At 56.3% G+C, this 57,487-nt stretch carries 51 protein-coding genes and 3 tRNA genes (1 of these 54 only partly in view); 35 read left to right on the top strand and 19 right to left on the bottom strand.

Features of this window, described 5'->3' with window-relative positions:
• The first annotated feature begins 466 nt into the window (after nucleotides 1-466).
• From BMW97_RS23870 to BMW97_RS10840, 6 genes are read left to right on the top strand one after another with little or no spacing between them, the layout of a single operon-like run.
• Nucleotides 467-904: a hemagglutinin repeat-containing protein gene (locus tag BMW97_RS23870; RefSeq protein ID WP_175481436.1), complete on the top strand. Its 438-nt coding sequence runs from the start codon at nucleotides 467-469 to the stop codon at nucleotides 902-904.
• Nucleotides 876-1,598 (top strand): hemagglutinin repeat-containing protein, encoded by a 723-nt coding sequence (locus tag BMW97_RS10855; protein WP_082087755.1) that lies wholly within the window; start codon nucleotides 876-878, stop codon nucleotides 1,596-1,598. The genes BMW97_RS23870 and BMW97_RS10855 overlap by 29 nt, the downstream gene beginning before the upstream one ends.
• Entirely contained in the window at nucleotides 1,595-1,816 is a 222-nt protein-coding gene (locus BMW97_RS10850) for a hypothetical protein (protein WP_045909909.1), read from the top strand. Before BMW97_RS10855 ends, BMW97_RS10850 begins: the two co-directional genes overlap by 4 nt.
• Nucleotides 1,813-2,733, top strand: coding sequence for a VENN motif pre-toxin domain-containing protein (locus BMW97_RS24310; protein WP_045909908.1), 921 nt, complete (start codon nucleotides 1,813-1,815; stop codon nucleotides 2,731-2,733). The genes BMW97_RS10850 and BMW97_RS24310 overlap by 4 nt, the downstream gene beginning before the upstream one ends.
• A 9-nt stretch (nucleotides 2,734-2,742) precedes the next feature.
• Nucleotides 2,743-3,465, top strand: a complete 723-nt coding sequence (locus tag BMW97_RS10845) for an adhesin (protein ID WP_254783046.1) — start codon at nucleotides 2,743-2,745, stop codon at nucleotides 3,463-3,465.
• Nucleotides 3,466-3,469: 4 nt separating this feature from the next.
• The gene (locus tag BMW97_RS10840) at nucleotides 3,470-3,922 is read left to right on the top strand and encodes a hypothetical protein (RefSeq protein WP_008499695.1); all 453 of its coding nucleotides are present in this window, start codon (nucleotides 3,470-3,472) and stop codon (nucleotides 3,920-3,922) included.
• 210 nt (nucleotides 3,923-4,132) lie between these two features.
• Here the strand turns inward: BMW97_RS10840 and BMW97_RS10835 are convergent, their stop codons facing one another.
• The 5 genes from BMW97_RS10835 to BMW97_RS10815 all read right to left on the bottom strand — a co-directional run bounded on the left by BMW97_RS10835 (nucleotide 4,133) and on the right by BMW97_RS10815 (nucleotide 10,622).
• Entirely contained in the window at nucleotides 4,133-5,203 is a 1,071-nt protein-coding gene (locus BMW97_RS10835) for an ABC transporter ATP-binding protein (protein ID WP_045909907.1), read from the bottom strand.
• Complete coding sequence (locus tag BMW97_RS10830) at nucleotides 5,196-6,965, bottom strand: ABC transporter permease (protein WP_023294491.1); 1,770 nt, start codon at nucleotides 6,963-6,965, stop codon at nucleotides 5,196-5,198. The genes BMW97_RS10835 and BMW97_RS10830 overlap by 8 nt, the downstream gene beginning before the upstream one ends.
• Nucleotides 6,966-7,045: 80 nt before the next feature.
• Nucleotides 7,046-8,134, bottom strand: a complete 1,089-nt coding sequence (locus BMW97_RS10825) for an ABC transporter substrate-binding protein (protein ID WP_045909906.1) — start codon at nucleotides 8,132-8,134, stop codon at nucleotides 7,046-7,048.
• 168 nt (nucleotides 8,135-8,302) lie between these two features.
• Nucleotides 8,303-8,998 (bottom strand): response regulator, encoded by a 696-nt coding sequence (locus BMW97_RS10820; protein WP_032638033.1) that lies wholly within the window; start codon nucleotides 8,996-8,998, stop codon nucleotides 8,303-8,305.
• On the bottom strand, nucleotides 8,982-10,622 hold the full coding sequence (locus tag BMW97_RS10815) for an ATP-binding protein (protein ID WP_045909905.1): 1,641 nt from the start codon (nucleotides 10,620-10,622) through the stop codon (nucleotides 8,982-8,984). Before BMW97_RS10815 ends, BMW97_RS10820 begins: the two co-directional genes overlap by 17 nt.
• 176 nt (nucleotides 10,623-10,798) lie before the next feature.
• On the opposite strand from BMW97_RS10815, the gene yjdI reads away from it, so the two are divergent.
• Both yjdI and BMW97_RS10805 read left to right on the top strand, forming a co-directional pair.
• The gene (yjdI, locus tag BMW97_RS10810; RefSeq protein ID WP_008499689.1) at nucleotides 10,799-11,029 is read left to right on the top strand and encodes a 4Fe-4S mono-cluster protein YjdI; all 231 of its coding nucleotides are present in this window, start codon (nucleotides 10,799-10,801) and stop codon (nucleotides 11,027-11,029) included.
• Nucleotides 11,030-11,039: 10 nt separating this feature from the next.
• The gene (locus BMW97_RS10805; protein WP_008499687.1) at nucleotides 11,040-11,312 is read left to right on the top strand and encodes a GNAT family N-acetyltransferase; all 273 of its coding nucleotides are present in this window, start codon (nucleotides 11,040-11,042) and stop codon (nucleotides 11,310-11,312) included.
• 26 nt (nucleotides 11,313-11,338) lie between these two features.
• Here the strand turns inward: BMW97_RS10805 and BMW97_RS10800 are convergent, their stop codons facing one another.
• Nucleotides 11,339-11,950 (bottom strand): LysE family translocator, encoded by a 612-nt coding sequence (locus BMW97_RS10800; RefSeq protein ID WP_008499686.1) that lies wholly within the window; start codon nucleotides 11,948-11,950, stop codon nucleotides 11,339-11,341.
• A gap of 115 nt (nucleotides 11,951-12,065) precedes the next feature.
• On the opposite strand from BMW97_RS10800, the gene BMW97_RS10795 reads away from it, so the two are divergent.
• A complete protein-coding gene (locus tag BMW97_RS10795; protein WP_008499685.1) occupies nucleotides 12,066-12,536 on the top strand; it encodes an Lrp/AsnC family transcriptional regulator in 471 nt (156 codons plus the stop codon).
• A 38-nt stretch (nucleotides 12,537-12,574) separates the two neighbouring features.
• Here BMW97_RS10795 and BMW97_RS10790 read toward each other — a convergent pair whose 3' ends face one another.
• On the bottom strand, nucleotides 12,575-13,804 hold the full coding sequence (locus BMW97_RS10790; protein ID WP_045909904.1) for an amino acid permease: 1,230 nt from the start codon (nucleotides 13,802-13,804) through the stop codon (nucleotides 12,575-12,577).
• Nucleotides 13,805-13,923: 119 nt separating this feature from the next.
• Nucleotides 13,924-14,385 carry a multidrug/biocide efflux PACE transporter gene (locus BMW97_RS10785; RefSeq protein ID WP_023333288.1) on the bottom strand — a complete coding sequence of 154 codons (462 nt, stop codon included), beginning with the start codon at nucleotides 14,383-14,385 and terminating at the stop codon, nucleotides 13,924-13,926.
• A gap of 105 nt (nucleotides 14,386-14,490) precedes the next feature.
• Between BMW97_RS10785 and BMW97_RS10780 the strand changes: the two genes are divergently transcribed.
• The 6 genes from BMW97_RS10780 (at nucleotide 14,491) to BMW97_RS10755 (ending at nucleotide 21,082) form a co-directional block, all read left to right on the top strand.
• On the top strand, nucleotides 14,491-15,357 hold the full coding sequence (locus BMW97_RS10780; protein WP_045909903.1) for a LysR family transcriptional regulator: 867 nt from the start codon (nucleotides 14,491-14,493) through the stop codon (nucleotides 15,355-15,357).
• 93 nt (nucleotides 15,358-15,450) lie between these two features.
• Complete coding sequence (locus tag BMW97_RS10775; protein ID WP_045415627.1) at nucleotides 15,451-16,629, top strand: acetyl-CoA C-acetyltransferase; 1,179 nt, start codon at nucleotides 15,451-15,453, stop codon at nucleotides 16,627-16,629.
• A gap of 235 nt (nucleotides 16,630-16,864) precedes the next feature.
• Nucleotides 16,865-17,701: a 5-dehydro-4-deoxy-D-glucuronate isomerase gene (gene kduI, locus BMW97_RS10770; protein ID WP_045909902.1), complete on the top strand. Its 837-nt coding sequence runs from the start codon at nucleotides 16,865-16,867 to the stop codon at nucleotides 17,699-17,701.
• A gap of 63 nt (nucleotides 17,702-17,764) precedes the next feature.
• Nucleotides 17,765-18,526: a 2-dehydro-3-deoxy-D-gluconate 5-dehydrogenase KduD gene (gene kduD, locus BMW97_RS10765; protein WP_045909901.1), complete on the top strand. Its 762-nt coding sequence runs from the start codon at nucleotides 17,765-17,767 to the stop codon at nucleotides 18,524-18,526.
• Nucleotides 18,527-18,840: 314 nt separating this feature from the next.
• A complete protein-coding gene (locus BMW97_RS10760; protein WP_045909900.1) occupies nucleotides 18,841-20,256 on the top strand; it encodes an arabinose-proton symporter AraE in 1,416 nt (471 codons plus the stop codon).
• Nucleotides 20,257-20,389: 133 nt separating this feature from the next.
• The gene (locus BMW97_RS10755) at nucleotides 20,390-21,082 is read left to right on the top strand and encodes an aspartate/glutamate racemase (protein ID WP_045909899.1); all 693 of its coding nucleotides are present in this window, start codon (nucleotides 20,390-20,392) and stop codon (nucleotides 21,080-21,082) included.
• A gap of 14 nt (nucleotides 21,083-21,096) precedes the next feature.
• Here BMW97_RS10755 and BMW97_RS10750 read toward each other — a convergent pair whose 3' ends face one another.
• Complete coding sequence (locus BMW97_RS10750) at nucleotides 21,097-21,489, bottom strand: winged helix-turn-helix transcriptional regulator (protein ID WP_074180413.1); 393 nt, start codon at nucleotides 21,487-21,489, stop codon at nucleotides 21,097-21,099.
• Between the two features lie 187 nt (nucleotides 21,490-21,676).
• Here BMW97_RS10750 and BMW97_RS10745 point away from each other — a divergent pair, with 187 nt between their 5' ends.
• The gene (locus BMW97_RS10745; protein ID WP_173647440.1) at nucleotides 21,677-22,228 is read left to right on the top strand and encodes a flavodoxin family protein; all 552 of its coding nucleotides are present in this window, start codon (nucleotides 21,677-21,679) and stop codon (nucleotides 22,226-22,228) included.
• A gap of 19 nt (nucleotides 22,229-22,247) precedes the next feature.
• On the opposite strand, the gene BMW97_RS10740 is transcribed toward BMW97_RS10745, so the two are convergent.
• On the bottom strand, nucleotides 22,248-23,180 hold the full coding sequence (locus tag BMW97_RS10740) for a LysR family transcriptional regulator (RefSeq protein ID WP_069720001.1): 933 nt from the start codon (nucleotides 23,178-23,180) through the stop codon (nucleotides 22,248-22,250).
• 121 nt (nucleotides 23,181-23,301) lie between these two features.
• Here BMW97_RS10740 and lysA point away from each other — a divergent pair, with 121 nt between their 5' ends.
• Nucleotides 23,302-24,564, top strand: coding sequence for a diaminopimelate decarboxylase (gene lysA, locus BMW97_RS10735; protein ID WP_045909895.1), 1,263 nt, complete (start codon nucleotides 23,302-23,304; stop codon nucleotides 24,562-24,564).
• On the opposite strand, the gene BMW97_RS10730 is transcribed toward lysA, so the two are convergent.
• Nucleotides 24,534-25,571, bottom strand: coding sequence for a LacI family DNA-binding transcriptional regulator (locus tag BMW97_RS10730; RefSeq protein ID WP_045909894.1), 1,038 nt, complete (start codon nucleotides 25,569-25,571; stop codon nucleotides 24,534-24,536). The genes lysA and BMW97_RS10730 overlap by 31 nt on opposite strands.
• Nucleotides 25,572-25,791: 220 nt before the next feature.
• Here BMW97_RS10730 and BMW97_RS10725 point away from each other — a divergent pair, with 220 nt between their 5' ends.
• Nucleotides 25,792-26,277, top strand: a complete 486-nt coding sequence (locus tag BMW97_RS10725) for a GNAT family N-acetyltransferase (protein ID WP_045909893.1) — start codon at nucleotides 25,792-25,794, stop codon at nucleotides 26,275-26,277.
• Here BMW97_RS10725 and galR read toward each other — a convergent pair.
• Nucleotides 26,238-27,254, bottom strand: a complete 1,017-nt coding sequence (gene galR / locus BMW97_RS10720; RefSeq protein WP_021242019.1) for an HTH-type transcriptional regulator GalR — start codon at nucleotides 27,252-27,254, stop codon at nucleotides 26,238-26,240. The genes BMW97_RS10725 and galR overlap by 40 nt on opposite strands.
• A gap of 425 nt (nucleotides 27,255-27,679) precedes the next feature.
• On the opposite strand from galR, the gene aas reads away from it, so the two are divergent.
• Together aas and lplT are read left to right on the top strand one after the other, a co-directional pair.
• Nucleotides 27,680-29,839 (top strand): bifunctional acyl-ACP--phospholipid O-acyltransferase/long-chain-fatty-acid--ACP ligase, encoded by a 2,160-nt coding sequence (gene aas, locus BMW97_RS10715; protein WP_045909892.1) that lies wholly within the window; start codon nucleotides 27,680-27,682, stop codon nucleotides 29,837-29,839.
• Nucleotides 29,832-31,025, top strand: coding sequence for a lysophospholipid transporter LplT (gene lplT, locus BMW97_RS10710; protein WP_045909891.1), 1,194 nt, complete (start codon nucleotides 29,832-29,834; stop codon nucleotides 31,023-31,025). Before aas ends, lplT begins: the two co-directional genes overlap by 8 nt.
• Nucleotides 31,026-31,117: 92 nt before the next feature.
• On the opposite strand, the gene BMW97_RS10705 is transcribed toward lplT, so the two are convergent.
• The 3 genes from BMW97_RS10705 to mutH form a co-directional block, all read right to left on the bottom strand.
• Nucleotides 31,118-32,158, bottom strand: coding sequence for an NADP(H)-dependent aldo-keto reductase (locus tag BMW97_RS10705; RefSeq protein ID WP_023309049.1), 1,041 nt, complete (start codon nucleotides 32,156-32,158; stop codon nucleotides 31,118-31,120).
• 131 nt (nucleotides 32,159-32,289) lie between these two features.
• Nucleotides 32,290-32,508, bottom strand: coding sequence for a YgdI/YgdR family lipoprotein (locus tag BMW97_RS10700; protein WP_008499668.1), 219 nt, complete (start codon nucleotides 32,506-32,508; stop codon nucleotides 32,290-32,292).
• Nucleotides 32,509-32,636: 128 nt separating this feature from the next.
• Entirely contained in the window at nucleotides 32,637-33,329 is a 693-nt protein-coding gene (mutH, locus tag BMW97_RS10695) for a DNA mismatch repair endonuclease MutH (protein ID WP_045909890.1), read from the bottom strand.
• A gap of 683 nt (nucleotides 33,330-34,012) precedes the next feature.
• Between mutH and rppH the strand changes: the two genes are divergently transcribed.
• From rppH to recD, 12 genes are all read left to right on the top strand, one after another.
• Entirely contained in the window at nucleotides 34,013-34,543 is a 531-nt protein-coding gene (gene rppH / locus BMW97_RS10690; protein WP_013098553.1) for an RNA pyrophosphohydrolase, read from the top strand.
• Nucleotides 34,544-34,555: 12 nt separating this feature from the next.
• On the top strand, nucleotides 34,556-36,802 hold the full coding sequence (ptsP, locus tag BMW97_RS10685; RefSeq protein WP_032643187.1) for a phosphoenolpyruvate--protein phosphotransferase: 2,247 nt from the start codon (nucleotides 34,556-34,558) through the stop codon (nucleotides 36,800-36,802).
• Between the two features lie 204 nt (nucleotides 36,803-37,006).
• The gene (lgt, locus tag BMW97_RS10680; RefSeq protein ID WP_045909889.1) at nucleotides 37,007-37,882 is read left to right on the top strand and encodes a prolipoprotein diacylglyceryl transferase; all 876 of its coding nucleotides are present in this window, start codon (nucleotides 37,007-37,009) and stop codon (nucleotides 37,880-37,882) included.
• 6 nt (nucleotides 37,883-37,888) lie between these two features.
• Complete coding sequence (thyA, locus tag BMW97_RS10675) at nucleotides 37,889-38,683, top strand: thymidylate synthase (protein ID WP_014885081.1); 795 nt, start codon at nucleotides 37,889-37,891, stop codon at nucleotides 38,681-38,683.
• A 184-nt stretch (nucleotides 38,684-38,867) separates the two neighbouring features.
• Nucleotides 38,868-39,329: a prepilin peptidase-dependent protein gene (locus BMW97_RS10670; RefSeq protein ID WP_045910148.1), complete on the top strand. Its 462-nt coding sequence runs from the start codon at nucleotides 38,868-38,870 to the stop codon at nucleotides 39,327-39,329.
• Nucleotides 39,323-39,883 carry a prepilin peptidase-dependent protein gene (locus BMW97_RS10665; protein WP_045909888.1) on the top strand — a complete coding sequence of 187 codons (561 nt, stop codon included), beginning with the start codon at nucleotides 39,323-39,325 and terminating at the stop codon, nucleotides 39,881-39,883. The genes BMW97_RS10670 and BMW97_RS10665 overlap by 7 nt, the downstream gene beginning before the upstream one ends.
• Nucleotides 39,880-40,281 (top strand): DUF2509 family protein, encoded by a 402-nt coding sequence (locus tag BMW97_RS10660; protein WP_045909887.1) that lies wholly within the window; start codon nucleotides 39,880-39,882, stop codon nucleotides 40,279-40,281. Before BMW97_RS10665 ends, BMW97_RS10660 begins: the two co-directional genes overlap by 4 nt.
• Nucleotides 40,266-40,589, top strand: a complete 324-nt coding sequence (locus tag BMW97_RS10655) for a prepilin-type N-terminal cleavage/methylation domain-containing protein (protein WP_045909886.1) — start codon at nucleotides 40,266-40,268, stop codon at nucleotides 40,587-40,589. Before BMW97_RS10660 ends, BMW97_RS10655 begins: the two co-directional genes overlap by 16 nt.
• Before the next feature lie 12 nt (nucleotides 40,590-40,601).
• A complete protein-coding gene (gene recC / locus BMW97_RS10650) occupies nucleotides 40,602-43,976 on the top strand; it encodes an exodeoxyribonuclease V subunit gamma (protein WP_090392713.1) in 3,375 nt (1,124 codons plus the stop codon).
• Nucleotides 43,977-44,115: 139 nt separating this feature from the next.
• Nucleotides 44,116-46,998 carry a pitrilysin gene (gene ptrA / locus BMW97_RS10645; protein WP_045909884.1) on the top strand — a complete coding sequence of 961 codons (2,883 nt, stop codon included), beginning with the start codon at nucleotides 44,116-44,118 and terminating at the stop codon, nucleotides 46,996-46,998.
• A complete protein-coding gene (gene recB / locus BMW97_RS10640) occupies nucleotides 46,995-50,537 on the top strand; it encodes an exodeoxyribonuclease V subunit beta (RefSeq protein WP_045909883.1) in 3,543 nt (1,180 codons plus the stop codon). Before ptrA ends, recB begins: the two co-directional genes overlap by 4 nt.
• On the top strand, nucleotides 50,534-52,354 hold the full coding sequence (recD, locus tag BMW97_RS10635; RefSeq protein ID WP_045909882.1) for an exodeoxyribonuclease V subunit alpha: 1,821 nt from the start codon (nucleotides 50,534-50,536) through the stop codon (nucleotides 52,352-52,354). Before recB ends, recD begins: the two co-directional genes overlap by 4 nt.
• A 34-nt stretch (nucleotides 52,355-52,388) precedes the next feature.
• Here the strand turns inward: recD and argA are convergent, their stop codons facing one another.
• Complete coding sequence (gene argA / locus BMW97_RS10630) at nucleotides 52,389-53,720, bottom strand: amino-acid N-acetyltransferase (protein ID WP_023294467.1); 1,332 nt, start codon at nucleotides 53,718-53,720, stop codon at nucleotides 52,389-52,391.
• Nucleotides 53,721-53,947: 227 nt separating this feature from the next.
• Here argA and amiC point away from each other — a divergent pair, with 227 nt between their 5' ends.
• On the top strand, nucleotides 53,948-55,201 hold the full coding sequence (amiC, locus tag BMW97_RS10625) for an N-acetylmuramoyl-L-alanine amidase AmiC (protein WP_021242006.1): 1,254 nt from the start codon (nucleotides 53,948-53,950) through the stop codon (nucleotides 55,199-55,201).
• 87 nt (nucleotides 55,202-55,288) lie between these two features.
• Here the strand turns inward: amiC and BMW97_RS10620 are convergent.
• The 3 genes from BMW97_RS10620 to BMW97_RS10610 form a co-directional block, all read right to left on the bottom strand.
• Nucleotides 55,289-55,365, bottom strand: a tRNA-Met gene (locus tag BMW97_RS10620).
• 44 nt (nucleotides 55,366-55,409) lie between these two features.
• Nucleotides 55,410-55,486, bottom strand: a tRNA-Met gene (locus BMW97_RS10615).
• Between the two features lie 44 nt (nucleotides 55,487-55,530).
• Nucleotides 55,531-55,607: transfer RNA gene (locus BMW97_RS10610), tRNA-Met, on the bottom strand.
• Between the two features lie 208 nt (nucleotides 55,608-55,815).
• Here BMW97_RS10610 and mltA point away from each other — a divergent pair.
• Both mltA and tcdA read left to right on the top strand, forming a co-directional pair.
• Entirely contained in the window at nucleotides 55,816-56,913 is a 1,098-nt protein-coding gene (mltA, locus tag BMW97_RS10605; protein ID WP_045908460.1) for a murein transglycosylase A, read from the top strand.
• 75 nt (nucleotides 56,914-56,988) lie between these two features.
• On the top strand, nucleotides 56,989-57,487 hold the 5' portion of the coding sequence (gene tcdA / locus BMW97_RS10600; RefSeq protein ID WP_045908461.1) for a tRNA cyclic N6-threonylcarbamoyladenosine(37) synthase TcdA. It continues 308 nt past the right edge of the window; only the first 499 of its 807 coding nucleotides appear in the window; its start codon is at nucleotides 56,989-56,991; the stop codon falls past the right edge of the window.

The following is a 57,487-nucleotide window of genomic DNA, read 5'->3' as shown; positions in this document are numbered from 1 at the left end:
AGCCTATCCTTTTCCATCCAGGTATCGTCATGCTGTTGTTTGATCGCTTCAACGAAGTTATCACGCATGCCTCCATATTCAGCACTGAGTTATCAGGTGTCATCAGAATTTGCAGCACGATGAATGCAACGGATAATTTAATCTGCGCTGCTAGCTGATGTTTATATCTAACTATTGGAAGGGGTGGTTAAAATTTTTTGAAAGAAGAAACAATCAGGCAATAATAAAAAATTCCGATATGACGCACTTCGTCATAACGGTTTTTTGAAACGTAACGCAAATATTACTACCAATTATAGTAGCCCTCTTTTTGAGACTATTCCCTATTGCGCCAGAGCTGGCATACTGAGGAAAACAAAAACTATTATCCTTTAATATGCGCTATTACAGCAAAACCGTTTTTTTTGCTCGTTATTTTTTGCTCTCTGAGCCATGCAGCCCCCTTACTCCTGCTGACCGGGACACAGTGCGTCAGCAGCAGGAGGAACTGTTATTAAAGAACCAGCAACAGCGTGAAGAGCTGGAGCGGAGTATTCCTCGCGCTGCGCCCGCCAGACCGCTGCCGGTTACCGGCTCCGGACCCTGTTTCACCATTCATACCATTACCCTTTCCGGTGCGACCTTAATCTCCCCAAAAACCCGGCAGACCCTTGTCGCGCAGGCCGGTAACGATCTCTCCCTGTCAGGTACGGATATCCGTGCCGGTAAATCGGTCTCACTCAGTGGCGAAAATGTCCTCATGGGGGTGAGCCGGGATACCCGCGACGGTGAAAACCACAGCAGCAGCGCCCAGAATGGTGTGACGGCATCTGCTGGCGGCTGGGCTGTTGAGGCTGCTAAAGCCGCAGAGACGGCTGCCCGCGGCGCAGGGCGCTATGTCGGACTCGTCGCTCATCAAGGCTAAAGTGTCTTTAACGGCGGGGACGTCCTCTCAGGACAGTCGTTACCACAGTACCGACACGCAGGGCACCACCATTAATGCCGGCGAGAATGTCTCTGTTCGTGCCGGAAATGACATTGCCGGTATTGGGGTACAGATCGCGGGTAAACACGTGGCGCTGGATGCGGGGCGCGATATTCTGTTGTCTGCCTCCCAGAACACAACCCTCTCTGAGAGTAAAAACAGCGGTAGCCAGTTCAGCGTTGGTGTCGGTGTGAGCCTGATTGGTGCACAAAACGGCATCTCGGTGGAGCTGGGAGCGTCACAGCATAAGGGGAAGGAAAACAGCCAGTCACAGCGCAATACGAACAGCGTTGTCCATGCTGATGAACAGCTTACGGTGAACAGCGGACGCGACACCATCCTGAAAGGTGCGGAGCTCGAAGGTAACGGTGTGGTGGTGAATACCGGACGCGATCTCACCATCAGCAGCGTGCAGGATACAGCCAGTTATGACAGCAAGCAGTCTTCGTCAGGCGCGTCCCTCAGTCTGTGCATACCGCCACTGTGTTATGGTGCTTCTTCCGGTAGCGTCAGTGCATCGGTGAGAATATCACCCAGAATGGTAAGAGCGTCGCTGAACAGAGCGGGATATTCGCAGGCAAGGGCGGCTTTGCCGTCACCACCGGAAATCATACCCAGCTTGACGGCGCGGTGATTGCATCCACGGCGTCTGCAGATAAAAATAGCCTCGACACCGGTACGCTGGGTTTCAGTAATCTCCATAACGAGAGCCAGACCAGCGGCAACGGCTACACGGTGGCGCTTTCCGGCAGCGCGGGTGGCAGCGGAAACGGTGAAAACCGCAACCTGGCACCGGCCATCGGTACGGCCAGGCAAAAGGGAGCCACACCGGCACGACCTCATCAGCGGTGAGTGGCGGTAGCATTGTCATTCGCAACCCGGCGGGACAGAAACAGGATATTGCTGACCTGAGCCGTGATACGGCTGACGCCCACCACGGCGTGGACGTGAACGGTGATGTGCAGAAGGTCAGGGATAACCTGGCGGTTCAGAGCGAAGGCGCGGCGCTGGCCACTTCTGCGCTGGATGCTTATGGCAAGTATGCGGAGCAGAAAGCGCGTGAATCCAATGCGACGCTGGGCGCGAAACTGGCATCTGAAGGAAAACTGCAGGGCGATACGCCGCAGGAGCAGGAAGCGTTCCTGAAGACGCAGCCCGGATATGAGAATACCGAGTACGGTCCGGAGAGTGCCTTCTGGACGAAGGGTAGCGCAGCGGCGGGATTACTGGCAGGTGCGCTTGGCGGTAACCTGAAGGCAGGCGCGGCAGCGGGGGCGGCTCCTCTTCTGGCGACCCTGGTCAAGGAGCAGAAAGACCCGACAGCCCGTGCCGCGCTGCACGGTATTGTGGCTGCGGCGCTGACGCAGCTGAGTGGCGGGAGCAGTGCTGATGGCCTGAAGGCTGGTGCCATAGGAGCCATTACGGCCTCGGCGATGACTGACCATCTGGTCAGCGCGCTGTATGGAGATAAAAAATCCAGTGACCTGACAGCAGAGGAGAAACGGCTGGTCAGTAGCCTCGTGAGTATTGCAGGTGGTCTGGCGGGCGCTGCTGTGACGGATGGCAGTGTCTCCATGGCGGCGACGGCGTCGGAAACGGCGAAGGTGGAGGTTGAGAATAACTCGCTGGGTGTCGTTATACAGGGCGGTAAACTGGCTGCACAGGGATGTCTGAAAATTTCTGCTTGCCGTGATCGCCTGGTTGCTAGTGGTCTGGGTGCTTTACTGGGCATTGGTGCATCCACATCAGCAATGGATACATTGTCATAAGATGAGCAGTTGCATCTGATCTATGTGGCCTCGCTCAATGATCCTTCCCAGCTCAGTCAGTTAAATAATGCTCAGAAAGCGGCCTATGAGTCCCTGACAGGTAAGACGATCACCAGTACTGGTGGTACGCAGGTCATCAAACCGGGACCATCAAACACTGGTGGCGACCAGACTGTAACTGGAAACGTGCCCTCCAACACAGGGAATAATAGCGTAGCAACCGGAGGGATAAATCATACTGGTAACACCAACGGTGATGGAGCGTCAAACAATAATGGCTGGACGACAACTACGCCGGTTCCGGATTCTCCTTCACTGGATGATCTTTTCTATCAGAACGAGAAGATCCCCGGTCTTGAAAATGTTCGCCCTGAAAATCCCGGTTATCCAGCCAATCAGAGTGTTATTGAAAAAATGAACGAACCTAAGTTTATTGCCTGGATAGGCAATACAGATTGTACGGATTGCTCAGATATCGCACCTAAACTTCTCAATGCAGCTGGCGGGCACGGGAAAATTATTGAAGCAAGGCCGACGACTCAGTACAACTTAAATGTGTATGAAAATGGAAAAATTGTACATGAACAAGCATTCCATCAGGTTTATACCGATGGTCAGTATGTTTACGATCCAAGAGTGTCCTTAAAACCAATTCCTAAAGGAGATTGGGAAAAACATATCAAATCTATAAATCAGGGAAGTGTTACGATCTCTGATAAATTACAGGGGTAAAATAATGTTTCCGATAGGTAAGAAAGAAACAATCTTGTTGGACTTCATTGGTTCTCTTGGAAAACTGGAGTGGTTACATTATCAGAGCCGTATTGAAGATGAATGGATAAATGACCATTTTGAAAAAATTGATCGCTCTAAGTATCCTCCTTATACCAGTTTTCGTTTTGAAAAAGAGGTTCCAGAAGTTATCGCCTTACTGGAAGATGCGATTCAATCATATAAAGGTAAAGTTGAGTGGTGTATGACCCATCATCCGAAAGAGTATGGTACTGGTGTTAATCATCGTATTTTGCCTACATTTGTTAAGAATCTCAGAGTCAGTGAAGGTATGGAAGATGTTAACGAGTATATTGAAAACCATTATCCTGATTTTGGCCCAATCGCCTATGAAGATCTTGTTGGACTGACGGAGCATGTTCAATCAGTTTTCAAAAATGCTGGATATGACGCATAAATTTTCTTTATATGCTCTGTGATAACATTTTGATATGGAGTCTTAACCCGTTATACGTACGGACGGAAAGAAGTGTCAGTTGGCTATTTTAGTCAGAATGCCTTAACAATAATGGCTAGCGCCATCTATCCTGGCATCTGCCCATTTCTTTGTTTTGTAGACCCGGTAAGCGAATCGCTACCGGGCCATGGCAGATTAATTATTGACTCATCACCCTTTCGGGAACACCCAAACATGCTTCTCCGGCAGCGAAAGATGGCAGTGCTGCGGATCCCGAACCTCATGCCCATACGCACGGATCACAAAATCATCCCCCACCGTGCGGAACAGGTATTCCCAGCGGTCGCCGAGGTACATGCTGGTGAGCAGCGGCAGCTCAAGCTGATTTTCCCCTGGCCCCTCGACCACCGCCACGCGCTCGACGCGGATCACCGCCGTGGCTTCTTTACCGCTCTGCACCCCTTCACCGGCCTGGCCCCACAGCACCCAGCCTTTCCCCTCGATGCGCGCTCTGCCGTCGCGCACTTCGGTGACCTTGCCGTGCAGGCGGTTGTTGCTGCCCATAAACTCAGCGGTAAACAGCGTTTTCGGCGAGCCGTACATCTCCTGCGGCGTGCCCTGTTGCTCAATTTTGCCGTTGTTAAGCAGCAGGATGCGGTCGGATATGGACATCGCTTCGTTCTGGTCGTGCGTCACCATCAGCGCGGATAACCCGAGCTTGATAATCAGCTCGCGCAGGAACACGCGGGCCTCTTCGCGCAGCTTGGCGTCGAGGTTAGAGAGCGGCTCGTCCAGCAAAATCACCGGCGGGTTGTACACCAGCGCACGGCCAATCGCCACGCGCTGCTGCTGCCCACCGGAGAGCTGGTGCGGGTGACGTTTGCCAAGATGGCCCAGGCCAAGCTGGTCCAGCACGTCTTGCACGCGCTGCTGGATCTCTTTGGCCGGGACTTTGCGCAGCTTGAGCGGATAGGCCACGTTCTCAAACACGGTTTTGTGCGGCCACAGGGCGTAGGACTGGAATACCAGCCCCAGGTTACGCTCTTCCGCCGGGACCTCACTGCGCGGCGTGCCGTCGTAAACTTTACTGTTGCCAATCACAATCGAGCCCTGAGTCGGTTTTTCCAGACCCGCGACGGCGCGGAGCAGGGTGGTTTTGCCGCTGCCGGAGGGGCCTAACAGGGAGACCACTTCGCCGCGCTTCAGGTTCATGGAGACACCTTTTAAAACAGGATTGTCGCCGTAGGTTAAGTGCAGATCGTCAACCGCTAATTCAATCATGTATTTTCACTCCGAAACGAAGGGCAATGCCCAGACCTACCACGACAAGCAGGATGTTAATGAAAGAGAGCGCCGCCACGATATCAATGGCACCCGCGGCCCAGAGGGAAACCAGCATCGAGCCGATGGTCTCCGTGCCGGGCGAAAGCAGGTACACACCCGTTGAATATTCGCGTTCAAAGATCAGGAACATCAGCAGCCACGAACCGATCAGACCGTAGCGGGAGAGCGGAATGGTGACGTGGCGGGTGATCTGTCCGCGCGTCGCCCCGGTACTGCGCGCCGCCTCTTCAAGCTCTGGCCCTACCTGCAGCAGCGTGGAAGAGATGAGCCTCAGCCCGTAAGCCATCCACACCACGGTATAGGCCAGCCAGACGCTGAAAATGGTGCTGCGCAGCGAACGCAGCCAGACGATGACGTTTTCACGCATCCAGTCGGTCCAGGCAAACCCGGAAAGCCAGCCGGATTTCAGCGAGTTATCCAGCCACATCGGCAGGAACAGGAACACCCACAGGAAGGCCAGACCCGCCAGCAGGCCAGGCACGGCGCGCGGCACCAGCACGCTGTAGTCCAGGAAACGCGTGGTGTTGTCCGGCTTACGGTGCATGGCAATGCCGACAAACAGGTAGCACACCACGGCCAGCGCGCCGCCAATGACGCCAATCGCCATGGAGTTGACGATGGCGCGCAGCAGGTTGGGCTGCGCCCAGATGGTGCGGAAGGTGTTCAGAGAAAGCTCGTCCCACAGCGAAACGCCCACGCCCCAGTTGGAGATAAACGCGCGCAGCACCACGCCGAGCAGCGGAACGCCGATGGTAACGGTGAGCCAGAAGGCAATCACCGCGCCAGCCACCCAGCGCCATTTACCCAGCGGTAGCGCGCGGGCCTGCGAGGCCTTGCCCTTCATGGTGACGAAGCGGTTGGCAGTACGCATCAGGCGACGCTGGAGCATCACCAGCGGGATGGTGATGCAGATCAGCACCACGGCAACCGCCGCCATCAGGTTATAGGATGGGGTACCCATCTTGTTCGTCAGCTTATAGAGATAGGTCGCCAGCACCATGTTGCCTTCCGGGTCGCCGAGGACCAGCATCAGGCCGAACACTTCCAGCCCGAGGAAGAACAGCAGCACAGTGGCGTAGAGAATGGACGGACGTACCATCGGCAGGCTGACGGAGGTCATCACCTGCCAGGGCGACGCGCCCGCGGTGCGTGCGGCTTCTTCCACGTCGGAGCCCACGCTGCGCAGCGCTGACGAGATATACAGATAGGCGTGCGGGACGTGCGTCAGGCCGGCGATGACCACAATGCTCGACATGTCGTAGATGTTCCACGGCACAAAGCCAATCAGCGCCTCGGCCCACTGGGAGAGAAAACCCACCGGACCGGCGGCCACCACGTAGCCGAAGCCCAGCACCATCGGTGACACGAAAATCGGGACCAGGATCAGCGGCTCAATCAGCCGGCGACCGGGCAGGTCGGTACGCACCATCAGAAACGCCAGCACGCCGCCCAGTGGGATAGAGATAAAGACCAGCCCGAAAGCCAGAATAAAGCCGCTTTTCAGGGCCTTATAAAAATCGGGGTCGGTGAAAATAAAATCAAATGATTCAAAGCTCCACTCTTTTGACGGCGAAAAGAACGGCGCGGACAGGAAGCTCTGGATCACGATAAACGACAGCGGCGTGTAGATAACCAGGGCGGTTATCAGCACGACGATGCCTCGCGGCAGGCTTTGCCACTTTCTGCGTAATGTATTCATGGGGTATCCCTGGTATTGCAGCCCAGAAAAACGAACTCAGTCGATAAGGGAGCGCGGCGGCCAGCGCCGTGCTCATACGCTTATTTACCGGCGGCGGTACGCCACTCTTTGATGTACTCGAGGCGTTTTTTCGGCTGCAGGTATTCCAGCAGCGTTTCATCAACCGGGATCGGCTTCAGCGCGTTGCCAAGGATTTTGGTCAGGCCGTCGATATCATTCTTGCCTTCGATATCGTTACGAATGGAGGGGATGTCCGCCTGATTGGCCAGAATGTTTTGCCCTTGTTCAGAGAGCACGTAGTCCAGCCAAAGCTTCGCGGCGTTGCTGTTTTGCGATTGCTGACTGATGAACGACACGCGCGACAGCACCAGGGTGTAATCCTTCGGATAGGCAATGCCGAGTGACGGATCGTTCTTCGCACGCGCTTCCGCATAAGAACCGAGGATGTTGAAGCCGATCAGGTTTTCACCGGAGGAGACGCGCTCCATCATGGTGCCGGTAGACGACTGCACCGACAGGCCACCTTTGGCGACGTCGGCCAGGGTCTTAAAGTAGTTCGGATCGGCGTTGTGATCCTGCACCGAGAGCATAAAGCCCAGACCCGATTTTTCGATATCGTAGGTGGTGACTTTGTTCTTGAATTTGTCCGTCTGGCTGGCAATCAGCTTCGCCAGCGCGGCGTGAGAATCCGGCACGTCGCCAGCCGGGATCAGACGCTTGTTGTAGATAAAGACCACCGGCTCATAGGTGGTGCCGTAGGCCTTATCTTTCCAGACCGCCCATTTCGGCAGCTGGCTTTGCTCCGGAGATTTGTACTCCATGGCGTAGTCGGTGGCGAGCTTCAGGCCGGTGTCCATCGAGGAGCTCCAGACCACGTCGCCGCTCACGCCGCCGGAAGCCTGTTCGCTGATGAAACGGTTGTACAGCTCGGTGCTGTTCATGTCGTTGTATTCGACTTTAATGCCGGGGTAGGTTTTTTCGAAGCCCTGGATCAGCGGGCCGGCAGCTTTGATGTCGGTGGTGGAATAGATGACAACCTTGCCCTCTTTCGTGGCGGCATCAACCACTTTTTGATACTCAGCAGGATAACCCTGCGGCAGGGCAGACAGTGCAGAAGCAGAGAACAGTACGGTAGCGGTAAGCAGAGAAATTCGGAACGTGTTCGACATTATAGTTAACCTTTTAGTTACATTTGAGGAACTAATTGTCAACATAGCGTAAAGCGCGCCTCCGACAATAGGGAGGCGAGGGCAATGATTCCGAAGTGTGATTGTCGCCGTCGTTTCAGCAATTAACACCATAAAATCCGCGAACGTTAGCCAACGAACGGTTGCGGATTACGGTTTATCGGGGGCTTTACGGTATAACCGGCGAGGATGACCAATATTGCCGTACAGCATTTCAACGCTGATTAACCCGCTCTCCACGCAGTATTCAAGATAACGGCGCCCCGTGGTTTTGCTGATCCCCACGTTTTCCACCACCTCCTCAACCGACATCGCACTATCGGGATGCTCGGCGAACAGGCGTTTAATCCGCTCCAGCGTCTGGGGCTCAATGCCCTTTGTGGACGGCGTTACGGAGGCTTCCGCGGCAGGCAGATGAAACAGGCGATCCAGCGCATGCTGGTCGACCACCTTCACCTGCTGCACGGTGTGGATGAAGCGCATAAACCGCTCCAGCGAGGCGTGCAGGCGCTGGAAAAAGACGGGCTTGATGAGGTAATCAAACGCGCCGCTGCGCATGGCGTGGCTGCAGGTCTGCATATCGCTGGCGGCGGTGATGAAGATCACCGAACACTCATAGCTTTTCAGCAGCGGGTTATCGATGAGCTCCACGCCTTTACCGTCCGGAAGATAGTTGTCCAGCAGGATTAGCCGCGGCTGATGCTGACGAATCAGGCGGCATGCCTGCTCAATCGACGCGGCGATACCCACCACGCGTAAATGAAAATTCTGCTCGATATACTCGCGATGCAGCTCCGCCAGGTGCGGCTCATCTTCAACGATCACAACATCAAGTGCTCGGGTCATGCTTTAGCCCATTCGGAATAAACACAGAAAAAATAGTCCCTTGTGGCGTGTTGTCGGCAATCTCAATACTGCCGCCAGCCTTATCGATATATCCTGCCACCAGATACAGGCCAATACCGTGCTCGGTGCCCACAATGTCGTTTTCACGTTCCGGTTTGCTGCTGAATCCCTGGCGGAAAATATGCGGCTTCATCGCATCCTCCACCCCACAGCCCCGGTCGGCCACCTCAATCAGCAGCTCCTGGTTTCGGTCAGAAATGTAGAGTTCTACCGGCGCGGGGACCGGTGCCTTAAGGGTCGCGTCCACCGCGTTATCCAGCAGGTTACCAATAATGGACATCAGCTCCGTTTCGTTGAGCGTGGCGGGCATTCGGGTGAGCTGGCAGGCGGGATCAAACAGCAGCTCGATGCCTTTTTCGCGCGCGCTGACGTATTTTCCAAGCAGCAGACCACACAGCGCGGGAGAGGAAAAACGGGCGGAGACAAAGTCCAGCACCCGCTGCGCGCCTTCGGACTGCACCTGGATGTAACGAATCGCCTCGTCATAGTGTTTCATCTGCAGCAAGCCCACCAGCGTGGCGGTCCAGTTCAGTTGCTCGTGGCGCATAATGCGCAGGTTATCGGCATAGCGCTTGATCTGACTGAGCTGGCTGCTGAGGGTGTTGATGTCATTTTTGTCGCGAAAGCTGTAGACCCAGCCGCTTTCAACGCCGGGTTCGACCTCAATCGCCACCCGGTTGACGATTACCTCCCGCTGGTTCAGCACGGCAATCTGGTCGTGGCGGCCAGCGCTCACCGAGGCGTAGCGCTGGGATAAAAAGCCCGGCGATGTCTGCAGAACGTCTTCCAGCGGTTTGCCGATAAGCGCTTTCTCACTTTGCCGGATATCCAGCATTTCTCGTGCGGCGCGGTTAATTAAAATCAGTTGCTTCTCTTCATTGACGGCAAATACCCCCTCATACATGGCTTCTAATAGCGCGCGCTGCTGCAAAACCAGCTGAGCGATATCTTTCGGCTCCAGTCGGAACATCTGTTTTTTGAGATTGCGGGTAAACAGCCAGGAGAACATAAACAGCAGCAGCAGAAGAGCCGCGCCGTACAGCCCGGACTGCCAGAGAATGCGGGCATTAATATTGGCAATATAGGAGGTCAGATAGCCGACCGAGACAATACCAATCACCTGGTGCTGCGCGTTAAAGATCGGCGCTTTGCTGCGCAGTGAAACCCCAATCCCGCCCTGGCGCACGGAAATAATGGTTTTGCCCTTTAATACCTCCGCATTATCTCCGCCGATCATCGGTAAATTAATCCGCTCCGGGGATTCCGAATGATAGAGGTGCTGTTCCTCGGTATCGCCAATCACAATGTAGCTGGCATCGCTTTCGGCGCGAAGCGGCTGGATTAACCGGGCGATGCCGGGGATATCTCTGGCCGCAACCATTGCCGCCAGACCCGGCATCAGCGCGATCTGGCTGGCCTGAACCCGGGCACGCTGGCCGAGATCGTGATGGAGCTGCCGGTCAATAAAATGAAACAGGATCGTTCCCAGCAGAACTAACAGCAGGCAGGAGAAGCACACCAGCGCTAAAAACAGCTTTACCTGAAAAGAGAGTCTGCGTTTCATTCAACCTGCGGATGTTATGTAAAAGTGATATTTGCCGAGCCTGACATGGGCAAATAGCGGACGCAATCTGGCAAGAAAAGAGTTGTGACCTGGCTTTTCGTTTTCGGCGTTATAGCCATCAGGATCCCGTCAGGCTATTCTTCATTCAGCACGATAATAATTACAGAGGCAATGTCATGGATAAAGAGCTACTGGATGCGGGTTACCGGGCCTATACCGGCGAGAAAATTGACGTTTACTTCAACACCGGGATCTGCAAACACTCCGGTAACTGCGTGCGTGGCAGCGCAAAGCTGTTTAATCTGAAACGTAAACCGTGGATTATTCCCGATGAAGTGGACGTTGAAACGGTTGTCCGCGTGATTGATACCTGCCCGAGCGGTGCGCTGAAGTATCGCCAAAAATAAGCGAGGAACCATGGATATTCTGGAAGGCCATAACAAGTTTTACGTGAATGATGCGAACGGCAACCAGGTCGCGGAGATTGTCTTCGTGCCGACCGGCGAGCACCTGAGCATTATCGAGCACACCGATGTGGATGAGAGCCTGAAGGGGCAGGGCGTCGGTAAACAGCTGGTGGCGAAAGTGGTGGAGAAGATGCGCGGTGAGAACCGCAAAATTATTCCGCTGTGCCCGTTCGCGAAACATGAGTTTGATAAAACGCGGGAATATGACGATATTCGGGCGTAAATAACACCGGCGATGGCCGGTGTTTTTTATCTTACCTGCTCAAGCAGCAATACCATCGCGATCAGCACCATTATCCCTCCAGATGCCATGCTCACCCGACGCGCCGCCTGTGGCCGGGTCGCCAGCACCGCTTTCGAACCATACCCCACCAGCAGATAAACCAGCGTACAGGTGATAAGGTGCATCATCCCAAGCGTGGACATTTGCATTGCTAACGACCAGCTCCCGGTCGGGTCTGTAAACTGCGGGAGCAGGGCCAGGAACAGCAAAAACACTTTCGGGTTTAGGCCGCTAATACAAAGCCCTTTCACCGCCCACTGTCGCCAGTTTCCCGCGTGGTAGCTCGCCTTTTCCGGGGCGGCAGGGTGCCGCAACAGTCCGATGCCGAGCCACAGGAGATACGCGGCCCCCGCGAGGGTCAGCCCGGTTAACGCCAGCGGATGTTGAGCAATCACGACCCCCACGCCAGCCACGACAATGAGCGTGGCTAACAGATGCCCTGACATCAGCCCCAGCACCGCCGGTACCACGCGTCGCCCGTTAATCCCGGCGCTAATGGCGTAGGCCCAGTCGGCGCCTGGCGTCATGATGAGCAGAAACGAAACCACCCAAAAGCCGGCCACAATACTCATTTCCATCGTTCTGAAAACTCCCGCAGTGCGTTAAACGTTGCGAAAAAGAATATCGTTAACCCTGCGAAATAGGCTTTCAATGTTATGCTCATAACACGGTGAAATTGAGAAAATCTTCCAAATGGACAGCATCGATCGAAAAATTCTTGCGGCGCTCCAGTCTGATGGACGCCTGTCGCTTACCGAGCTGGCTGAGCGGGTCAATCTGAGCCTCTCGCCCTGCCATCGTCGCGTGCGGGCGCTGGAGCAAAGCGGGGCCATAACGGGATACCGTGCCAGCCTGGATCCCGCCAAAATGGGGTTTAACTTCCTGGCAATCGTCTTTGCGACGCTGAAAGAAGGGGACCGAAAGGCGGTTAGCGCGTTTGAAGAGGCGGTGGAGGAGATCCCGCAGATCGTGCTGGCGCAGCGTCTCTTTGGCGATCCCGATTATCTGATGCACGTTGTGACCCGCGACCTCTCCGCTTTCCAGAAGCTCTATGACGAGAAGCTTTCCGCCATGCCTGGCGTGCAGCATCTTCGCTCAACGCTTGTCATGAAAACGGTGGTGCAGGACAGACCTTTTCCGCTGGACGTTACGGGACGAGACTGAATGACATGCCCGGCAGAGCGCCGGGCATCAAAGAGGGGTTAGCCGACGAACATTACCGACACGCACAGCACCCCGACGATCAGCGTCAGCAGGTTGCCAATGGAGCGGTACGGTTTCAGGGAGGGGATCAGATACGTCGACAGCGTCGGCATGATAAACAGGATCATGGCGATAAGCGGGCCGCTGATGGCGTAAATCATCGAAATGGCGTTAGGGTTAATGCAGCAGACGGCAAAGGTGATTAACGACACCCCCATAATGGAAATCGCGCGGTTAAAGGCACGGCTCTTTTTCACTCCCACCTGATTCAGCGACGACTTCACGATCTCCGTCGCCCCTTCAATCACCCCAAAATAGGTGCCGAGGAACGATTTCGACATCGCAATTATCGCCACGACAATCCCGGAAATTCCCAGCCACGCCGGTGAAGAGGGCATCATCGACAGCGCGGACAGGATCGTCACCCCTTCCTCTTTGGCGGCCACGATGTACGACGGCGGAATAGAGAGCAGGCAGCTGAAGACAAAGAACAGCACGCTCAGGCAGATAATCAAGTACGCCACCTTCATGATTTTCTTGCATTTATCCATGGCGCCGTCGCCAAATTTCTCGCGACGGTCAACGGCAAACGTGGAGATAATCGGGGTATGGCTGAACGCAAATACCATCACCGGAATCGAAATCCAGACCTGGTGCAGCGTGTGGCGATCGACGGCCATCTGGCTGGTCAGCAGCGAGGGCTGCCAGCTGCCGATCAGATAGAGCGAGACAAACAGGAAATAGGCAATCAGCGGAAACACCAGGAAGCCCATCACTTTTATCGTGATATGCCGTCCCATCAGGAAGATCAGATTCAGGACCAGCACCACGCCCAGGCTGACCAGCACGCGAACGGCGGTATCCACCGTCAGGTGTTTTCCCAGCTGCTCGGTTAACGAGTTGGTGATGGCCACCGCATAAATCTGCACCACCACAAAGAAGGCGATGAAATAGAGCGTGGTGATCAGGTTGCCGATCTTCCGGCCGTAATAGTGCGAAACGGCGCCGGTGATCCCTTCGTTGCCTTTCGTTTTCGACGAGAGGATAAATTGCGCCAGCGCTTTGTGCGGCCAGTAGGTTAAGGGATAGGCCACGAGGGCGGTAATAAACAGGACGATTGCGCCTGCGGAGCCCAGCTGAATGGGCAGGAAGAGCGTTCCTGCGCCCACGGCCGTGCCGTAGAGAGCGAAACTCCAGAGAGTCTCATCTTTTGACCAAATTTTCGACATTAGAGCAACGTATCAACTATCAAACCATCAGAATGGAGTGCAATTTACCATAGTTATGCACGGAGAGCGCAGTTGCTTCGAAGGCGTTTGGCCGGAACGGACGTCCGGCCAGAAGGCGTTTAGCCTGCCAGGGCGCGTCGTTGCTGGCGGCGCTTAAGAAATTTCTCGCGGAGGCAATCGTACGCCCAGTTATAGAACATGGTGTACGGCAGGAAGAACAGGAAGAAACCTATTTCCAGTGTGAATGCCTGCAGCAGGGTGACGCCCAGTACGGCGGCGACAATCGACACGCCAATCACAATAAACCCGCATTCGAAACCCAGCGCATGCAGCGCACGCACTTTTGCCGTACGTTTGACGCGCTGAACGGGCCAGAAACGGTCGAAGCCGAAGTTATAAATAATGTTCCACAGCATGGCGGTGGTCGCCAAAATAATGGTCAACCCACCCATTTCCACCACGGAACGCTGCATGAGCCACGCCGCCGTAGGGGCGAGGATCGCCGTCGCGATCCCTTCAAAACAGACAGCATGAAAGATCCGCTCCGGCAGTTTACGTTGGAGTGCATCCTGATGTTGCATAGCGATAGACCTCGTTAATTCGCCGGTATGGGCGTTGATGTGGCCTATTTTCATCGCTAAAGCTGATATATTAAAGATAGTATCCATCGCTAAAGTAGATAGGTTATGCGCTATTCACCCGAAGCCCTTACCGCGTTTGTCGAGACCGTTGCGGCAGGCTCTTTCTCTGCGGCCGCACGCCGGCTGCGTAAAAGCCAGTCGACGGTCAGCACGTCCATAGCCCATCTTGAAGCCGATCTGGGCTTCGAGCTGTTTGACCGCTCGGCACGCCAGCCGGTGTTAACGGCCCAGGGAGAACAGGTGCTGGGCTATGTGCAGGCTATACTCGCCGCCAGCACGCGGCTGGATGAGCTGGCGGTGTCGCTATCGGCGCAAACGGAGGCGCGTCTGACGTTTGTCCTTTCTGATACCCTCAACCCGGACGTGCTGGAAGAGATGATGAAACAGTTTGACGCGCGCTTTCCCCATACGGAATTCGAATGTCTGATTGGCGAGGAGGAGGACGTGATCGATCTGCTGCAAAAGGAGCGCGCGCAGATTGGCCTCACCGAGGCGCGAGACGGTTATCCTACGGATATCGGCGCTATCCGGCTGCCGATGCAGACCCGCATGGCGATCTATGTCGCGACCACGCATCCGCTCGCCGGACAACATGACGTTCAGCGTGACGAGCTGCACGGCTGGCGAGAGCTGCGGCTGAGCACCTATCTTGAGCGCGAGGCGGAGATCGCGCGCGGGCCCGTCTGGTCAGCCCCGAATTACCTGTTACTCTTGAGTATGGCGGTACAGGGATTTGGCTGGTGCGTCTTGCCGTGCGCGCTGGTGGATGAGTTTGCCGCCGCGAAATCCCTGGTACAGCTCAATGTTCCCGGCTGGCCGCGGGCGATCGGCATCGATCTGCTGTGGAATAAGCGATCCCCTCCCGGCGTTGCCGGAAGCTGGCTGCGGCAGTATCTGCAGGATGCACGCTGATCCTTGTGATTAAACTCACTATTTTTAAACAATTAAGATAATTACCAGTAACAATCCTCTACTATCGTCATGTCATTTAACACAGAGGTCGTGATGAAAGATGTCGTAATAGTGGGTGCGTTGCGTACAGCTATCGGCTGTTTTCAGGGAGCGCTTGCGCGTCACTCGGCGGTTGACCTGGGGAGCGTGGTGGTGAAAGCGCTCGTGGAACGTAGCGGGATCGCAGCACATGAAGTTGACGAGGTGATTCTGGGACAGGTCCTCACGGCCGGTGCCGGGCAAAACCCTGCGCGTCAGGCGGCGCTGAAGGGCGGGCTGCCCAATACCGTCTCCGCTATCACCATTAACGACGTCTGTGGTTCAGGGTTAAAAGCGCTGCATCTCGCGACGCAGGCCATTCAGTGTGGTGAGGCGGACGTGATCATTGCGGGCGGGCAGGAGAATATGAGCCGCGCGCCGCACGTGTTGACCGACAGCCGCACCGGCGCACAGCTGGGCAACAGTCAGTTGCTCGACAGCCTGGTGCATGACGGGCTGTGGGATGCCTTCAACGATTATCATATGGGCGTGACGGCGGAAAATCTGGCGCGCGAGTACGGTATCAGCCGTGAGGTGCAGGACGCCTATGCGCTGAGCTCGCAGCAAAAAGCGCGTGCGGCGATTGATTCCGGTCGTTTTCGCGACGAAATTGTCCCGGTCAGCGCGCTGCGTCAGAACGGCGAGGTGATGGTTGTGGATACCGATGAACAGCCGCGCACCGACGCCAGCGCTGAAGGGCTGGCCAGGCTGAATCCTGCTTTTGAAATGCAGGGCTCGGTGACGGCAGGAAATGCCTCTTCCATTAACGACGGCGCTGCCGCCGTCATGATGATGAGCGAAAGCAAAGCCCTCGAACTCGATCTTCCCGTGCTGGCCCGCATTAAGGCATTCGCCAGCGTGGGGGTTGATCCTGCGCTAATGGGGATCGCGCCGGTCTACGCCACCCGTCGCTGTCTGGAGCGTGCGGGGTGGCAGCTTTCTGATGTGGATCTGATCGAAGTGAACGAAGCCTATGCTGCGCAGGCGATCTCCGTCGGAAAAATGCTGGAGTGGGATCCGCTGCGGGTTAACGTGAACGGTGGGGCGATCGCGCTGGGGCACCCGATTGGGGCGTCCGGCTGCCGGATCCTGGTTTCGCTGGTCCACGAAATGAAAAAGCGCAATGCCCGCAAAGGGATTGCCACGCTCTGTATCGGCGGCGGGCAAGGGGTGGCGCTGGCCATCGAACGCTAACCTTTCCTTATTGAAAAGACCTCCTCCGGGAGGTTTTTTTGTGCCCTTTTTCTCCCGTCGGTTTAATTGTGATCCGAACATCATTTCCGTTATAAACAAAAATAAAAAATGAAACGTTGTTTTAAATGTAATTGAAAAGCTCACTTTATGCCGATAGTATGTGCTTATTATGAAAAACGGAACGCTGTTTCGTTTTACTTCCCGCCTTCGGGCATGACCACATCTGGAGGTTACCGTGGACGTCAGAGAAAGCATCCACAGCGCGCACGCCAAAACGCTGGATACTCAGGGGCTGCGCAAGGCATTTTTAGTCGAGCAGATATTCGAGGCCGACAGGTACACCATGGTTTACAGCCATATCGACCGCATTATTGTGGGCGGCATTATGCCCGTAACGAAAACCGTCTCCGTGGGCGGCGAGGTCGGTAAACAGCTGGGCGTGAATTATTTCCTCGAGCGTCGCGAGCTGGGGGTGATTAACATTGGCGGACCGGGCACCATCACCGTAGACGGACAGTGCTATGAGATTGGCCATCGCGAGGCACTGTACGTAGGTAAAGGGGCGAAAGACGTGGTCTTTGCCAGCATCGATGCCAGCAAGCCTGCGAAGTTTTACTACAACTGCGCGCCGGCTCACACCACCTGTCCAACCAAAAAAGTGACCACGGCAGACGTCGCGCCCGTGACGCTGGGCGACAACCTCACCAGCAACCGCCGCACCATCAATAAATATTTCGTGCCGGACGTGCTGGAGACCTGTCAGCTCAGCATGGGGTTGACCGAGCTTGCGCCAGGGAATCTGTGGAACACCATGCCGTGCCATACCCACGAGCGCCGGATGGAAGTCTACTTCTACTTCAACATGGATGAGGACGCCTGCGTGTTCCACATGATGGGACAGCCGCAGGAAACGCGCCATATCGTGATGCACAACGAGCAGGCGGTGATTTCGCCGAGCTGGTCTATTCACTCCGGCGTTGGGACAAAAGCCTACACCTTTATCTGGGGAATGGTGGGCGAAAACCAGGTCTTTGATGATATGGACCATGTTGCGGTCAGCGATCTGCGCTAGTCGCGGGCGGTGAAGCGTAAACCTGCCTGTGAGTGACAGGCTCTGAAAGAGTAAGGAATAAACATGATTCTGGATGCATTCTCTCTGCAGGGGAAAGTGGCGGTGGTTTCCGGATGTGACACCGGGCTGGGTCAGGGGATGGCGTTAGGCCTGGCGGAAGCGGGCTGCGATATCGTCGGGATTAATATCGTTGAACCGACGGAAACCATCGAACGCGTGACGGCGCTGGGTCGCCGTTTCCTGAGCCTGACCGCCGACCTGCGTAAAATCGATGCCATTCCTGAACTGCTGGATCGCGCGGTGGCGGAATTCGGCCATATCGACATTTTGGTCAACAACGCCGGGCTGATTCGCCGTGAAGATGCGATCAACTTCAGTGAACGCGACTGGGATGACGTGATGGATTTGAACATCAAGAGCGTATTTTTCATGTCCCAGGCGGCGGCAAAGCACTTTATCGCGCAGGGGAACGGCGGCAAGATCGTGAATATTGCCTCCATGCTCTCGTTCCAGGGCGGTATCCGCGTGCCGTCTTACACCGCGTCTAAAAGCGCCGTGATGGGCGTGACCCGCCTGCTGGCGAACGAATGGGCGAAGCATAATATTAATGTGAATGCCATTGCGCCGGGTTACATGGCGACCAACAACACCCAGCAGCTGCGTTCAGACGAGCAGCGCAGCGCGGAAATCCTCGACCGCATTCCGGCGGGGCGCTGGGGGCTTCCGCGCGATCTGATGGGGCCGGTGGTCTTTCTGGCCTCGTCGGCATCGGACTATATCAACGGCTACACCGTGGCGGTTGATGGCGGCTGGCTGGCACGTTAATTCCACCTGCATGACGAACCTCTGCCCTCGGGTGGAGGTTTTTTTTTGGCTAAAAATTGCCATTATCCATATGACATAAGATGAAAAATCCATACTGAAAATTCATAAATGACGCGTATCACAGTTTTATTGCTTAAATATTAGGTAATTAATAAAAAACGGTGTGATTTCAGCATTAGTTGAAATTGTAATGTCCATCACAGATCGTGATGCCATAGCGAAATAATCCATATCTTCACGAATTCCCGCCTGACACTTTTCTTCACTATCTCGTAATTTCATTTAACGAATTTTGCTGTTGAGGCAGGAAAAATATGACATCTATAAATGACTCTACCCTAATGCCCGCTGCGCTGCGCGATACCCGGCGCATGAATCAGTTTGTCTCCATTGCCGCTGCCGTGGCGGGCCTGTTATTTGGACTGGATATTGGCGTCATTGCCGGTGCATTACCGTTTATTACCGATCACTTTACCCTGAGCAGCCGCCTGCAGGAGTGGGTGGTGAGCAGCATGATGCTGGGCGCGGCCATCGGCGCGCTGTTCAACGGCTGGCTCTCGTTTCGTCTGGGGCGCAAATACAGCCTGATGGCCGGGGCGATTCTGTTTGTCGCCGGCTCCATTGGCTCCGCGTTTGCCGCAAACGTTGAGGTTCTGCTGCTTTCCCGCGTACTGCTGGGCGTGGCGGTGGGGATTGCCTCCTATACGGCACCGCTTTATCTCTCCGAAATGGCGAGTGAGAACGTGCGCGGGAAGATGATCAGCATGTATCAGCTGATGGTCACGCTGGGTATTGTGCTGGCGTTCCTTTCTGACACGTACTTCAGCTACAGCGGCAACTGGCGCGCAATGCTTGGCGTGCTGGCGCTGCCAGCGGTGGTGCTGATTGTCTTAGTGATTTTCCTGCCGAACAGCCCGCGCTGGCTGGCGCAAAAAGGGCGCCACGTGGAGGCAGAAGAGGTGCTGCGCATGCTGCGCGATACCTCCGAAAAAGCCCGCGAAGAGCTGAACGAGATCCGCGAAAGCCTGAAGCTCAAGCAGGGGGGCTGGGCGCTGTTTAAAATCAACCGCAACGTGCGCCGGGCGGTCTTCCTCGGCATGCTGCTGCAGGCGATGCAGCAGTTCACCGGCATGAACATCATCATGTACTACGCGCCGCGCATATTCAAAATGGCCGGGTTCACCACCACGGAACAGCAGATGATCGCCACCCTGGTGGTCGGGCTGACCTTCATGTTCGCCACCTTTATTGCCGTATTCACCGTGGACAAGGCGGGCCGCAAACCGGCGCTCAAAATTGGCTTCAGCGTGATGGCGCTCGGCACGCTGATCCTCGGCTACTGCCTGATGCAGTTTGATAACGGCACGGCCTCCAGCGGACTTTCCTGGCTTTCTGTCGGGATGACCATGATGTGTATCGCAGGCTACGCGATGAGCGCCGCGCCCGTAGTGTGGATCCTGTGCTCCGAAATCCAGCCGCTTAAATGCCGTGACTTTGGCATCACCTGCTCCACGACCACCAACTGGGTATCGAACATGATCATCGGTGCGACTTTCCTGACGCTGCTGGACGCGATTGGCGCAGCGGGAACGTTCTGGCTCTATACGGTGCTGAACGTGGCGTTTATTGGCATCACGTTCTGGCTGATCCCGGAGACTAAAGGCGTGACGCTGGAACACATCGAGCGCAAGCTGATGGCCGGGGAGAAGCTGCGGAACATCGGCGTGTGATCGTATTGCCTGTCTACGTATTCCAGCGTATGCAGGCGATAACCGATATTGGTTTAACAAGGCGCTGAACAGAGCGCCTTTTTTTATTGGCATCGGTTATGTTAAAAGAAGAAATCAACGAAAAGGAGGGATGATGAAAACGATCGGCCTGTTAGGTGGAATGAGCTGGGAATCGACAATCCCTTATTATCGCCTGATTAACGAAGGGGTGAAGCAGCGTCTGGGTGGTCTGCACTCCGCAAGCCTGCTCCTGCACAGCGTGGATTTCCATGAAATCGAAGCCTGCCAGTCGAGCGGCGAGTGGGATAAAGCCGGGGAGATCCTGGCCCAGGCGGCGCTCGGGCTTGAGCGGGCCGGCGCCGAGGGGGTAGTGCTGTGTACCAATACCATGCACAAGGTGGCGTCGCATATTGAGAACCGCTGCTCGCTGCCGTTCCTGCATATCGCTGACGCGACCGGGCGTGCAATTGCGGCATCCGGGATGCGCCGCGTAGCGCTGCTGGGCACACGCTACACCATGGAGCAGGATTTCTACCGCGGGCGCTTACACAGCGAGTTTGGGATCGAAAGTCTGATCCCGGAAGAAGAAGACCGGGCGCGCATCAATCAGATTATCTTTGACGAGCTCTGCCTTGGAACCTTCAGTGAAACCTCCCGCGCCTTCTATGTCAGCGTCATCGAGAAACTCGCGCAGCAGGGGGCCGAAGGGGTGATCTTTGGCTGCACGGAGATCGGTTTACTGGTACCCGTTGAGCGAAGCCCTCTCCCGGTATTTGATACCACCGCTATCCATGCTGCGGATGCCGTGGCGTTTATGTTGTCCTGAGCGTCCGGTTCTGGTTACGTGTTGGCGGCGTCATAAGCGGATTGTGCCGCCACAATAGCATCAATATTATTTTCCACCCAGTGCGCCAGCACCGTCACCGTTTCAGTTAACGTCTGGCCAAGCGGTGTCAGGCTGTACTCGACTGTGACAGGTACCGTGGCGAATATCTTTCGCGACACCAGCCCATCTCGTTCCAGCTTGCGTAAAGACTGGGTCAGCACCTTTTTGGTGATTCGCTGAATATCGCGTTGAAGATGATTAAAGCGCATCGGTCCATTCTCAAGGCGCGCAAGGATTAACAGTGCCCACTTATCGGCGATACGCGTCAGCACGCCGCGTGTCGGGCAGCGCTCATCGAACACGTTGTAAGGAGGCATCTCCTTTTTCAATACTGCTGTAGGGGTCATGGTGGTTCCCTCGAGGTAACCAGGTGAGATAAAAGTGCCTTCTTACGCCCGTGAATATTTGCGTGTATAAAACGACGTAAGGTTTCTATTTGATACCAGGGAACCGAAAATGGCAACGGGCTCGCAGAGCAATTTTAAAATCGTCTTAATCGTTTGACTCACAAGGCAATATTGCATCAGGAGATAAATCATGAGCGTTGTAGTTATCTATTATTCTGGCTACGGTCATACTAAACGCGTTGCAGAAACAGTCGCCGAGGGCGCGCAGGCTGAGCTGATCGCCATTGACAGCAATGGCGATATTCAGGAAAGCGACTGGCAAAAACTCAACGATGCTAAAGCGATTATTTTTGGCGCGCCAACCTACATGGGAAGCGTACCGTGGCAGTTTAAGAAATTCGCTGATGCGACCTCTAAAGCCTGGTTCGTGCGTAGCTGGCAGGACAAAGTGTTCGCGGGCTTCAGCAACAGCGCCAGCCTGAACGGTGATAAGCAGGTGTCGTTACAATACCTGCAAACGCTGGCCTCTCAACACGGTGGGATTTGGGTGAGTCTGGGGCTACCGCCGTCAAATACGCTTGCCGCTACCCGTCAGGACATTAATAATCTGGGCGGTTCTGTTGGTTTACTGGTGCAGTCTCCTTCAGATGCTGATGCTGGCGCCATTGCCAGCGGCGATCTGCAAACCGCGGTGAAATTCGGCGAGCGTGTAGCGGCTATTGCGAAACGTTTTAACTGAGTGTTCAGGCGCCCGCTGTTTAGTGGGGCGTCTGATTCAACATCTTATTCAGCCGGTCGGTCAACATACTTAGCCCTCCTTGCAGATGCTCACTGAACGCCTCCACCAGCGCCGACGCCGGGCGATGCAATGGGCGGATTAGGCTCACGGTAAAAGGAACCGAGACGCTAAACCGACGCACAACAATTCCACTTTCCGCATAGTCCAGCGCCGTAAGCGGATTCACCACCGCGACGCCGACGCCTGCGCGCACCATCGCACAAATCGAGGCCGCGCTGTGCGTTTCTACCACCATTCGCCGTTTTACCTGATGCTCGGCAAACAGGGTATCCAGCAGCTGTCGATAACTGTCGGTCTGCGACAGGCTAATATAGTTTTCCCCATGGAAATCTTCCGGCGTGAGTACCGCCTTACCGGCAAGCCGATGTCCGGCGGGCAGAACGCACACTTCATCTAATGAGAGCAACTCCGTGCGCGCCGTGCCCGCTGGGGAGGAGAGGGTCTCGGTTATCCCTAAATCATGACGCTGAGCCGAAAGCCACTCTTCAAGCAGGGGAGACTCCTGCGGCACGATGGTGAGGCTGACCTCCGGATAGCGGGCCAGAAAGGGCTGGAGCAGCATCGGCAAAAAGGATTGCGAGAAGACGGGCAGGCAGACAATCGACAGCTCGCCCTGGCGAAACTCGCGCAGGCTTTCCGCGGCACTCACTATTCTGTCCAGCCCGTACCAGGAGCGCTGGACTTCCTCAAACAGACGTAACCCCTGTACCGTCGGGTGAAGCCTGCCCCGCGTGCGTTCGAACAGCTTCAGCCCCAGCACTTTCTCGAAGCGGGCCAGCTCGCGGCTTACCGTCGGCTGCGAGGTATGCAGCATCTGTGCGGCTTCGGTGAGATTACCGGTGGTCATCACGGCGTGGAAAATCTCGATATGGCGTAAATTGACGGCGGGCATAGGGCACCTGAAAGCAGAGAACTGTCCATATCATTTTTGCATAGACTCGCGATAAAACGATATTTTTTATTCTCTTTGCGCTGTGGCGTAATCATCAAAACGCATTTATCCGGAGAAGACCATGCCACGCCCGCTGAACCAGACTGATACCGATTTGAATGCCGACAACCTGCTGCGCCTGCCTGCCGAGTTTGGCTGCCCGGTGTGGGTCTACGACGCGCAGATCGTCCGCGAGAAGATCGCCGCCCTGCATCAGTTCGACGTGGTGCGTTTTGCCCAGAAGGCCTGCTCCAATATTCATATTCTGCGCCTGATGCGCGAGCAGGGCGTGAAGGTGGACTCCGTTTCACTCGGCGAAATCGAGCGCGCGCTGGCGGCCGGATACGATCCGAAAGCCGACAGCGACGCGATCGTCTTTACCGCCGATGTGATCGACGATGCGACGCTGGCGCGCGTTCACGAGCTGCAGATCCCGGTGAATGCCGGTTCTGTGGATATGCTGGAGCAGCTGGGTCAGGTTTCTCCCGGCCATCGCGTCTGGCTGCGCGTGAACCCGGGCTTTGGTCATGGCCACAGCCAAAAAACCAATACCGGAGGCGAAAACAGCAAGCACGGGATCTGGTATGCCGATATGCCTGCCGCGCTGGAGGTATTACAACGCTACAGCCTGAAGCTGGTGGGGATTCATATGCACATTGGATCAGGGGTGGATTACGGCCACCTGGAGCAGGTGTGCGGCGCGATGGTGCGTCAGGTTGTCGACTTCGGTCAGGATCTGGAGGCGATCTCTGCGGGCGGCGGTCTCTCCATTCCTTATCGCGAAGGGGAAGAGGCGATCGATACCGATCACTATTACGGTCTGTGGAGCGCCGCGCGCGATCAAATCGCCGCGCATCTTGGCCACGCGGTAAAACTGGAAATTGAGCCGGGCCGTTTCCTGGTGGCGGAAGCCGGTGTGCTGGTTTCGCAGGTGCGCAGCGTGAAGGAGATGGGGTCTCGCCACTTCGTACTGATTGACGCGGGCTTTAACGACCTGATGCGTCCGTCCATGTACGGTAGCTATCACCACATTACCGCCCTGGCTGCCGACGGCCGTGATTTAACGCAGGCGCCGCGCGTTGAGACGGTCGTTGCGGGGCCGCTGTGCGAATCGGGTGACGTGTTTACCCAGCAGGAAGGCGGCAAAGTGGAGACCCGCGCGCTGCCAGAGGTCAAGCCGGGGGATTACCTTGTGCTGCACGACACCGGCGCGTACGGGGCGTCTATGTCCTCTAACTACAATAGCCGCCCGCTGCTGCCGGAAGTGCTGTTTGATAACGGCAAGGCGCGGCTGATCCGCCGTCGCCAGACCATTCAGGAACTGCTGGCTTTAGAACTCATCTGAGTAAAGTAGGGCCCGGTGGTGACCGAATCGCGTAAGACCAGCGTGCCGGTAAACGGCGGGATGGCATCGACCGGCTGGTTTCTTGCCAGCCGGATCGCCTGATCGATGGCGGTGACAATCATATTGTCGATGGGCAGATAAACCGATGAGAGCGCAGGCTCCAGCCATTTCGCGCTTGGGGCATCGTCAAAGCCGAACAGTGAAATATCCTGCGGGATTTTAAGCCCCGCCTGGTGCAACGCTTTGGACGCGCCCAGCGCCATGTCGTCGTTACAGGCAAACAGGGCGCTAAACGATACACCGTCGGCAATCAATTCCTTGCACAGCTCATATCCCCCGGTCATTCCCGCATCGCCGTACTTAATCCGACGCTCGTCCAGACGGATGCCGTGCTTTTCCAGCGCCTTGCGATAGCCCATCAGCCTCGCTTTCCCGGTTGGGGTATGGATCGGGACGGTGATACAGGCGATCTCCCGATGACCCTGTTCGATCAGATAATCCACAGCCTTAAATGCGGCATCCTGCTGTTCGAAGAACACGCAGCGATCCGGCGCCTGGCTCACTTCACGGTTAATGACCACCAGCGGTGTTTTTACCGAGTTCATCAGTTTGATGATCGCTTTTTCGCTCATATAGCGCGTATAAAGCACGATGGCATCGCACTGGCGATCGGCCAGCATCTGCACCGCCTGTTCTTCCTGTTCCGGCGCGTCGTGACCGTCGGTGACGATCAGCTGTTTCCCGTGGGTTTCAGTCTGCCGCGACGCCTGCTGGAGAAGGCGGCCAAAGTAAAAGCCGTCGAAGGTCGAGACGACCAGACCAATGCTGTTGCTGGTCTGGTTAGCCAGCGAGCGTGCGAGAAAGTTCGGCCGATAGCCCAGCTCTTCCATCGCAGCAAACACCTGCTGACGCGTACTCTCTTTAACCTGACCCGTGCCGTTCAGCACGCGCGATACCGTGGCCTTCGACACGCCCGCGCGCAGTGAGACATCCAGCATTGTTGCCATTCTACATTCCTGCTTCCACGTAATGATCTGCAGTTTAACACAGAGCTTACGCCGTATAAGCGATGCGGGAAGCGCAAAAATTCCGCCACGATCACGCTTTTTGGTAACGATTCGTCAGGCCTGCCTGAAGTCAAACTAAATAGTCTGACTCTGGTAAAATAATCGCCAATCGAGCTGGAGACGTCAGGCCAGCCCATTAATGAGAATACGCAGGTGAAACGTGAAAAAGACAGTTATCCTCCCGCTCTACGATGCACCGCAGTATGCTGAGCAGGTTACCGACTGGATCTGGCAGGCCTTTGGCGAAGGGCTTCCCCGGGAATTTTTCCACAGTATTGTTGAGCACAGCCAGACGCCGGGGGCATTACCGTTGACGTTTATTGCCGTTGAGGACGAAAAGCTTCTTGGTACGGTGGGGCTCTGGCGCTGCGATTTGATCACCCGACAGGATCTCTGTCCGTGGCTGGCGGCGCTGTACGTTGACGACGCGGCGCGAGGCAAGGGGCTGGCGGGAGAACTTCAGCGGCATGTTATCGCTTACGCCGCGCAGTTCGGGTATGAGGAGCTCCATCTCTGGTCTGCCTGCCGCGACTTCTACGAACGTTACGGCTGGCAGTATATCGGTGATGGGCTGGAATACCCCAACACGCGGGTTCACCTCTACCGTTATTCGCTCTGCGCTTCTGCAGGTGACGCAACGGAGTGACGACGGACCAGCGTCGGGCTAAACAGATGCGTTATTTCCGGCGGCTGACGCTGTTCAGCCAGCGCGAGTGCCAGCTCGGCGGCCTGCGTTGCCATGGTGATGATAGGGTAGCGCACGGTAGTCAGCCGCGGGCGAACGTAGCGGGAGACCAGCACGTCGTCGAAGCCAATCAGCGAAATTTCGGCCGGTACCTCAATCCCGTTGTCATTCAACACCCCCATCGCCCCTGCGGCCATGGAGTCGTTATAGCTGGCAACCGCCGTGAAATTCCTTCCGCGACCCAGCAGCTCGGTCATGGCCTGTTCTCCGCCGCTCTCATCCGGTTCGCCGTAGGCCACCAGACGGTCATTACACGGCAGCCCGTTTTCACGCAGGGCGTCGTAGTAGCCCTGCAGGCGATCCTCCGCATCGGAAATCGGGTGATTGGAACAGAGATAACCAATTCGGGTATGGCCCTGCTGAATCAGGTGCCGCGTGGCAAGCCAGGCGCCGTAGCGGTCGTCGAGGGCCACACAGCGTTTCTCAAAACCGGGAATGATACGGTTGATAATCACCATGCCCGGCATCTGCTTCATCAGATGAATCAGTTCGGCATCCGGGATCATTTTGGCGTGAACCACCAGCGCCGCACAGCGGTGGCGGATCAGCTGTTCAATGGCCTGGCGTTCCTTTTGTTCGTTATGATAGCCATTGCCGATCAGCAAAAAATTGCCTGTCTGATAAGAAACCTGTTCAACCGCTTTCACCATGGCGCCGAAAAAGGGATCGGAAACATCCCCCACCACCAGCCCGATGGTTTCTGTCGACTGCTGGGCGAGCGCGCGGGCATTGGCATTGGGATGATAATTCAGGGATTCCATGGCGCTTTGTACCGCCTGACGTGATGCGTCACTGGCTTTTGGTGAATCATTAATTACGCGCGAGACGGTTGCCACCGACACGCCTGCCAGACGGGCCACATCCTTTATTGTCGCCATTCATTACCTTCTTATTGGGGGTAAGCGTTTACACACCAAATAGTGTTGCGGAAAAGCGGCGTGCATTCAAGGGGAGCGGATTTTCGCGCTCCACAAACGTGACGCAGCACACCCCTGGCGGTGTAATCGTTACACGCCCAGTCATGTCTGAAGAATGTGAATCTGAACCTTTAGTTACACTTTGCCTCAGGCTGTTGCGATTGTCCGATAGCAAGGGTGTTAAAGAGGTTGATACAGTTGAGATCCCAGAGGTATTGATTGGTGAGAATTCTTAGTACGGTTTCGTACTCATCTCTTGCACCAACCTGCGCGGATGCGCAGGTTTTTTTTCGCCTCCACTTTTGCTGTCGCTCCCTTACCACTTCTCGTGTAATCTGCCACCATTTACTATCGACCCTCCACACTGGCTGGCAAAGGGAGTTGAGATGCTATTTGGGTTCTTCCGTACGCTTTTCCGTATTCTGTTTCGCATCCGCATCACCGGCGATGCCCGGGCGCTTCGCGGCGAACGCGTTCTCATCACACCAAACCATGTTTCCTTTATAGACGGCATTCTGCTGGCGCTGTTTTTGCCCGTGCGCCCGGTGTTTGCGGTGTATACCTCCATCAGCCAGCAGTGGTACATGCGCTGGCTCACGCCGTTGATTGATTTTGTCCCGCTCGACCCGACAAAACCGATGATGATTAAACATCTGGTACGCCTGGTCGAGCAGGGGCGCCCGGTGGTCATTTTCCCGGAAGGGCGTATCTCCGTGACCGGTTCGCTGATGAAAATATACGACGGCGCGGGGTTTGTCGCGGCGAAGTCAAAAGCGACCGTGGTGCCGCTGCGTATTGAAGGCGCGGAGCTGACCCATTTCAGCCGTCTCAAGGGGCTGGTGAAGCAGCGTCTGTTCCCCAAAATCACGCTGCATATCCTGCCGCCAACGTCGTTACCGATGCCCGACGCGCCGCGTGCCCGCGATCGCCGTAAAATCGCCGGGGAAATGCTGCATCAGATTATGATGGAAGCGCGTATGGCCGTGCGACCGCGCGAAACGCTGTACGAATCCCTGCTTTCCGCGCAGTACCGCTATGGCGCGAAGAAAAACTGCATCGAAGACATCAACTTTACCCCGGATACCTATCGCAAACTGCTGACCAAGACCCTGTTTGTGGGCCGTATTCTGGAGAAGTACAGCAAAAAGGGCGAAAAGATTGGCCTGATGCTGCCTAACGCGGGCATCAGCGCGGCGGTGATTTTCGGCGCGGTTTCCCGGGGCCGGATCCCGGCGATGATGAACTACACGGCGGGCGTGAAGGGGCTGACCAGCGCCATTACTGCCGCTCAGATTAATACCGTCTTTACCTCCCGTCAGTTTCTGGACAAAGGCAAACTCTGGCACCTTCCCGAGCAGCTCACCCAGGTGCGCTGGGTCTTCCTGGAGGATCTGAAAGCGGACGTGACCACCGGCGACAAGCTGTGGATATTTGCGCATCTGCTGGTGCCGCGTCTGGCGCAAGTCAAACAGCAGCCGGAAGATGACGCCATTATCCTCTTCACGTCAGGCTCAGAGGGCAACCCGAAAGGCGTCGTCCACAGCCACAAGAGCATTCTGGCGAACGTTGAGCAGATTAAAAGCATCGCCGACTTTACCGCGAACGACCGCTTTATGTCGGCGCTGCCGCTGTTCCACTCCTTTGGCCTGACGGTGGGGCTGTTCACGCCGCTCCTGACCGGCGCAGAAGTGTTCCTCTACCCGAGCCCGCTGCATTACCGCATTGTGCCGGAGCTGGTGTATGACCGTAACTGTACCGTTCTGTTCGGGACCTCAACCTTCCTGGGGAACTATGCGCGCTTTGCCAATCCGTATGATTTTTATCGTGTGCGGTATGTGGTGGCTGGCGCGGAAAAACTGCAGGAGAGCACGCGCCAGATCTGGCAGGACAAGTTTGGTCTGCGCATTCTCGAAGGCTATGGCGTTACCGAGTGTGCGCCCGTGGTCTCGATTAACGTGCCGATGGCGGCGAAACCGGGCACGGTTGGCCGAATTCTGCCGGGGATGGACGCGCGTCTGCTGGCGGTGCCGGGCATTGAGGACGGTGGCCGCCTGCAGCTGAAAGGGCCAAACGTGATGAACGGGTATCTGCGCGTGGAAAATCCGGGCGTGCTGGAAGCGCCGACGGCGGAAAACGTCAACGGCGAGGTTGAAACCGGCTGGTACGACACCGGGGATATCGTCCGTTTCGATGAACAGGGCTTTGTACAGATTCAGGGACGCGCGAAACGCTTCGCCAAAATTGCCGGCGAAATGGTCTCTCTGGAAATGGTGGAGCAACTGGCGACGGCCGTGTCCGCCGAGAAGATGCACGCCACGGTGGTTAAGAGCGATGCCAGCAAAGGCGAGGCGCTGGTGCTGTTTACGACCGACGGTGAGCTTAAGCGCGACAGGTTACTGAGCTATGCGCGTGAACACGGTATTCCTGAACTGGCCGTGCCGCGCGATATTCGCTACCTGAAACAGCTCCCGGTACTGGGCAGCGGGAAGCCAGATTTCGTGACCCTGAAAGGCATGGTTGAAGAGGCGGAACAGCAAAATGCGTGAGTCAGTACACACTAACACTTCACTCAGGTCGAAAGGCATGATGGCCGTCATTGCCGCGCAGTTTCTCTCTGCGTTCGGCGATAACGCGCTGCTGTTTGCCACGCTGGCGCTGCTGAAAGCCGAGTTTTACCCCGACTGGAGTCAGCCGATCCTGCAGATGGTGTTTGTGGGCGCTTACATTATTTTTGCTCCATTTGTGGGGCAGGTGGCGGACAGTTTCCCGAAAGGCCGGGTGATGATGTTTGCCAACGGTCTCAAGCTGCTGGGGGCGGCCAGCATTTGCTTTGGCTTCAATCCGTTTATTGGCTACACGCTGGTGGGCATTGGCGCCGCCGCCTACTCCCCGGCGAAGTACGGTATCCTCGGAGAGCTGACCACCGGGGATAAGCTGGTCAAAGCCAATGGTCTGATGGAGTCATCTACTATTGCCGCTATCCTGATTGGCTCCGTTGCGGGCGGCGTGCTGGCCGACTGGCATGTGCTGGCGGCACTGGGCGTGTGTGCGGTGGTGTATGGCGGGGCGGTCGTGGCGAACCTGTTTATTCCGAAGCTGCCTGCGGCTCGCCCGGGTCAATCCTGGCGATTTAAACCGATGACCGGCAGTTTCTTTACCGCCTGCCGCGTGCTGTGGCGTAACGGTGAAACGCGTTTCTCCCTGATGGGGACCAGCATGTTCTGGGGCGCGGGCGTCACCCTGCGCTTCCTGCTGGTTCTGTGGGTGCCCGTGGCGCTGGGCATTACTGATAATGCGACGCCAACCTATCTTAATGCGATGGTGGCCATCGGCATTGTGGTTGGGGCGGGCGCGGCGGCGAAGCTGGTCACGCTGGAGACGGTCGCACGCTGCATGCCCGCAGGGATCCTGATTGGCGTCGTGGTGCTTATCTTCTCGCTGCAGCATGCGTTATTGCCCGCGTATGCCCTCCTCATCCTGATTGGTATTCTGGGGGGCTTCTTCGTGGTGCCGCTGAATGCGTTACTGCAGGAACGGGGCAAGCAGACCGTCGGGGCGGGGAATGCCATTGCGGTACAAAACCTGGGTGAAAACCTGGCGATGCTGTTAATGCTGGGGCTTTACTCGCTGGCGGTAAAAGTGGGTGTGCCGGTGGTGGGGATTGGCGTCGGGTTTGGCGGGCTGTTTGCGATTGCGATTGCTGCATTATGGCTCTGGCAACGTCGCCGTTGATATATAGCCGGGTGACGGCTTCGCCTTACCCGGCCTGGGTTTGAGCACCTGTAGGCCCGGTAAGCGTAGCGCCACCGGGCAAAAGCGTCAGGCTATGGTGCAGGATAAGTATAAACCTGATGCACCGCTTCAATCTCCGCTAACACCTCTTCACTCAGGTTCAGGTGGAAACTCTCAATATTGGTTTTCAGCTGTTCCATCGTGGTTGCGCCCAGCAGGGTACTGGCAACAAACGGCTGACGACGCACGAAGGCCAGCGCCATCTGCGCAGGGTCAAGACCGTGACGCTTCGCGATATCCACATAAGCGGCAACGGCTTTCTGCGTCTGCTCGCCGCTGTAGCGGGTAAAGCGGCTAAAGAGGGTGTTACGCGCCCCGGCCGGTTTCGCGCCGTTCAGGTATTTCCCCGTCAGGGTGCCGAAGCCGAGGCAGGAGTAAGCAAGCAGTTCCACTTCTTCATACTGCGTCACTTCGGCCAGACCCACTTCATAGCTGCGGTTAAGCAGGCTGTACGGATTCTGAATAGTCACGATACGCGGCAGATCGTGCTTATCCGCCAGGTGCAGATAGCGCATGACTCCAAAGGCCGTTTCGTTAGACACGCCAATGTAGCGTATTTTCCCCGCACGCTGGCATTCGGTCAGCGCTTCCAGCGTTTCCAGCAGCGTCACCGCGGGGGCGCTCTCATTCCAGCTGTACCCGAGCTTGCCAAAGCAGTTGGTTGGCCGCTGCGGCCAGTGTACCTGGTACAGGTCGAGATAGTCGGTTTGCAGGCGCTTGAGGCTGGCGTCCAGCGCGGCGCGGATATTTTTGCGATCGAGGATCTGGTTCGGGCGGATCCCGGTATCGTTGTTGCGCGCGGGGCCGCTGACTTTGGAGGCAATCACCAGCTTTTCACGGTTGCCGCGTTTTGCCAGCCAGTTACCGACGTAGGTTTCGGTAAGTCCCTGCGTCTCAGGACGTGGCGGAACAGGGTACATCTCTGCGACATCAATCAGGTTAATGCCCTGGCTGACGGCATAATCGAGTTGTGCATGGGCATCGGCTTCGCTGTTTTGTTCACCAAATGTCATCGTGCCCAACCCCAGTTGGCTAATTTCCAGAGCGCTGTGGGGGATACGGTGATAATGCATAGCCGGCTTCCTCAGTAGACATATAAACCGCGTCAGGGCGTACCCGACAAAGGAATATAAACATGGCAGAGGGGAAGCAAAAGGGGAAGAAAAAAATCAAAAAGGCCAGCAAGCGACTGACCTCTCTCTGATTATCGCTCGATAATTTGCGATACTTCGTCGCGATTGATCTGCATTTTATTACCTTCCTGGTCGCGGTAGCTGACCAGACCGGTATCATCGTCGACTTCGGGTTTACCGTCGGTCAGGATCATTCGACCATCTTTTGTCGCCATGACGTAATCGCTGCTACAGCCCGATACGGCAAACGCTAAACCGACTGCTGACACTAATACTGCCCATTTTTTCATCGTTATCGTCCTCATCTGGCTTGTATCAAATCATAATCTAGTATTAACCCGATATGGCGAGTTGAGGAAGCGGTAAAATCTTAAAAAGCAGTCGATTATGTTTGAGAGCTCTCAAAATAAGTAAAAAACTATGTTTTCAACAGGAAATGACGTGCGAGTAGTGCGCCGGTGAAATTCTTTTTGAGATAAAAACCGCGCGGCAACGTCAGTATCGGCTCACCCTGCGCGCCGATCGCCTCGGTAAGGGCTTTACTGTTGGCGGCTTTTGGGCGCAGCTGTAATACCTCTCCGTGTCGGGCGGTGATGCGCTCAACCTGCCCAAGAACAATCATGTCCATCAGCTCCTCCCAGTCCAGACGCAGCTGATGCTCCTCATTCTCGTCCGGGCTCCAGAGCAGCGGCGCGCCAACGCGACGGTCGGCCAGGGGAATCTGACGTTCACCCTCAACCGGTACCCACAATACGCGCTTCAGCTTGTGACGAACGTGGCTGGTTTCCCACGTTACGCCGGTATTGCCGGTTAATGGCGCAACGCAGACAAAGGTGGTCTCAAGCGGCTTGCCCTGACGGTCAACAGGAATGGTTTTTAGCTCCACGCCAAGGGCTGCAAAATCTTGCTCAGGTTTGCTCCCTGCGCTGGCACCCAGCCACAGCTCCAGCAGCATGCCGATCCAGCCTTTATCCCGTTTCAGATCCTTCGGGATCGGAAGCCCGGCCATTGCTGCCAGCTCGCCAAGCGAAAAACCGGCCAGACGCTGTGCCTGCAGTAGCAACTGGCTCTCGCTGGACGGTGGTGAGCCCAAGGGTGTAAGCGGATGCATGACGGTAACCTTTTGATTAAAAAATAAACGAAGAAATTGTCCCCTGTGGATAGAGTTTAACTTTTTCTGTACCAATATGACATCTCTATGATTTATAGGTTTTTTTATTGGTCTGAAATCGTTTCGCCTGGGTGGAAAAAGCGGTTGTTCAAATCTGGTCACTGACAATGAACAGGATCTTACACCATGTTATCCACAGAAAAATGGGATAACTGGGCATAACCCTGACTACTGTTTCCATTTACAGCCTTGACGTGCGATGAAAATCGAATTTTCACACAAATTGTGACTAACTTATTGGCACAATCTGTGGATAAAACCGACGCTGTTCGATCTTTCATCAGCACGACGATCCCTGGTGTGACGATCGTCACGCTATTCAGTTTTTTGTTTACGTAAATGCATCTAACTCTATGAATATAATCATTTTAATGAATGCGAGCAAAAGAGGGTGTGCGGCGGTTGTTGAGGTTGTTCATCGGTAATCAGACACTTCTTCACAACTATATCCACAGAAAAGGTGAATAAAATTCCCTTCGCTGTCGCTCATCTGTTTATAACTCAGCACTTATTTGTGAGTTATTCAATTGTTATTAGGTTGCAGGCCTGTAAGAGAGTGGTTTACCGCCTCCCTGTAGTGTGAAACAATCATTCATATATAAGGTTTAGTTTGGGGTAGTCCGGTGATTGATGACGATGGCTACCGCCCGAACGTAGGAATAGTAATTTGTAATCGTCAGGGCCAGGTGATGTGGGCCCGTCGATATGGTCAACACTCCTGGCAGTTCCCGCAAGGCGGGATCAATCCGGGAGAGTCCCCAGAACAAGCGATGTACCGGGAGCTTTTTGAAGAGGTCGGTTTGAGCCGAAAAGATGTTCGCATCCTGGCTTCGACCCGCAACTGGTTGCGTTACAAGTTACCGAAACGTTTGGTGCGTTGGGACACAAAGCCGGTTTGTATCGGCCAGAAACAGAAGTGGTTTCTGTTGCAGTTGGTGGGCAACGATTCAGACATCAATATGCAAACCAGCAGTACGCCGGAGTTTGATGGCTGGCGCTGGGTGAGCTATTGGTATCCTGTTCGTCAGGTCGTGTCATTTAAGCGCGATGTTTACCGTAGGGTGATGAAAGAGTTTGCAAGTGTGGTGATGCAGCTTCAGGAGATCCCGCCTAAGCCGCAGAGCGCACCTGCCTGGCGACGTAAAAGAGGTTAAGCTACGCAAATCATGCTCACCCGCTTGCGAGAAATAGTCGAGAAGGTGGCCAGCGCGCCGCGTCTGAACGAGGCGTTGAATATTCTGGTCACCGACATCTGTCTTGCGATGGAGACCGAGGTCTGTTCGGTGTATCTGGCCGACCACGATCGGCGCTGCTATTACCTGATGGCGACCCGTGGTTTGAAAAAACCACGTGGACGCACCGTTACGCTCGCATTTGATGAAGGTATCGTGGGTCTGGTTGGGCGACTGGCTGAACCCATTAACCTTGCTGACGCGCAAAAACACCCCAGCTTTAAATACATCCCCTCCGTAAAAGAAGAGCGCTTCCGCGCTTTCCTTGGCGTGCCGATTATCCAGCGTCGCCAGTTGCTCGGCGTGCTGGTTGTCCAGCAGCGTGAGCTACGTCAGTACGACGAAAGCGAGGAGTCTTTCCTCGTCACGCTGGCCACGCAGATGGCGGCGATCCTCTCTCAGTCTCAGCTTGCCGCGCTCTTTGGTCAGTATCGCCATACGCGCATTCGTGCCCTTCCGGCATCGCCAGGTGTGGCGATCGCTGAAGGCTGGATGGACGCCACGCTGCCGTTAATGGAGCAGGTTTACGAAGCCTCAACGCTTGATGAAGCGCTTGAGCGCGAGCGTCTCACCGCCGCGCTGGAAGAGGCGGCGAATGAATTTCGTCGTTACAGCAAGCGTTTTGCCGCAGGCGCGCAAAAAGAGACGGCGGCCATCTTCGACCTCTATTCGCACCTGCTTTCCGATGCGCGTCTGCGTCGTGAGCTTTTTGCGGAAGTGGATAAAGGCTCGGTCGCAGAGTGGGCGGTTAAGAAGGTCATCGAAAAATTTGCCGACCAGTTTGCGGCGCTGACCGACGGTTACCTGAAAGAGCGGGCAGGGGATCTGCGCGCTCTGGGGCAGCGCCTGCTGTTCCATCTTGATGACACCATTCAGGGCCCGAATGCCTGGCCAAAACGGTTTGTTCTGGTCGCCGACGAACTTTCGGCAACGACGCTGGCTGAACTGCCGCAGGACAGGCTGGCCGGTGTGGTGGTGCGCGATGGTGCCGCCAACTCACACGCCGCTATTATGGTGCGCGCGCTGGGCATCCCTACCGTTATGGGGGCGGACATTCAGCCGTCGGTGCTGCACCGACGTACGCTGGTGGTCGACGGCTATCGCGGTGAGCTGCTGGTCGATCCTGAGCCGGTTCTGCTCCAGGAATACCAGCGTCTTATCAGCGAAGAGAATGAATTAAGCAAGCTGGCGGAAGATGACGTTAACCTGCCCGCCCAGCTTAAGAGCGGTGAGCGGATCAAAGTCATGCTCAACGCCGGTTTAAGCCCCGAGCACGAAGAGAAGCTGGGCAGCCGCATCGACGGGATTGGCCTGTACCGTACTGAAATCCCGTTCATGCTGCAGAGCGGTTTCCCCTCTGAAGAGGAGCAGGTGGCGCAGTATCAGGGCATGCTGCAGATGTTTAACGACAAACCAGTCACCCTGCGAACCCTGGACGTCGGGGCGGATAAACAGCTGCCCTATATGCCGATCAGCGAAGAAAACCCGTGCCTGGGCTGGCGTGGGATCCGCATTACGCTCGATCAGCCGGAGATCTTCCTGATCCAGGTGCGCGCGATGCTGCGCGCTAACGCGGCGACGGGCAATCTCAGCATCCTGCTGCCGATGGTCACCAGCATCGATGAGATCGACGAGTCCCGGCGACTGATCGAACGTGCTGGCCGTGAAGTGGAAGAGATGATCGGCTATGCGATCCCAAAACCGCGGATTGGGGTCATGCTGGAAGTGCCTTCGATGGTCTTTATGCTGCCGCAGCTGGCAAACCGCGTTGATTTTATCTCTGTCGGCACCAACGACCTGACGCAATATATTCTGGCCGTCGACCGTAACAATACCCGCGTCGCCAGTATCTACGATAGCCTGCATCCGGCGATTATTCGCGCCTTAGCGATGATTGCCCGAGAAGCGGAGCAGTACGGCATTGATTTACGCCTGTGTGGTGAAATGGCCGGGGATTCCATGTGCGTTGCGATCCTGATTGGTCTGGGATACCGCCATCTGTCGATGAACGGTCGCGCTGTTGCTCGCGTGAAATACCTGTTGCGGCATATCGACATCGATGATGCCCGCGAGCTGGCAGAACGCAGCCTTGAGGCGCAGCTGGCAGCGGAGGTCCGTCATCAGGTCGCGGCGTTTATGGAACGACGCGGTATGGGCGGTCTGATCCGCGGCGGCCGCTAAAGCCTTTCTCCCTCTCCCACAGGGAGAGGGGCGAGGTGAGGGCACCAGCGTACATAAAACCCTATACACATCTTTTACATCTCTGGCGCATCCTCCGGGCCCGCCTTGTGCTATGATTCGCAACTTTGGAGCCTCTGCTTACGGCAGAATCGCATTTCTACCGCTGTCCACTTTCAGCGGAATAACAACATCTTGTGGTGACAGATGAACAGTGGTTATCTGCATTTTCCGGAGTTTGATCCGGTCATTTTCTCAGTAGGACCTGTTTCGCTTCACTGGTACGGTCTGATGTACCTGGTGGGCTTCATTTTTGCCATGTGGCTCGCGGGTCGTCGCGCCAGCCGTCCTGGCAGCGGCTGGACCAAAAACGAAGTTGAAAGCCTGCTGTATGCGGGCTTCCTCGGCGTGTTCCTCGGTGGCCGTATTGGGTACGTATTGTTCTATAACTTCCCGGTATTCCTGAACGATCCGCTCTATCTGTTCCGCGTCTGGGACGGCGGCATGTCCTTCCACGGCGGCCTGATTGGGGTGATCCTGGTGATGGTGATTTTTGCCAAACGCACCAAACGCAACTTCTTCCAGGTGTCCGATTTTATCGCGCCGCTAATCCCGTTTGGTCTCGGGGCGGGCCGTCTGGGCAACTTCATCAACGGTGAGCTGTGGGGCCGCGTCGACCCGAGCGTTTCCTTTACTATGCTGTTCCCGGGCTCGCGCGCGGAAGACATGGCGCTGCTGCCGTCGCATCCTGAGTGGCAGTCCATTTTCGATACCTACGGCGTGCTGCCGCGCCATATGTCTCAGCTGTACGAGCTGGCGCTGGAAGGCGTGGTGCTGTTTATCATCCTCAACCTGTTTATCCGCAAACCGCGCCCGATGGGGGCTGTCTCCGGCCTGTTCCTGATTGGCTACGGTGCATTCCGCATCATCGTCGAATTCTTCCGCCAGCCGGACGCACAGTTTACCGGCGAGTGGGTACAGTACATCAGCATGGGGCAGATCCTCTCCATTCCGATGATTGTCGCGGGTGCCATTATGATGATTTGGGCGTATCGTCGTCGTCCACAGCAACAGATTTCCTGAGGAACCATGAAACAGTATCTTGAACTGATGAAAAAAGTGCTCGATGAGGGCACGCCGAAAAACGACCGCACCGGTACCGGTACGCTCTCCATTTTTGGCCACCAGATGCGCTTCAATCTGCAGGAAGGCTTCCCGCTGGTGACGACAAAGCGCTGCCATCTGCGCTCGATCATTCATGAACTGCTCTGGTTCCTGCAAGGCGATACTAACGTTGCGTATCTGCACGAAAATAACGTCTCAATCTGGGACGAATGGGCAGATGAAAACGGCAATCTGGGCCCGGTTTACGGCAAGCAGTGGCGCGCATGGCCCACGCCTGATGGCCGCCATATTGACCAGATCACCACCGTGATGAACCAGCTGAAAAACGATCCGGACTCGCGCCGCATCATCGTTTCCGCCTGGAACGTCGGCGAGCTGGATAAAATGGCGCTGGCACCGTGCCACGCGTTCTTCCAGTTCTATGTGGCGGATGGAAAGCTCTCCTGCCAGCTCTATCAGCGCTCCTGTGACGTGTTCCTCGGCCTGCCGTTTAACATTGCCAGCTATGCGCTGTTAGTTCACATGATGGCGCAGCAGTGTGACCTGGAAGTGGGCGATTTCGTCTGGACCGGTGGGGATACCCATCTCTACAGCAACCATATGGAACAGACGCATCTCCAGCTGACCCGCGAACCGCGTGCGCTGCCGAAGCTGATTATCAAACGCAAACCGGCATCAATCTTCGATTACCGCTTTGATGATTTCGAGATTGAGGGCTACGATCCGCACCCGGGCATCAAAGCGCCCGTCGCGATCTGATGCGATAAAGCCTGACACAACCGGTGCTGTTTAGCGCCGGTTTTTTTTCGCCTTTCTCCCGTTTCCCGAAGCGCTATCCAGAAAGCCTGCAACGCGCTGCAACTCTCCCACTTCTCCGGATGACGTCTCGTAAAACGAGGATCCGATACTCGTCATGTCCACGGCGCTTCGCCACACTCCCGGTATGAAAAAAGAGAACGGTTTTACGCTTATCGAAACGCTGGTCGCCGTTTCGCTTGTCGTCATCCTTAGCGCCTCGGGCCTGTACGGCTGGGACAGCTGGCAACGGCAACAGCGGTTGTGGCAAACCGCCAGCCAGGTGCGAGATTACCTTCTGTTTCTGCGCAACCATGCCAACCGCCACAACCGCGACCATCAAATTACCCGTCAGCGGACGGGGGACCGGGACTGTCTGGCGAGCTCTGCCGTGCAAGGCTGTGAAAAGGACAGTCCCTTTGTGCTGATTCCACTCTGGCCTGAGGTCACGATCGGCGAGGTCACGCCGTCCCTCGGGTTCTACGGATTACGGGATACGGCATGGGCGGGGCGGATACGCGTTCAAAGCCGTGCTGGAGAATGGTTGATTATGGTCTCAAATGGAGGACGCATCAGGATGTGTCAGGTCTCTGAGGGAGGTTCATGTTGATGAGGCAGCGCGGTTTCTCACTGACAGAAGTGTTGATTGCCACGGCGATGAGCAGCCTTTTGCTGATAAGCGCATCGCGTTTTTTACCCGGGCTACAGCGGGCCGTATTACTGCAATCCGGCCAGCGAGAGCTGGAAGAAGAGGTCTGGCAACACCTGTTCGCCCTCGGCAAACAGCTTCAGCGTGCGGGGTACTGCGCGGGAAATTGCCAGGGACAGGCGCTGGCGATCGGCAGGCAGGGGAGCTGCATCATTGTGCGGTGGGATGCCAACAGTAACGGTCGCTGGGATAGCAGCACATCAGAAAATGATAGCACCGGTTTTCGTCTGGAATCGGGGGCGCTGGAAACCCTGCGTGGCGCGGCGTCGTGTGAAGGAAAAGGGTGGGAAAAGCTCACGGACCCGGACAGGCTTGCGATCGCGCATTTTGTCGTGAGGAAAGTGGAACATGCCGGTTTTGCGCCAGAGGTAAATATCGAACTGGCCGCGAGACGTAAAGGCGATAAAGGGGAACCCTGGCAGGCGTTGTATACGGTCACGGGGTATAACCTGTGAGCCGTCAACGCGGGATGTCTTCGCTGGCGCTGGTTCTGCTTTTACTGGTGCTCGGTACCCTGATCCTGACGGGGCTAAACCAGCAGGTCACAACGTTCAGTGCGCTCGTTGGCGATGAGAGCCGCTCGCTTCAGCAGCAGGCGACGGCGCAGTCCGCGCTTGAGTGGGGACGTGTTCAGCGCTGGGCGCCAGAGCTACAAATCCAGTGCAAAACGACATCGACATGGCGAGTGTGTTTGCGTCAACTGAGTGAGGCGCGTGTACTACTGATAGCTAGCGGCAACGACCTGCTGCTCTGGCGTGCAGGAGAGATCGTCGACGGGAATGTGCGCTTTTCGCCTCACGGCTGGAGCGATTTTTGTCCTCTTAAGGAGAGCGCGTTATGTCAGCTGCCGTGAGCAGAGAAAAAGGGTTTAGCATGGTTGAGGTCCTGCTGGCGATGATGCTGCTGGTGGTGGTCGTGACCGCACTGTCGGGGTATCACCGGGCGCTGGCGGCGCGGTTCACCGCATTTAACCAGTATCGCCAGCTCTGGCACCATGCCTGGAACCAGTCTCAGCTCTCAACAAATGTTCTTCCTGCAGGCTGGCAGGCCCGTCGGGGGCAGACAACGCTCGCAGGATGTGTCAGCATCACGGTTACACTTATTTCTCCTCTGGGGCGGCGTGGTGAGTTAACGCGTCTGCATTGCCCGGTTAGCCAGTAGTCGGGAGCGTCTATGTTAAGAATCTACCACTCAAATCGTCTGGATGTGCTGGAAGCACTGATGGAGTTTATCGTTGAGCGCGAGCGGCTTGACGATCCTTTTGAGCCTGAAATGGTGCTGGTGCAGAGCACCGGTATGGCACAGTGGCTGCAAATGTCGCTTTCCCGCAAGTTTGGTATTGCCGCGAATATTGATTTTCCGCTGCCGGCGAGCTTCATCTGGGAGATGTTTGTCCGCGTGTTGCCGGATATCCCGGAGCAGAGCGCGTTCAACAAGCAGGCCATGAGCTGGAAGCTGATGGCGCTGCTGCCGGAAATGCTGCAGCACGATGAATTTGCCATGCTGCGTCACTACCTCAATGACGATACCGACAAGCGCAAGCTGTTCCAGCTGGCGTCGCGCACCGCCGATCTCTACGACCAATACCTTGTTTATCGCGCTGACTGGTTAATTCGTTGGGAAGCGGGCGAGTTGGTTGAAGGCCTGCCGGAGGCGCAAATATGGCAGGCCCCGCTGTGGAAAGCGCTGGTAGAGCATACGGAGAAACTGGGCCAGCCTAAGTGGCACCGTGCCAATCTCTACGATCGGTTTATCTCGATACTTGAAAATGCGTCGGAGCGCCCGGCCCGACTGCCGTCACGCGTATTTATCTGCGGAATATCCGCATTACCCCCTGTCTATCTGAAAGCGTTAAATGCGCTGGGTAAACATATTGATATCCATATTTTGTTTACCAACCCTTGCCGACAGTACTGGGGGGATATCCTCGACGAACGCTGGCTGGCGCGGCTGGTGGCCCGCCAACGAAAACGCCTTTTTGAAGAACGATCCATCCCGCTGTTTAAAGACGGCTCGACGGCCGGGCAGCTTTTCGATGAAGACGGTATTCAGAACCTGCCCAATCCGCTGCTTGCCTCATGGGGAAAGCTGGGGCGTGACTACATTCACATGCTTTCAGACATCACTTCCTCAGGGGAAGGTGACGTGGATGCCTTTGTTGAGATCGCCCCGGACAGCCTGCTGCATAATATCCAGTTAGATATTCTGGATCTGGAAAACCGTGCCGTCATGGGTGTGACGGCGAACGAGTTCGAACGCAGCGACAATAAGCGAAAACTGGATCCTGACGATCGCAGCGTTACGATCCACGTTTGTCACAGCCCGCAGCGTGAGGTCGAAGTGCTTCACGACCAGCTGCTGGCGATGCTGCAGGAAGATCCCGACCTGACGCCACGCGATATCGTGGTGATGGTGGCGGATATCGACAGCTACAGTCCCTTTATTCAGGCCGTCTTTGGCAGCGCGACGGGCGAGCGATACCTGCCTTACGCGATATCTGACCGTCGTGCCCGCCAGTCGCATCCGGTATTGCAGGCGTTTATCACTCTCCTGTCACTGCCGGATAGCCGGTTTATCTCCGAAGATGTCCTGGCGTTGCTGGATGTTCCCGTGCTGGCCGCACGCTTCAACATCAATGAAGAAGGGCTGCGCTACCTTCGTCAGTGGGTTAACGAGTCTGGCGTACGCTGGGGGATCGATGACGATAACGTTCAGGAATTCGAGCTTCCCCCTACCGGGCAGCACACCTGGCGATTTGGCCTGACGCGTATGCTGTTGGGCTATGCCATGGAAAGCAGCCAGGGCGAGTGGAATGAGGTGCTGCCTTACGATGAGTCCAGCGGGTTAATTGCTGAACTGGTGGGGCATTTAGCATCGCTATTAATGCAGCTTAACCGCTGGCGATATGCGCTGTTGCAGCCGCGTCCACTTGAAGAATGGCTCCCGGTCTGCAGGGCGTTACTCAATGATTTCTTCCTGCCGGACAATGACACCGAAGCGGCGATGGCGCTCATTGAAACCCAGTGGCAGGCTATCATCGACGAAGGTGTGAATTCTCACTACCACGAGGCCATCCCGCTCTCGCTGTTGCGGGATGAGCTGACGCAGCGGCTTGACCAGGAGCGAATTAGCCAGCGTTTCCTGGCGGGGCCTGTCAATATCTGCACCCTGATGCCCATGCGTTCTATCCCGTTTAGGGTGGTCTGCCTGCTTGGCATGAACGACGGTGTGTATCCGCGCGCGCTGCCGCCGCTGGGGTTCGACTTGATGAGCGCAAACCCAAAACGGGGCGATCGTAGCCGCCGTGATGATGACCGCTACCTCTTCCTGGAAGCGCTCATTTCCGCGCAGAGTAAGCTCTATATCAGCTATATCGGTCGTTCCATTCAGGACAACAGCGAGCGTTTCCCCTCCGTACTGGTGCAGGAGCTGGTGGACTATATCGGCCAGAGCCACTACCTACCGGGAGATGAGGAGCGCAACTGTGATGAGAGCGAGCAGAGGGTGAAAGCCCATATCACCTGTTTCCACAGCCGCATGCCGTTTGACCCGGTGAACTATATTGCCAGCGAGCGCCAGAGCTACGCCCTTGAGTGGTTGCCGGCGGCGAAAAAGGAGGGGAATGCGCATACCGATTTCATTCAGGAACTTGACCCGCGCCCTATCGACACTCTGACCTTCGAGCAGCTTCAGCGGTTTTGGGCGCATCCGGTGCGCGCCTTTTTCCAGCAACGACTGCAGGTCAACTTCCGCTCTGAAGAGAGCGAAATTCCTGAGGCAGAGCCGTTTACGCTGGAAGGTCTGGAGCGCTATCAGTTAAATCTGCAGCTGCTGAATGCGCTGGTTGAAGAGGAGGATGCCGACAAACTTTACCGCCGCTACCGTGCTGCAGGGCAACTGCCTTACGGAGCGTTTGGGGAGATCGTCTGGGAGGCGCAGTGTCAGGAGATGACCGCCCTGGCAGAGCGCGTACGAGCGTGCCGACAGCCAGGGAAAAGTATTGAAATCGATCTCAACTGCAACGGGGTACAGCTCACGGGCTGGTTAACCCAGGTTCAGCCGGATGGGCTGCTGCGCTGGCGGCCCTCTATGCTCAGCGTTTCCCAGGGTTTGCAACTCTGGCTCGAACATCTTGTCTACAGTGCGGGTGGGTATAAAGGCGAAAGCCGGATTTTCGTGCGCAAAGAGGGCGAGTGGCGCTTCCCGCCGATGGAAGCCGAGCAGGCGTTAGGGTATCTCTCTTTGTACATTGAGGGCTACCGCCAGGGAATGAACAAACCGCTCCTGTTACTGCCGGAAAGTGGCGGCGCCTGGATAAAAGCCTGTTATGACGCGCAGAATGATGCGATGTTAACGGATGAGGCTTCGCTGCAGAAAGCACGCAGCAAATTTATGCAGGCCTATGAAGGAAACATGATGGTGCGGGGCGAAGGGGATGATGTCTGGTATCAGCGTTTGTGGCGAACGCTCGAGCCAGAATACCTGGAGGCTATCACGGAAGAGGCGCAGCGCTACCTGCTGCCGTTGTTTAAATTTAATCAGTCCTGAGCGCTGTATAAAAATTGCGCAGATAAGGGTGTTCATTTATGATGCATTTCTTATCACGGACTGATGTACCCAAAGAATGAGATGTTGGCGTGTCCAGCACGCAGTTTGTTAATGATGTAGCCGTGATAAAGAGGTCGTAATGCCAGGCAGCACCTTGTTTAAAGCGTTTGTTTTGTTTATTGCCCTTTGGGCGCCCGTCACTCACGCAGACTCCGGTTGGCAACCCGTTCAGGAAACTATCCGTAAGAGCGAAAAGGATACCCGTCAATATCAGGCTATTCGCCTTGATAACGGGATGACCGTGCTGCTGGTTTCCGACCCGCAGGCGGTGAAATCCCTGTCGGCATTAGTGGTGCCGGTTGGGTCGCTGGAAGATCCTAATGCTCATCCTGGGCTTGCGCACTATCTGGAACATATGACGCTGATGGGGTCAAAAAAATACCCGCAGCCAGATAGCCTGTCCGAATTTCTGAAGATGCATGGCGGCAGCCACAATGCCAGTACGGCACCGTACCGCACTGCCTTTTATCTCGAAGTTGAAAATGATGCGCTGGAAGGGGCGGTCGATCGCCTCGCTGATTCCATCGCCGCGCCGTTGCTGGATAAAAAATACGCCGAGCGTGAACGCAATGCGGTGAATGCCGAGCTGACCATGGCCCGCACCCGAGACGGTATGCGCATGGCGCAGGTCAGCGCCGAAACCATCAACCCTGCGCACCCGGGCTCGCGCTTCTCCGGCGGTAACCTGGAAACCTTGAGCGACAAACCGAACAGCCCGGTGCTGGATGCCCTGCACGCGTTTCGCGATAAATACTACTCCGCCAACCTGATGAAAGCGGTCATCTACAGCAATAAACCGTTGCCAGAGCTGGCAGCCATGGCGGCCAAAACCTTTGGCCGGGTGCCGAATAAAAATATCGACCTGCCGCAAATTACCGTTCCGGTGGTCACGGATGCGCAAAAAGGCATCGTGATCCACTACGTTCCTGCCATGCCGCGTAAAGTGCTGCGCGTGGAATTCCGCATTGATAACAATACGGCGCAGTTTCGCAGTAAAACCGATGAGCTGGTCACCTACCTGATCGGTAATCGTAGCCCGGGTACGCTGTCTGACTGGCTGCAAAAGCAGGGGCTGGCGGAAGGCATTCGCGCCGACTCCGATCCGGTTGTGAACGGCAATAGCGGCGTGCTGGCGATCTCCGCGACGCTGACCGACAAAGGACAGGCCAACCGCGATGAAGTTGTGGCGGCTATCTTTAGCTACCTCGCTTTGCTGCGCGAGAAAGGCGTCGATAAACGCTATTTTGATGAACTCGCGCACGTGCTGGATCTCGATTTCCGTTACCCATCCATCACCCGCGACATGGACTATGTGGAGTGGCTGGCGGATACCATGATCCGCGTGCCGGTGGAACATACTCTCGACGCGGTGAATATTGCCGACCGGTACGATGCCGGGGCGGTAAAAGCCCGCCTGGCGATGATGACGCCGGAGAATGCCCGCATCTGGTACATCAGTCCGAACGAACCGCATAACAAGACGGCGTATTTTGTCGATGCCCCTTATCAGGTGGATAAAATCAGCGCTCAGACCTTCGCCGACTGGCAGAAAAAGGCCGGGGAGATTGCGTTGAAGCTGCCGGAGCTGAACCCCTATATTCCGGATGACTTCTCGCTGATCAAAACGACGAAAGATTACCCGCACCCGGAACTCATCATTGATGAGCCCACGCTGCGCGTCGTGTATACCCCAAGCCGCTATTTCGCCAGTGAGCCTAAAGCCGATGTCAGCGTGGTGCTGCGTAACCCGAAAGCCATGAACAGCGCCAAAAATCAGGTGATGTTCGCGCTCAATGACTATCTCGCCGGTATCGCGCTCGATCAGCTCAGCAACCAGGCCGCCGTGGGCGGGATCAGCTTCTCCACCAACGCCAATAACGGTTTGATGCTTAATGCAAACGGCTATACCCAGCGTTTGCCTCAGCTGTTCCAGGCCCTGCTGGAGGGCTACTTCAGCTACACGCCGACGGAAGAGCAGCTTGAGCAGGCTAAATCCTGGTATGCCCAGATGATGGATTCTGCCGAGAAGGGCAAGGCTTACGATCTGGCGCTTATGCCGGCGCAAATGCTGTCGCAGGTTCCTTATTTCCAGCGTGAGGATCGCCGCGCGCTGCTGCCTTCCATCTCCTTAAAAGACGTGCTCGCGTACCGCGATGCGCTGAAAAGCAACACGCGTCCGGAGTTCCTGATCGTCGGCAACATGAGTGAGGAGCAGGCCAAAACCCTGGCGGAGAATGTTCGCACCCAGCTCGGCTCTAAAGGCGACGAGTGGTGCCGCAACCAGGACGTGCTGGTTGAGAAAAAACAGAATGTGATTTTTGAAAAGGCGGGCAACAGCACGGATTCCGCGCTGGCCGCGGTCTTTGTGCCAACGGGCTATGATGAATTCGCCAGTTCAGCGCAGAGCGCCGTGCTGGGACAGATTATTCAGCCTTGGTTCTATAACCAGTTACGCACAGAGGAGCAGCTTGGCTACGCGGTGTTTGCCTTCTCCATGAACGTCGGTCGTCAGTGGGGGCTGGGTTTCCTGCTGCAAAGCAGCGATAAACAACCGGCGTATCTCTGGCAGCGTTACCAGGCCTTCTTCCCGCAGGTGGAAGCAAAACTGCGCGCCATGAAGCCGGAAGAGTTTGCACAGATCCAGCAGGCCGTCATCGCGCAGGTGATGCAGCCGCCGCAGACGTTGGGTGAAGAAGCCTCGCAGCTGAGCAAAGATTTCGATCGCGGTAATCTGAAATTTGATTCGCGTGATAAAGTAGTGGCCGAGATAAAACAGCTGACGCCGCAGAAGGTTGCCGACTTCTTCCATCAGGCGGTCATTAAGCCGCAGGGAATAACCATCCTGTCTCAGGTTTCCGGTAGCCAGAACGGGAAAACGGAGTACGTAAACCCGAAAGGCTGGAAAGTCTGGAAGAGCGTCAGCGCGCTGCAGCAATCTATGCCCTGGAGTAAGAAAGAATGACCGATACCGCTGAGTCCCTTGATCCCTTACGTTTACCTCTGCAGGGTGAACGATTGATTGAAGCCTCAGCGGGAACGGGAAAAACCTTCACCATCGCCGCCCTCTATCTGCGCCTGCTGTTAGGGCTTGGCGGCAACGCTGCTTTTCCACGTCCTTTGAGCGTGGAAGAGCTGCTGGTGGTCACCTTCACCGAGGCCGCTACCGCGGAGCTGCGGGGCCGTATTCGTACCAATATCCACGAGCTGCGCATCGCCTGTCTGCGTCAGAGCACGGATAACCCCCTCTACGCCAGCCTTCTGGAAGAGATTGCCGATAAGCAGCAGGCCGCCCAGTGGCTGCTGCTCGCTGAACGGCAGATGGATGAAGCGTCCGTCTTTACCATTCACGGTTTTTGCCAGCGTATGCTGAGCCTGAATGCATTCGAGTCCGGTATGCTGTTCGAACAGCAGCTCATTGAAGATGAATCCGTGCTTCGCTATCAGGCCTGCGCGGATTTCTGGCGTCGCCACTGCTACCCCTTACAGCGTGATATTGCCGAAGCGGTGCATGCGCTCTGGAAAGGCCCGGAAGCGCTGCTGCGCGCGATCGATCGTTATCTGCAGGGGGAAGCGCCGGTCATTAAATCCCCACCGCCGGCAGATGAAACCCTGGCCTCACGGCATGAAAAAATCATCGCGAAAATTGCGGATATCAAGCAAAAATGGATGGAGTCAGTCGGCGAGATTGACGCCATTATCGAAAATTCCGGGATTGACCGTCGCAAGTTCAACCGTGGCAATCAGGCAAAATGGCTCGACAAGGTCAGCGCCTGGGCGCAGGAAGAGACGCGAGGCTACCAGCTCCCGGATGCGCTGGAGAAATTCTCCCAACGTTTTCTGGCTGAGCGGACCAAAGCCGACGGCATTGTGCCTGAGCATCCCCTGTTTGTGGCGATTGAAACCCTGCTGGCGGAGCCCCTCACGCTCAACGATCTGATGATCACCCGCGCCATGACCGAAATTCGTGAAGCCGTGGCGCGCGAGAAACGCCGCCGGGGTGAACTGGGTTTCGACGATATGCTGAGCCGCCTGGATGCGGCGCTGTGCAGTGAAAATGGTGAAGCGCTTGCCGCCGCGATTCGCACCCGCTTCCCGGTCGCGATGATTGACGAATTTCAGGACACCGACCCTCAGCAGTACCGCATTTTCCGCCGTATCTGGCGCCAGCAGCCTGACACCGCGCTGCTGTTAATCGGCGATCCGAAACAGGCCATCTACGCCTTCCGCGGCGCGGATATTTTCACCTACATGAAAGCCCGCAGCGAGGTTGACGCGCATTACACGCTCGATACTAACTGGCGCTCCTCTCCCGGCATGGTGGAAAGCGTCAACGCGCTGTTTAGCCGTATGGATACGGCGTTTATGTTCCGGGAGATCCCGTTTCAGCCGGTAAAATTTGCCCCGAAAAATGCCTCTCTGCGCTTCGAGTTTAACGGCGTGACGCAGCCTGCCATGAACTTCTGGCTGCTGGATGGGGAAGGCTGCGGCGTTGCCGACTATCAAAATGCCATGGCCCAGCACTGTGCCGCGCAAATCCGTGACTGGCTCAGTGCCGGGGCGCGGGGCGAGGCGCTGCTGTGGAAGGGGGATAACCCCGCCCCGGTAAAGGCATCGGATATTACGGTGCTGGTGCGCAGCCGTCAGGAGGCCTCATTCATCCGCGACGCCCTGACGTTACTGAATATCCCCTCCGTCTACCTCTCGAACCGTGACAGCGTCTTTGAAACGCTTGAGGCGCAGGAGATGTTATGGCTGCTCCAGGCCGTACTGGCCCCGGAGCGGGAAAGTACATTGCGCAGCGCATTAGCCAGTGCGATGCTCGGACTGAACGCGCGCGATATTGATACCCTCAACAATGACGAAGCCGCGTGGGATGCCGTGGTAGAGGAGTTTGTGCGCTATCGCGAAAAATGGCAGAAGCGCGGCGTGATGGCGATGGTGCGCGAGCTCATGGCTCAGCGCCACATTGCGGAGAATATGCTGGCTACCGCAGGTGGCGAGCGGCGTTTGACCGATATTTTACACATCAGCGAACTCTTGCAGGAAGCGGGTACGCAGCTGGAGAGCGAGCACGCCCTGGTGCGCTGGCTGGCGCAGCAGATTGCCGATCCGAACAGCAATTCCTCCAGCCAGCAGATGCGCCTCGAGAGTGATAAACATCTGGTGCAGATCGTCACCATCCACAAGTCGAAAGGCCTGGAATATCCGCTGGTCTGGCTGCCGTTTATCGCCAATTACCGCGTGCAGGATCAGGCTTTTTACCACGATCGCGAGTCTTTTGAGGCGGTGCTCGATCTCAGCAACGCGGAGTCCAGCGTTGAGCTGGCAGAGGCCGAACGTCTGGCGGAAGATTTACGCCTGCTCTACGTGGCGCTAACCCGCTCGGTCTGGCACTGCAGCCTGGGTGTTGCGCCGCTGTTCCGGCGTCGGGGCGAAAAGAGCGGGGAGAGCGATTTTCATCTGAGCGCGCTGGGGCGGCTTATTCAGCAGGGTGAACCCAAAGACGCGGTAGGCCTGCGTCAGTGCATCGAATCCCTTTGCTCTGAGCATGTTGCCCTGCATATTCCTTCGCTGCCCGACAACAGCCGCTGGCACATGCCGGAGCCGCACGAGTCAGATCTCCATGCCCGTCGGGTGGTACGCACGATTGCCGACGACTGGCGCGTGACCAGCTACTCCGGCTTACAACAGCACGGGCAGAGTATTGCGCAGGATCTGATGCCAAAACTGGACGTGGATGCCGCAGGCGCCGGTAGCGTACCCGTTGAGCCGGTGCTGACGCCGCACCAGTTCCCGCGCGGCGCCTCGCCGGGGACGTTTTTGCACAGCCTGTTTGAAGAACTGGATTTTACCCAGCCGGTTTCCGAAGAGTGGGTGCTAAAGATGTTACAGAGCGGTGGTTACGACGCGCAATGGCAGCCGGTTCTCACAGACTGGATCCGCGCGGTTCTGCATGCTCCGCTCACCGCGCAGGGGATCTCGCTTAGCCAGTTGACCGCCAAAGATAAGCAGGTGGAGATGGAGTTTTACCTCCCCATCGCCGGCCCGCTCAGGGCCGAGGCGCTTGATGCGCTGATCCGCGAGTACGATCCGTTATCCGCCGGATGCCCGCCGCTGAACTTCCGCCAGGTGCAGGGGATGCTAAAAGGCTTTATCGACCTCGTTTTCCGCCACGAAGGGCTCTACTACCTGCTGGATTACAAATCGAACTGGCTGGGCGAAAACAGCGAAGCCTATACCCAACAGGCGATGGCGTCGGCTATGCAACTGCATCGCTACGATCTGCAGTACCAGCTTTATAGCCTGGCGCTGCACCGTTACCTGCGCCATCGTATTGCCGATTACCGTTACGACGCGCATTTTGGCGGCGTGATTTACCTGTTCCTGCGCGGCGTGGATGCCAACGACCCGCGTTCCGGCGTCTTTAGCACGCGTCCGTCTGTGGAACTGATTGAAAAAATGGATAACCTGTTTGCTGCAGGCACGGAGGAGGTGGCATGACGATGCAGGCGCTACTGCTGGACGCGGTTGAACAACGATTACTGCGCCACCTGGATGTGCAGTTTGCCATGATGGTGGCAGGCGAGGAGCCTGCCGTCATGCTTGCCGCCGCCATTCTGAGCAAAGACGCGGGGGAGGGGCACGTATGTCTGCCGCTGTCGCGTCTGGCGGTGGATGAGAAAATGTCTCCGGCTTTACAGGCGTGTTTCGCGCTGCTGGGTGACGCCGTGGACTGGCAGGCGATACTACGCCGTTCGCCTGCCGTGAGCGGAGCCGATACCGGGACGCCAATGATTCTGGTCGGCGAGCGTTTGTATCTTAACCGGCTGTGGCGTAACGAACTGACGGTGGCGCGCTTCTTCAGCGAGACCAACGCCCCGCTTCCCTGCGATGAAACGCGCCTCCGGCAAACGCTGGATGCGCTGTTTTCCTCTGACGAGGCGACAGACTGGCAGAAAGTGGCGGCTGCCGTGGCCTTAACGCGACGGATCTCGGTGATTTCTGGCGGTCCGGGCACCGGGAAAACGACCACCGTGGCAAAACTGCTTGCCGCGCTGATTCAGCTCTCGGGCGAGCAAAAGTGCCGTATTCGCCTGGCGGCCCCCACCGGTAAAGCGGCGGCGCGTCTGACAGAATCGTTAGGCGGCGCGCTGCAAAAGCTGCCGCTTACCCGGGAGCAGCTTGCGCTTTTCCCCAACGAAGCCAGCACGCTACACCGTTTGCTTGGCGCTCAGCCAGGTAGCCAGCGTCTGCGCTACCATGCCGGTAATCCGCTGCACCTTGACGTGCTGGTGGTGGATGAAGCGTCGATGATTGACCTGACGATGATGTCGCGTTTGATTGATGCGCTACCGCCGCACGCGCGCGTCATTTTTCTCGGCGATCGTGACCAGCTTGCCTCCGTGGAGGCGGGGGCCGTACTGGGCGATATCTGCACCTATGCCAGCCTGGGGTATACCGCTGAACGCGCCCAGGAGCTCGCCCGTCTCACCGGATGTACGCTCACCTCTGAAAGCCACTCGCTTGCAGGCGCGCTGCGCGACAGCCTGTGTCTGCTGCAGAAAAGCTACCGTTTCGGCAGCGATTCCGGTATCGGCCAGCTTGCGGCGGCCGTAAACCGGGGAGACAGGCACGCCACCTCCGCGGTGTTTGCCGGAACCTTTACGGATATTGAGAAAAAATCGTTGCAGACCGGGGAAGAGTATCAGGCGATGCTGGATGATGCCCTGCAGGGTTACCAGCACTTTCTGACGGGGGTACAACAGCAGCGTCCGCCGGAGCAGGTCATTGCCGCGTTTGGTGAATATCAGCTGCTCTGTGCGCTAAGGGAAGGTCCCTTTGGTGTCCGGGGCCTGAACGACAGGCTGGAACAGCTGCTGGTGCAAAAACGCAAAATTAACCGTACCCCGCACTCGCGCTGGTATGAAGGGCGGCCGGTGATGATTTCCCGCAACGACAGCGCGCTGGGGCTCTTTAACGGGGACATCGGGATTGCGCTCGACTGCGGTCAGGGACTGCGCGTCTGGTTCCAGATGCCGGACGGCAGCGTGAAGTCTTTCCAGCCCAGCCGTTTGCCCGAGCATGAAACCGCCTGGGCGATGACGGTGCATAAATCCCAGGGCTCCGAGTTTAACCACGCGGCGCTGGTCCTGCCCACGCAGCTTTCCCCCGTCATCACCCGCGAGCTGATCTATACCGCCATTACGCGCGCGCGTCAGTGCCTGTCGCTGTATACCGATGAACGCGTGCTGGTGCAGGCGATAGCCACCCGCACGGAACGCCGAAGCGGGCTGGGCGCGATATTTGAGTCCCTCTGAACGAACGCCCTCGCCGGACGGTGAGGGCGTCGTATCATCCCAGGTCCGCCATCAGCACTTTTGAACGGCGCTGATAGTTGTACATCTCTTTCTTCGTTTCCGGCAGGGAGTCGATATCCACCGGCGTGAACCCGCGCTCCTGGAACCAGTGAATGCTGCGCGTCGTCAGGACGAACAGCTTGCTCAGCCCCATCTGGCGCGCCTGTGCCGCCACGCGCTCAAGCAGCATTTCACCGCGTGAAGAGCTGCGGTAATCAGGATGCACCGCCACGCAGGCCATTTCACCGATCTTCTCTTCCGGGAACGGATAAAGCGCGGCGCAGGCGATGGTCAGGTTATCGCGCTGAATAATGGTGAATTTGTCGATCTCCATCTCCAGCTGCTCGCGTGAACGACGCACCAGAATACCCTGCTGTTCCAGCGGGCGGATCAGTTCCAGAATACCGCCGATATCGTTGATGGTGGCGCGGCGTATCTGCTCCGCGCTCTCCATGACAATCTGCGTACCAATACCGTCGCGGGAGAACAACTCCTGCAGCAGGGCGCCATCTTCCTGATAGCTGATCAGGTGGCTACGGCGCACGCCGCTGCGGCAGGCCTTCACGGCGCCACGCAGGAAGCGGACGGTGCCGGAGTAGTAATCGCCTTCGGCTTCCAGCGCCTCCACGCGGGCCTGGGCTTCATTCGGGAAGAGTTCCGGCACGATCGTTCCTTCATCGTTCACGACCCCCTGGGAGGAGCAGAACCCAATCATTTTTTCCGCCTTCAGCTTGATCGCCAGCTGCGTGGCGATCTCTTCTGAGGTGAGGTTAAAGCTTTCGCCGGTCACCGAAACGGCGACCGGGCCCATCAGGACGATGGCTCCGCTGTCCAGCTGGCGGTGTATGGCTTCTTCATCAATACGACGAATGCGGCCGCTGTGGCAGTAATCCACGCCATCGTCCACGCCGAGCGGCTGGGCAATGATGAAGTTGCCGCTCACGACGTTGATATGCGCGCCCTGCAGCGGCGTGTTGTTCAGGCTCATGGACAGGCGAGCGGTAATATCCAGCTGCAGCAGACCCGCCGCCTGCTTCACCAGCTCAAGGGTTTTGGCATCGGTGACGCGGGTATGCTTGTGGTAAATCGGCTCGTGGTGGTGAGCGGCCAGGTTGGCGTCGATCTGCGGGCGCGCGCCATAGACCACCACCAGGCGGATCCCCAGGCTGTGCAGCAGGCCAATGTCATTGACGATGCTGGAAAAATTTTCATGCTCAATGGCTTCGCCGCCAAGCATGATGACAAACGTTTTTCCCCGATGGGCGTTGATATAGGGAACAGAATGGCGGAATCCCTGGACCAGTTCGGTTCTACGTTCCTTCACCATGGCACAACCCTTAATGAATGTTTATTCGTAATTTCTGTATTTTTATTCGATTGTGGCCGCGTGTGCAAGCGCAAATTTTCCGCGACCCACAGAAAATGATAAGTAATCCGTGCGTTAGCGTATGATTGTTTACCCTTTTATAGATGACAGTTTATGCGTCATTCGTTAAAGTTTTCGGTCAATCTGGACATTTTGTATATCAGTCAGTGTTCTTGCTCGGGAGAAGCATGTCGGGATCCAATTCAGCAATAAGCCGCCGCCGTTTGTTAAAAGGGGCCGGGGCAATGTGGTTGCTTAGCGTCAGCCAGGTCGGTCTTGCCGCCACCAGTCAGGTCGTGGCGGTGCGCGTCTGGCCATCGTCGACCTATACGCGCGTGACGGTCGAATCCAATCGCGTGCTGAAATATAAGCAATTTGCCCTCAGCAACCCGGAACGTGTGGTGGTGGATCTCGAAGGCGTTAATCTCAACTCCGTGCTGAAAGGGATGGCGGCGCAGATCCGCGGCGACGATCCGTTTATTAAATCGGCACGCGTCGGGCAGTTCGATCCGCAAACCGTGCGCATGGTGTTTGAACTGAAGCAGAACGTGAAGCCGCAGCTGTTTGCCCTGGCGCCTGTCGCGACGTTCAAAGAGCGCCTGGTCATGGATCTCTACCCGGCCAATGCGACGGATATTCAGGATCCGCTTCTCGCTCTGCTGGAGGACTACAACAAGGGCGATCTGCAGCGTCAGGTTCCGCCGGCGCAAAGCGGTCCGCAGCCGGGGAAAGCAGGGCGCGATCGTCCGATTGTGATCATGCTCGATCCAGGCCACGGCGGCGAAGACTCCGGCGCGGTGGGGAAATACCGCACGCGTGAAAAAGACGTGGTTCTGCAAATTGCCCGTCGTCTGAAGGCGCTGATTGATAAAGAAGGCAACATGCGCGCCTATATGACGCGTAATGAAGACGTCTTTATTCCGTTGAAGGTCCGGGTGGCGAAAGCGCAGAAGCAGCGCGCAGATTTGTTCGTCTCAATCCATGCGGATGCGTTTACCAGCCGTCAGCCAAGCGGCTCGTCGGTGTTTGCGCTCTCAACCAAAGGCGCAACCAGTACCGCTGCGCGATACCTGGCGGACACTCAGAACGCCTCGGATCTGATCGGTGGCGTGAGCAAAAGCGGCGATCGCTACGTCGACCACACCATGTTCGATATGGTGCAGTCACTGACCATTAACGACAGCCTGAAGTTTGGTAAAGCGGTGCTGGGCAAGCTGGGCAACATCAATAAGCTGCATAAGAACAGCGTTGAACAGGCCGGATTTGCGGTACTCAAGGCGCCGGACATCCCGTCCATCCTCGTTGAAACCGCATTTATCAGTAACGTGGAAGAGGAGCGTAAGCTCAAGACGGCAAAATTCCAGCAGGAAGTGGCGGAGTCGATTCTGGCAGGGATTCGTGCGTATTTCTCTGACGGGGCGACGCTGGCGCGGCGCGGGTAGATCTTTTGGCCGGGTTTACGCCCGGCAAATTCACAAACGACAGATACAAAAAAACACCCTTAAGGGTGTTTATTGTTTTAGAAGTGTTGGTTGCGGGGGCCGGATTTGAACCGACGACCTTCGGGTTATGAGCCCGACGAGCTACCAGGCTGCTCCACCCCGCGTCCGTCTTTCTACTCTTGTAGAAGCTTACTTCTTCAAATTTTATTGGTTGCGGGGGCCGGATTTGAACCGACGACCTTCGGGTTATGAGCCCGACGAGCTACCAGGCTGCTCCACCCCGCGTCCGTCTTTCTACTGTCGTAGAAGATACTTCATCAAATTTTAATTGGTTGCGGGGGCCGGATTTGAACCGACGACCTTCGGGTTATGAGCCCGACGAGCTACCAGGCTGCTCCACCCCGCGTCCGTGGATGCGCACTATACTCGGATAGGTTTGTGATGCAACCCCTTTTTCACATTTATCATGATTTTGTATGCAAATTGAACGACATGGCGCTATTTGGACTATTTTTTGCGCAAAATTTGCCAAAGGGCATGCGATCGCATTTCATTAGCCCTGGCGGTTTGTTATCTTCATCACGCGGAAATGGGCAACTTAAAGACGAGACAGAATGAAAGGACGTTGGGCGAAGTATCTGATGGCGGGCGCAATGGTAGCGATTCTTGCGGCCTGTTCTTCCAAACCGACCGATCGCGGTCAACAGTATAAAGACGGGAAGTTATCCCAGCCTTTCTCTTTAGTTAATCAGCCTGATGCTGTCGGCGCACCGATTAATGCCGGTGATTTCTCCGAGCAGGTCTACCAGATCCGCAACGCGTCACCGCGTTTATATAGCGCACAGAATAACGTTTATAGCGCGGTACAGGACTGGCTGCGGGCGGGCGGCGATACGCGCAACATGCGCCAGTTTGGTATCGACGCCTGGCAGATGGAAGGGGCCGATAACTACGGCAACGTTCAGTTTACCGGCTACTACACCCCGGTTATCCAGGCGCGACACACGCGTCAGGGCGAGTTCCAGTATCCTATCTACCGTATGCCGCCAAAACGCGGTCGTCTGCCGTCGCGCGCCGAAATCTACGCCGGTGTGCTGAGTGAAAATTACGTTCTGGCCTACAGCAACTCCCTGATGGATAACTTCATCATGGACGTTCAGGGCAGCGGCTACATTGATTTTGGCGACGGTTCACCGCTTAACTTCTTCAGCTATTCCGGTAAAAACGGCCACGCCTATCGCAGTATTGGCAAGGTGCTGATCGACCGAGGCGAAGTGAAGAAAGAAGACATGTCGATGCAGGCGATCCGCGAGTGGGGCGAAAAGCACAGTGAGGCCGAGGTGCGTGAGCTGCTGGAGCAGAACCCGTCGTTTGTCTTCTTTAAACCGCAAAACTTCGCGCCGGTGAAAGGGGCGAGCGCGGTACCGCTGATTGGCCGTGCGTCGGTTGCATCGGATCGTTCGATTATTCCTGCGGGCACCACGCTGCTGGCAGAGGTCCCGCTGCTGGACAACAACGGCAAGTTCAACGGCCAGTATGAGCTGCGTCTGATGGTGGCGCTGGACGTCGGCGGCGCGATCAAAGGTCAGCACTTTGATATCTATCAGGGCATTGGCCCGGATGCAGGCCACCGTGCAGGCTGGTATAACCACTACGGACGCGTGTGGGTACTTAAGGCCGCACCGGGTGCCGGAAACGTATTCAGCGGCTGATTGTGGTATTCTGAGCGCAATACGGATTACTGTTCAGGGTGAGGAGAACCTCACCCTTTTTACATCTGAGGTGTTATGTCTGTGGTAATCAGCGATGCCTGGCGCCAGCGTTTTGGCGGCACGGCACGTCTCTATGGTGAAAAAGCCCTGCAGCTGTTTGCGGATGCGCATGTCTGCGTCGTGGGCATTGGTGGTGTGGGGTCGTGGGCCGCAGAAGCGCTGGCGAGAACCGGTATTGGCGCAATCACGCTGATTGATATGGATGACGTGTGCGTCACCAACACCAACCGTCAAATCCACGCCCTGCGTGATAACGTCGGCCGGGCAAAATCTGAGGTCATGGCGGAGCGCATCCGTTTGATCAACCCGGAGTGCCGCGTGACGGTGATCGACGACTTTGTGACGGCAGATAACGTCGCGGAGTACATGAGCAAAGGCTACAGCTATGTGATTGACGCCATCGACAGCGTGCGTCCAAAAGCCGCGCTGATCGCCTACTGTCGTCGTTACAAGGTCCCCCTGGTGACGACCGGCGGCGCGGGCGGGCAAATCGATCCGACGCAGATCCAGGTGG

Source organism: Enterobacter sp. NFIX58 (genome assembly GCF_900110475.1).
GTDB lineage: Bacteria > Pseudomonadota > Gammaproteobacteria > Enterobacterales > Enterobacteriaceae > Enterobacter > Enterobacter quasiroggenkampii.
Note: the sequence above shows the minus strand (reverse complement) of the source record. Positions and strands in the feature narration are given on the sequence as shown.

Bases quoted from the DNA above. Each gene is read 5' to 3' on its own strand.
- BMW97_RS10805 (WP_008499687.1), top strand. From the start codon at position 11,040: ATGGATATTCTGGAAGGCCATAACAAGTTTTACGTGAATGATGCGAAC.
- BMW97_RS10700 (WP_008499668.1), bottom strand. From the start codon at position 32,508: ATGAAAAAATGGGCAGTATTAGTGTCAGCAGTCGGTTTAGCGTTTGCC.
- lysA (WP_045909895.1), top strand. From the start codon at position 23,302: ATGCCACGCCCGCTGAACCAGACTGATACCGATTTGAATGCCGACAAC.
- BMW97_RS10790 (WP_045909904.1), bottom strand. From the start codon at position 13,804: ATGTCGAAAATTTGGTCAAAAGATGAGACTCTCTGGAGTTTCGCTCTC.
- BMW97_RS10760 (WP_045909900.1), top strand. From the start codon at position 18,841: ATGACATCTATAAATGACTCTACCCTAATGCCCGCTGCGCTGCGCGAT.
- kduD (WP_045909901.1), top strand. From the start codon at position 17,765: ATGATTCTGGATGCATTCTCTCTGCAGGGGAAAGTGGCGGTGGTTTCC.
- BMW97_RS10665 (WP_045909888.1), top strand. From the start codon at position 39,323: ATGTTGATGAGGCAGCGCGGTTTCTCACTGACAGAAGTGTTGATTGCC.
- yjdI (WP_008499689.1), top strand. From the start codon at position 10,799: ATGGATAAAGAGCTACTGGATGCGGGTTACCGGGCCTATACCGGCGAG.
- BMW97_RS10840 (WP_008499695.1), top strand. From the start codon at position 3,470: ATGTTTCCGATAGGTAAGAAAGAAACAATCTTGTTGGACTTCATTGGT.
- aas (WP_045909892.1), top strand. From the start codon at position 27,680: ATGCTATTTGGGTTCTTCCGTACGCTTTTCCGTATTCTGTTTCGCATC.
- BMW97_RS10740 (WP_069720001.1), bottom strand. From the start codon at position 23,180: ATGCCCGCCGTCAATTTACGCCATATCGAGATTTTCCACGCCGTGATG.
- recB (WP_045909883.1), top strand. From the start codon at position 46,995: ATGACCGATACCGCTGAGTCCCTTGATCCCTTACGTTTACCTCTGCAG.
- lplT (WP_045909891.1), top strand. From the start codon at position 29,832: ATGCGTGAGTCAGTACACACTAACACTTCACTCAGGTCGAAAGGCATG.
- BMW97_RS10670 (WP_045910148.1), top strand. From the start codon at position 38,868: ATGAAAAAAGAGAACGGTTTTACGCTTATCGAAACGCTGGTCGCCGTT.
- galR (WP_021242019.1), bottom strand. From the start codon at position 27,254: ATGGCGACAATAAAGGATGTGGCCCGTCTGGCAGGCGTGTCGGTGGCA.
- ptsP (WP_032643187.1), top strand. From the start codon at position 34,556: ATGCTCACCCGCTTGCGAGAAATAGTCGAGAAGGTGGCCAGCGCGCCG.
- ptrA (WP_045909884.1), top strand. From the start codon at position 44,116: ATGCCAGGCAGCACCTTGTTTAAAGCGTTTGTTTTGTTTATTGCCCTT.
- BMW97_RS10835 (WP_045909907.1), bottom strand. From the start codon at position 5,203: ATGATTGAATTAGCGGTTGACGATCTGCACTTAACCTACGGCGACAAT.
- BMW97_RS10775 (WP_045415627.1), top strand. From the start codon at position 15,451: ATGAAAGATGTCGTAATAGTGGGTGCGTTGCGTACAGCTATCGGCTGT.
- BMW97_RS10825 (WP_045909906.1), bottom strand. From the start codon at position 8,134: ATGTCGAACACGTTCCGAATTTCTCTGCTTACCGCTACCGTACTGTTC.
- BMW97_RS10820 (WP_032638033.1), bottom strand. From the start codon at position 8,998: ATGACCCGAGCACTTGATGTTGTGATCGTTGAAGATGAGCCGCACCTG.
- BMW97_RS10655 (WP_045909886.1), top strand. From the start codon at position 40,266: ATGTCAGCTGCCGTGAGCAGAGAAAAAGGGTTTAGCATGGTTGAGGTC.
- BMW97_RS10785 (WP_023333288.1), bottom strand. From the start codon at position 14,385: ATGCAACATCAGGATGCACTCCAACGTAAACTGCCGGAGCGGATCTTT.
- BMW97_RS10795 (WP_008499685.1), top strand. From the start codon at position 12,066: ATGGACAGCATCGATCGAAAAATTCTTGCGGCGCTCCAGTCTGATGGA.
- BMW97_RS10730 (WP_045909894.1), bottom strand. From the start codon at position 25,571: ATGGCAACAATGCTGGATGTCTCACTGCGCGCGGGCGTGTCGAAGGCC.
- amiC (WP_021242006.1), top strand. From the start codon at position 53,948: ATGTCGGGATCCAATTCAGCAATAAGCCGCCGCCGTTTGTTAAAAGGG.
- mutH (WP_045909890.1), bottom strand. From the start codon at position 33,329: ATGCATCCGCTTACACCCTTGGGCTCACCACCGTCCAGCGAGAGCCAG.
- argA (WP_023294467.1), bottom strand. From the start codon at position 53,720: ATGGTGAAGGAACGTAGAACCGAACTGGTCCAGGGATTCCGCCATTCT.
- mltA (WP_045908460.1), top strand. From the start codon at position 55,816: ATGAAAGGACGTTGGGCGAAGTATCTGATGGCGGGCGCAATGGTAGCG.
- BMW97_RS10815 (WP_045909905.1), bottom strand. From the start codon at position 10,622: ATGAAACGCAGACTCTCTTTTCAGGTAAAGCTGTTTTTAGCGCTGGTG.
- BMW97_RS10800 (WP_008499686.1), bottom strand. From the start codon at position 11,950: ATGGAAATGAGTATTGTGGCCGGCTTTTGGGTGGTTTCGTTTCTGCTC.
- BMW97_RS10855 (WP_082087755.1), top strand. From the start codon at position 876: ATGTCGGACTCGTCGCTCATCAAGGCTAAAGTGTCTTTAACGGCGGGG.
- BMW97_RS10780 (WP_045909903.1), top strand. From the start codon at position 14,491: ATGCGCTATTCACCCGAAGCCCTTACCGCGTTTGTCGAGACCGTTGCG.
- recC (WP_090392713.1), top strand. From the start codon at position 40,602: ATGTTAAGAATCTACCACTCAAATCGTCTGGATGTGCTGGAAGCACTG.
- BMW97_RS10755 (WP_045909899.1), top strand. From the start codon at position 20,390: ATGAAAACGATCGGCCTGTTAGGTGGAATGAGCTGGGAATCGACAATC.
- recD (WP_045909882.1), top strand. From the start codon at position 50,534: ATGACGATGCAGGCGCTACTGCTGGACGCGGTTGAACAACGATTACTG.
- BMW97_RS10705 (WP_023309049.1), bottom strand. From the start codon at position 32,158: ATGCATTATCACCGTATCCCCCACAGCGCTCTGGAAATTAGCCAACTG.
- lgt (WP_045909889.1), top strand. From the start codon at position 37,007: ATGAACAGTGGTTATCTGCATTTTCCGGAGTTTGATCCGGTCATTTTC.
- BMW97_RS10750 (WP_074180413.1), bottom strand. From the start codon at position 21,489: ATGACCCCTACAGCAGTATTGAAAAAGGAGATGCCTCCTTACAACGTG.
- thyA (WP_014885081.1), top strand. From the start codon at position 37,889: ATGAAACAGTATCTTGAACTGATGAAAAAAGTGCTCGATGAGGGCACG.
- BMW97_RS10830 (WP_023294491.1), bottom strand. From the start codon at position 6,965: ATGAATACATTACGCAGAAAGTGGCAAAGCCTGCCGCGAGGCATCGTC.